This window comes from Pseudarthrobacter sp. CC4 (assembly GCF_048957775.1).
Classification (GTDB): domain Bacteria; phylum Actinomycetota; class Actinomycetes; order Actinomycetales; family Micrococcaceae; genus Arthrobacter.
This window is the reverse complement of record NZ_JARCCZ010000011.1, coordinates 112885-164774: the sequence shown is the minus strand read 5'-3', so window position 1 is coordinate 164774 and position 51890 is coordinate 112885. Positions and strand designations below refer to the sequence as shown.

Annotated in this window: 55 protein-coding genes and 1 tRNA gene (1 of these 56 running past the window's edge); 16 read left to right on the top strand and 40 right to left on the bottom strand. The window is 66.0% G+C overall.

All coding sequences use genetic code 11. From position 1 onward, the window contains the following. Nucleotides 1-111: 111 nt before the first annotated feature. The 6 genes from PV768_RS09775 to PV768_RS09750 form a co-directional block, all read right to left on the bottom strand. On the bottom strand, nt 112-1101 hold the full coding sequence (locus tag PV768_RS09775; protein WP_421092913.1) for a sugar kinase: 990 nt from the start codon (nt 1099-1101) through the stop codon (nt 112-114). After that, a complete protein-coding gene (locus PV768_RS09770) occupies nt 1098-1769 on the bottom strand; it encodes a bifunctional 4-hydroxy-2-oxoglutarate aldolase/2-dehydro-3-deoxy-phosphogluconate aldolase (RefSeq protein WP_421092912.1) in 672 nt (223 codons plus the stop codon). Before PV768_RS09770 ends, PV768_RS09775 begins: the two co-directional genes overlap by 4 nt. A 53-nt stretch (nt 1770-1822) precedes the next feature. Further along, nucleotides 1823-2971 carry a galactonate dehydratase gene (dgoD, locus tag PV768_RS09765; RefSeq protein ID WP_157239595.1) on the bottom strand — a complete coding sequence of 383 codons (1149 nt, stop codon included), beginning with the start codon at nt 2969-2971 and terminating at the stop codon, nt 1823-1825. A gap of 7 nt (nt 2972-2978) precedes the next feature. Continuing rightward, the gene (locus PV768_RS09760; RefSeq protein WP_321215135.1) at nt 2979-3857 is read right to left on the bottom strand and encodes a carbohydrate ABC transporter permease; all 879 of its coding nucleotides are present in this window, start codon (nt 3855-3857) and stop codon (nt 2979-2981) included. Continuing rightward, the gene (locus PV768_RS09755; RefSeq protein ID WP_228405109.1) at nt 3854-4807 is read right to left on the bottom strand and encodes a carbohydrate ABC transporter permease; all 954 of its coding nucleotides are present in this window, start codon (nt 4805-4807) and stop codon (nt 3854-3856) included. The genes PV768_RS09760 and PV768_RS09755 overlap by 4 nt, the downstream gene beginning before the upstream one ends. Nucleotides 4808-4920: 113 nt before the next feature. Then, a complete protein-coding gene (locus PV768_RS09750) occupies nt 4921-6216 on the bottom strand; it encodes an ABC transporter substrate-binding protein (protein WP_421092911.1) in 1296 nt (431 codons plus the stop codon). A 141-nt stretch (nt 6217-6357) separates the two neighbouring features. On the opposite strand from PV768_RS09750, the gene PV768_RS09745 reads away from it, so the two are divergent. Beyond that, nucleotides 6358-7131, top strand: coding sequence for a FadR/GntR family transcriptional regulator (locus PV768_RS09745; RefSeq protein ID WP_421092910.1), 774 nt, complete (start codon nt 6358-6360; stop codon nt 7129-7131). Nucleotides 7132-7588: 457 nt separating this feature from the next. Here the strand turns inward: PV768_RS09745 and PV768_RS09740 are convergent, their stop codons facing one another. Continuing rightward, nucleotides 7589-8053 carry a phage tail protein gene (locus PV768_RS09740; protein WP_421092909.1) on the bottom strand — a complete coding sequence of 155 codons (465 nt, stop codon included), beginning with the start codon at nt 8051-8053 and terminating at the stop codon, nt 7589-7591. A 100-nt stretch (nt 8054-8153) separates the two neighbouring features. On the opposite strand from PV768_RS09740, the gene PV768_RS09735 reads away from it, so the two are divergent. Beyond that, the gene (locus tag PV768_RS09735; protein ID WP_421092908.1) at nt 8154-8558 is read left to right on the top strand and encodes a hypothetical protein; all 405 of its coding nucleotides are present in this window, start codon (nt 8154-8156) and stop codon (nt 8556-8558) included. 25 nt (nt 8559-8583) lie between these two features. Here PV768_RS09735 and ilvD read toward each other — a convergent pair whose 3' ends face one another. Further along, nucleotides 8584-10449: a dihydroxy-acid dehydratase gene (gene ilvD, locus PV768_RS09730; protein WP_321215126.1), complete on the bottom strand. Its 1866-nt coding sequence runs from the start codon at nt 10447-10449 to the stop codon at nt 8584-8586. 75 nt (nt 10450-10524) lie between these two features. Between ilvD and PV768_RS09725 the strand changes: the two genes are divergently transcribed. Next, the gene (locus PV768_RS09725; protein ID WP_421092907.1) at nt 10525-11376 is read left to right on the top strand and encodes a helix-turn-helix transcriptional regulator; all 852 of its coding nucleotides are present in this window, start codon (nt 10525-10527) and stop codon (nt 11374-11376) included. A gap of 202 nt (nt 11377-11578) precedes the next feature. After that, nucleotides 11579-11869, top strand: a complete 291-nt coding sequence (locus PV768_RS09720) for a hypothetical protein (RefSeq protein WP_321215125.1) — start codon at nt 11579-11581, stop codon at nt 11867-11869. On the opposite strand, the gene PV768_RS09715 is transcribed toward PV768_RS09720, so the two are convergent. The 9 genes from PV768_RS09715 to PV768_RS09675 all read right to left on the bottom strand — a co-directional run bounded on the left by PV768_RS09715 (nt 11854) and on the right by PV768_RS09675 (nt 20543). Next, nucleotides 11854-12606 (bottom strand): GAF and ANTAR domain-containing protein, encoded by a 753-nt coding sequence (locus tag PV768_RS09715; RefSeq protein WP_323057879.1) that lies wholly within the window; start codon nt 12604-12606, stop codon nt 11854-11856. The genes PV768_RS09720 and PV768_RS09715 overlap by 16 nt on opposite strands. 178 nt (nt 12607-12784) lie before the next feature. Further along, nucleotides 12785-13225, bottom strand: a complete 441-nt coding sequence (locus PV768_RS09710) for an SRPBCC family protein (protein ID WP_321215123.1) — start codon at nt 13223-13225, stop codon at nt 12785-12787. Between the two features lie 166 nt (nt 13226-13391). Beyond that, nucleotides 13392-14165, bottom strand: coding sequence for an SDR family NAD(P)-dependent oxidoreductase (locus PV768_RS09705; RefSeq protein ID WP_421092906.1), 774 nt, complete (start codon nt 14163-14165; stop codon nt 13392-13394). A 27-nt stretch (nt 14166-14192) separates the two neighbouring features. Next, nucleotides 14193-15563 carry an MFS transporter gene (locus PV768_RS09700; RefSeq protein ID WP_321215121.1) on the bottom strand — a complete coding sequence of 457 codons (1371 nt, stop codon included), beginning with the start codon at nt 15561-15563 and terminating at the stop codon, nt 14193-14195. Between the two features lie 217 nt (nt 15564-15780). Then, nucleotides 15781-16494: a FadR/GntR family transcriptional regulator gene (locus tag PV768_RS09695; RefSeq protein ID WP_321215120.1), complete on the bottom strand. Its 714-nt coding sequence runs from the start codon at nt 16492-16494 to the stop codon at nt 15781-15783. Nucleotides 16495-16601: 107 nt separating this feature from the next. Beyond that, nucleotides 16602-17093, bottom strand: a complete 492-nt coding sequence (locus tag PV768_RS09690; protein WP_323057878.1) for an RpiB/LacA/LacB family sugar-phosphate isomerase — start codon at nt 17091-17093, stop codon at nt 16602-16604. Then, nucleotides 17090-18838 carry a dihydroxyacetone kinase family protein gene (locus PV768_RS09685; RefSeq protein ID WP_421092905.1) on the bottom strand — a complete coding sequence of 583 codons (1749 nt, stop codon included), beginning with the start codon at nt 18836-18838 and terminating at the stop codon, nt 17090-17092. The genes PV768_RS09690 and PV768_RS09685 overlap by 4 nt, the downstream gene beginning before the upstream one ends. Before the next feature lie 61 nt (nt 18839-18899). Then, on the bottom strand, nt 18900-19673 hold the full coding sequence (locus tag PV768_RS09680; RefSeq protein ID WP_157239627.1) for an SDR family NAD(P)-dependent oxidoreductase: 774 nt from the start codon (nt 19671-19673) through the stop codon (nt 18900-18902). A gap of 45 nt (nt 19674-19718) precedes the next feature. Further along, nucleotides 19719-20543, bottom strand: coding sequence for a sugar phosphate isomerase/epimerase family protein (locus PV768_RS09675; RefSeq protein ID WP_421092904.1), 825 nt, complete (start codon nt 20541-20543; stop codon nt 19719-19721). Between the two features lie 184 nt (nt 20544-20727). On the opposite strand from PV768_RS09675, the gene PV768_RS09670 reads away from it, so the two are divergent. The 6 genes from PV768_RS09670 to PV768_RS09645 all read left to right on the top strand — a co-directional run bounded on the left by PV768_RS09670 (nt 20728) and on the right by PV768_RS09645 (nt 27753). Next, the gene (locus PV768_RS09670; RefSeq protein ID WP_421092903.1) at nt 20728-22065 is read left to right on the top strand and encodes an MFS transporter; all 1338 of its coding nucleotides are present in this window, start codon (nt 20728-20730) and stop codon (nt 22063-22065) included. A gap of 35 nt (nt 22066-22100) precedes the next feature. Then, nucleotides 22101-22967, top strand: coding sequence for a transketolase (locus tag PV768_RS09665; RefSeq protein ID WP_421092918.1), 867 nt, complete (start codon nt 22101-22103; stop codon nt 22965-22967). Continuing rightward, the gene (locus PV768_RS09660; protein WP_421092902.1) at nt 22964-23989 is read left to right on the top strand and encodes a transketolase family protein; all 1026 of its coding nucleotides are present in this window, start codon (nt 22964-22966) and stop codon (nt 23987-23989) included. The genes PV768_RS09665 and PV768_RS09660 overlap by 4 nt, the downstream gene beginning before the upstream one ends. Nucleotides 23990-24109: 120 nt before the next feature. Then, complete coding sequence (locus tag PV768_RS09655) at nt 24110-24769, top strand: GntR family transcriptional regulator (RefSeq protein WP_157239636.1); 660 nt, start codon at nt 24110-24112, stop codon at nt 24767-24769. Nucleotides 24770-24893: 124 nt separating this feature from the next. Next, nucleotides 24894-27203 carry a maltose alpha-D-glucosyltransferase gene (treS, locus tag PV768_RS09650; protein WP_157239638.1) on the top strand — a complete coding sequence of 770 codons (2310 nt, stop codon included), beginning with the start codon at nt 24894-24896 and terminating at the stop codon, nt 27201-27203. Nucleotides 27204-27294: 91 nt separating this feature from the next. Next, a complete protein-coding gene (locus PV768_RS09645; protein ID WP_321215112.1) occupies nt 27295-27753 on the top strand; it encodes a DapH/DapD/GlmU-related protein in 459 nt (152 codons plus the stop codon). A gap of 37 nt (nt 27754-27790) precedes the next feature. Here PV768_RS09645 and PV768_RS09640 read toward each other — a convergent pair whose 3' ends face one another. The 12 genes from PV768_RS09640 to PV768_RS09585 all read right to left on the bottom strand — a co-directional run bounded on the left by PV768_RS09640 (nt 27791) and on the right by PV768_RS09585 (nt 38186). Continuing rightward, complete coding sequence (locus tag PV768_RS09640; RefSeq protein WP_421092901.1) at nt 27791-28876, bottom strand: HoxN/HupN/NixA family nickel/cobalt transporter; 1086 nt, start codon at nt 28874-28876, stop codon at nt 27791-27793. Further along, complete coding sequence (locus PV768_RS09635) at nt 28876-29733, bottom strand: urease accessory protein UreD (RefSeq protein WP_421092900.1); 858 nt, start codon at nt 29731-29733, stop codon at nt 28876-28878. Before PV768_RS09635 ends, PV768_RS09640 begins: the two co-directional genes overlap by 1 nt. Beyond that, nucleotides 29730-30347, bottom strand: coding sequence for an urease accessory protein UreG (gene ureG, locus PV768_RS09630; protein WP_157239646.1), 618 nt, complete (start codon nt 30345-30347; stop codon nt 29730-29732). The genes PV768_RS09635 and ureG overlap by 4 nt, the downstream gene beginning before the upstream one ends. A gap of 41 nt (nt 30348-30388) precedes the next feature. Continuing rightward, a complete protein-coding gene (locus tag PV768_RS09625; protein ID WP_421092899.1) occupies nt 30389-31054 on the bottom strand; it encodes an urease accessory protein UreF in 666 nt (221 codons plus the stop codon). A gap of 186 nt (nt 31055-31240) precedes the next feature. After that, complete coding sequence (gene ureE, locus PV768_RS09620) at nt 31241-31720, bottom strand: urease accessory protein UreE (protein ID WP_421092898.1); 480 nt, start codon at nt 31718-31720, stop codon at nt 31241-31243. Nucleotides 31721-31745: 25 nt separating this feature from the next. Next, nucleotides 31746-33488: an urease subunit alpha gene (gene ureC / locus PV768_RS09615; protein ID WP_421092897.1), complete on the bottom strand. Its 1743-nt coding sequence runs from the start codon at nt 33486-33488 to the stop codon at nt 31746-31748. Continuing rightward, complete coding sequence (locus PV768_RS09610; RefSeq protein ID WP_421092896.1) at nt 33485-33823, bottom strand: urease subunit beta; 339 nt, start codon at nt 33821-33823, stop codon at nt 33485-33487. The genes ureC and PV768_RS09610 overlap by 4 nt, the downstream gene beginning before the upstream one ends. An 11-nt stretch (nt 33824-33834) precedes the next feature. Beyond that, complete coding sequence (locus PV768_RS09605) at nt 33835-34137, bottom strand: urease subunit gamma (protein WP_421092895.1); 303 nt, start codon at nt 34135-34137, stop codon at nt 33835-33837. 123 nt (nt 34138-34260) lie between these two features. After that, complete coding sequence (locus PV768_RS09600; protein WP_421092894.1) at nt 34261-34812, bottom strand: cysteine hydrolase family protein; 552 nt, start codon at nt 34810-34812, stop codon at nt 34261-34263. Nucleotides 34813-34865: 53 nt separating this feature from the next. Further along, complete coding sequence (locus tag PV768_RS09595; RefSeq protein ID WP_421092893.1) at nt 34866-35870, bottom strand: LacI family DNA-binding transcriptional regulator; 1005 nt, start codon at nt 35868-35870, stop codon at nt 34866-34868. Nucleotides 35871-35993: 123 nt separating this feature from the next. Then, complete coding sequence (locus tag PV768_RS09590; RefSeq protein ID WP_421092892.1) at nt 35994-36578, bottom strand: HhH-GPD-type base excision DNA repair protein; 585 nt, start codon at nt 36576-36578, stop codon at nt 35994-35996. Nucleotides 36579-36659: 81 nt separating this feature from the next. After that, entirely contained in the window at nt 36660-38186 is a 1527-nt protein-coding gene (locus PV768_RS09585; RefSeq protein ID WP_421092891.1) for an alpha-N-arabinofuranosidase, read from the bottom strand. A 233-nt stretch (nt 38187-38419) separates the two neighbouring features. Here PV768_RS09585 and PV768_RS09580 point away from each other — a divergent pair, with 233 nt between their 5' ends. After that, a complete protein-coding gene (locus tag PV768_RS09580; RefSeq protein WP_421092890.1) occupies nt 38420-39343 on the top strand; it encodes an ANTAR domain-containing protein in 924 nt (307 codons plus the stop codon). 19 nt (nt 39344-39362) lie between these two features. On the opposite strand, the gene PV768_RS09575 is transcribed toward PV768_RS09580, so the two are convergent. The 5 genes from PV768_RS09575 to PV768_RS09555 form a co-directional block, all read right to left on the bottom strand. After that, on the bottom strand, nt 39363-40106 hold the full coding sequence (locus tag PV768_RS09575) for an anti-sigma factor (protein ID WP_157239660.1): 744 nt from the start codon (nt 40104-40106) through the stop codon (nt 39363-39365). Next, nucleotides 40093-40671, bottom strand: a complete 579-nt coding sequence (locus tag PV768_RS09570) for an RNA polymerase sigma factor (protein ID WP_157239661.1) — start codon at nt 40669-40671, stop codon at nt 40093-40095. The genes PV768_RS09575 and PV768_RS09570 overlap by 14 nt, the downstream gene beginning before the upstream one ends. 50 nt (nt 40672-40721) lie before the next feature. Then, nucleotides 40722-41477 carry a class F sortase gene (locus PV768_RS09565; protein ID WP_421092889.1) on the bottom strand — a complete coding sequence of 252 codons (756 nt, stop codon included), beginning with the start codon at nt 41475-41477 and terminating at the stop codon, nt 40722-40724. Between the two features lie 99 nt (nt 41478-41576). Next, entirely contained in the window at nt 41577-42410 is an 834-nt protein-coding gene (locus PV768_RS09560) for a DUF4397 domain-containing protein (RefSeq protein ID WP_421092888.1), read from the bottom strand. Nucleotides 42411-42507: 97 nt separating this feature from the next. Continuing rightward, nucleotides 42508-43536, bottom strand: coding sequence for a LacI family DNA-binding transcriptional regulator (locus PV768_RS09555; RefSeq protein ID WP_421092887.1), 1029 nt, complete (start codon nt 43534-43536; stop codon nt 42508-42510). Nucleotides 43537-43689: 153 nt separating this feature from the next. Between PV768_RS09555 and PV768_RS09550 the strand changes: the two genes are divergently transcribed. Continuing rightward, complete coding sequence (locus PV768_RS09550) at nt 43690-44097, top strand: DUF302 domain-containing protein (protein ID WP_421092886.1); 408 nt, start codon at nt 43690-43692, stop codon at nt 44095-44097. Between the two features lie 108 nt (nt 44098-44205). Here the strand turns inward: PV768_RS09550 and PV768_RS09545 are convergent. Then, a tRNA-Lys gene (locus PV768_RS09545) sits at nt 44206-44278 on the bottom strand. 188 nt (nt 44279-44466) lie between these two features. Here PV768_RS09545 and PV768_RS09540 point away from each other — a divergent pair. The 4 genes from PV768_RS09540 to PV768_RS09525 all read left to right on the top strand — a co-directional run bounded on the left by PV768_RS09540 (nt 44467) and on the right by PV768_RS09525 (nt 47687). Beyond that, nucleotides 44467-45126, top strand: a complete 660-nt coding sequence (locus PV768_RS09540; protein ID WP_157239667.1) for a hypothetical protein — start codon at nt 44467-44469, stop codon at nt 45124-45126. 318 nt (nt 45127-45444) lie between these two features. Beyond that, on the top strand, nt 45445-46062 hold the full coding sequence (locus PV768_RS09535; protein ID WP_421092885.1) for a DUF47 domain-containing protein: 618 nt from the start codon (nt 45445-45447) through the stop codon (nt 46060-46062). Nucleotide 46063: 1 nt separating this feature from the next. Further along, on the top strand, nt 46064-47077 hold the full coding sequence (locus tag PV768_RS09530) for an inorganic phosphate transporter (protein WP_321215096.1): 1014 nt from the start codon (nt 46064-46066) through the stop codon (nt 47075-47077). Nucleotides 47078-47279: 202 nt separating this feature from the next. Then, a complete protein-coding gene (locus PV768_RS09525; protein ID WP_157239668.1) occupies nt 47280-47687 on the top strand; it encodes a hypothetical protein in 408 nt (135 codons plus the stop codon). Nucleotide 47688: 1 nt separating this feature from the next. Here the strand turns inward: PV768_RS09525 and PV768_RS09520 are convergent, their stop codons facing one another. From PV768_RS09520 to pstS, 5 genes are all read right to left on the bottom strand, one after another. Further along, nucleotides 47689-47967, bottom strand: coding sequence for a hypothetical protein (locus tag PV768_RS09520; RefSeq protein ID WP_421092884.1), 279 nt, complete (start codon nt 47965-47967; stop codon nt 47689-47691). A 168-nt stretch (nt 47968-48135) separates the two neighbouring features. Further along, nucleotides 48136-48915, bottom strand: a complete 780-nt coding sequence (pstB, locus tag PV768_RS09515; protein WP_009357830.1) for a phosphate ABC transporter ATP-binding protein PstB — start codon at nt 48913-48915, stop codon at nt 48136-48138. A 79-nt stretch (nt 48916-48994) separates the two neighbouring features. After that, entirely contained in the window at nt 48995-50107 is a 1113-nt protein-coding gene (gene pstA, locus PV768_RS09510; protein WP_157239672.1) for a phosphate ABC transporter permease PstA, read from the bottom strand. Continuing rightward, nucleotides 50108-51040, bottom strand: coding sequence for a phosphate ABC transporter permease subunit PstC (gene pstC / locus PV768_RS09505; protein ID WP_157239674.1), 933 nt, complete (start codon nt 51038-51040; stop codon nt 50108-50110). It lies immediately after the preceding gene. Between the two features lie 106 nt (nt 51041-51146). After that, a protein-coding gene (pstS, locus tag PV768_RS09500) for a phosphate ABC transporter substrate-binding protein PstS (RefSeq protein WP_321215094.1) crosses the window boundary here: on the bottom strand, nt 51147-51890 show its 3' portion. 378 nt of this gene lie beyond the right edge of the window; only the last 744 of its 1122 coding nucleotides appear in the window; its start codon lies off the right edge, out of view; its stop codon occupies nt 51147-51149.

Sequence of the window (51890 nt, the reverse complement as noted above, 5' to 3'; positions counted from 1 at the left end):
CGGGAGGGACTGGTCACAAACACATCGGCAGCAATGATTTTCACAACAGATCCAGGCTTTCTTAATCGATGGAGCGGCGGGTTGTGCGGGCAGGGGTGGACCGCGAACGGGTCAGCGCTGCGTGGTTCCACTGGGAGTGGTGCCCAGCAGGGCAAGTTCCGCACGGTTGGGAAGGCCTTCCCAGTCCCCCGCGGTGCTGACGGCGAAGGCTCCGGTGAGCACGCCGCGCTGCAGGCGGCCGGCCACGTCGGCGCCGTCGAGCAGGGCGGACAGGTAGCCGGCGGTGAAGGCGTCGCCGGCTCCCACCGTGTCGATGCTGGTGACCGGGACGGCCGGGGCGTCCCACCGGCCCTCCGAGGTGTGGACGGTGGCGCCGGCCGCGCCGCGCTTGACCACAACTTCGCGCACTCCGAGCCCAAGGATTTCGGCAACCATCGCCGATTCATTGGTGTCCGCCCCCGGTGCGCCGTCCGGCGCGGCGGCAACCAGGCCAAGTTCGTCGTCGGAAGCGATCAGAATGCCGGCATGCCGCACCAGCGGTGCCAGCACTTTCCGTGCCTCGTCCCGGGACCAGAGCTTGCTGCGGTAGTTGACGTCGATCGACACCATGATGCCGTCAGCGGCAGCGCGTTCGGCAGCGTACTCCACGGCCTTCCGGGACTCGGGGCTGAGGGCGGCCGTGATGCCGGTCAGGTGGAGGATGCGGGCGCCCGCCCGGAGGGCGTGTTCCACGTCCTCCGGGCACAGCGTTGACCCTGCCGAGCCGGAACGGTAGTAGAAGGCGCGGGTCACGTCGGCCGTGCGTTGTTCGAGGAACATCACCCCGGTCCGTCGGGCAGCGTCCTGGCGGTGCTCCAGCCGCACTCCCTCGGCACGGAGCTGGCGGAGGATGAACTCGCCGTGCGGATCGGCACCCACAACGCCGGCCCAGCTGACGCTGTGCCCGAGCCGTGCGACGCCAACGGCCACGTTCGACTCGGCGCCGGCAACGTGCATGGTGAGGGCGCCGCCGGCGGAAAGCGGCCCGGCGGAGCGCAGCGACACCATGGACTCGCCGAAGGTCAGGAGGTCCGGAGAAGGGCGTCCGACGGCGGCAGTCACCGCAGGTCCTCCGCGGCCCTGCCGTTGTACTCTGCGGCAAGGGCAACAAAGCGGCGCGCGCGTCCGCGCATCGGAGCAAGGTCGCCCCCGGATCCGGCATCTCCAAACAGCGGGCCTCCCAGCCCAACCGCGATGGCCCCGGCTCCCCAGTATCCGGCGGCTTCATCGAGCCCGACGCCGCCCACCGCGATGAACGGGATGTCCGGGAACGGGTCGCGCAGCGCCTTGAGGTAACCGGGCCCGCCGATGGAGGCGGGAAAAAGCTTGACTGCCGTGGCGCCGCGGTTCATCGCCTCGAATGCTTCGCTCGGGGTGAGGGCCCCGGCCAGGACGGCGATCCCCCGCCCGGCCGCTGCCTCAATGGAGGGGGCGAGTGACGGGGTGACCACGAACTGGCCGCCGGCCGCCTCGACGTTTTCCGCGTCCTGCTTTGTCAGCACAGTCCCGGCGCCCACGAAGCACCCGGCAGGTGCAGCGGCGCGAACCTGGCTGATCGCGGTGAGCGCTCCCGGCGTCGTCAGGGCGATTTCAACGTACTTGAAGCCCTCCTCCATCGCGGCGAGGGCCGCCCTCCCCGCGGCCTGGCCGTCTGTGCCGCGAACGATCGCCACCAGCCTGGCCCGGCGCACCCCGGCCAGCAGAGCCTCGGGGGTCAGGGTGTTTTCCATTCTGGGCTTCTCCTTTTGAGGGGTGTCTGTGTCCGTGCCCGCAGCCCGGGCGGTCACCATTCTGCGAACGCGCCGTCCGGCTGCCGCCAGACCGGGCCCCGCCAGGCGTGTCCGCGCTTGTCCGCGGCCCGGACCACGGCTTCGTCGATCTCGATGCCCAGGCCGGGTCCGGTGAGCCGCTCGATGTGGCCGTCCACGAACTTCAGCGGCGTTTTGTCCACCACGTAGTCCAGGACCTCGGCGCCTTTGTTGTAGTGGATGCCGATGCTCTGTTCCTGGATCAGGAAGTTAGGTGTCGCGAAGCCCACCTGGAGGCATGCGGCGAGTGCCAGCGGACCCAACGGGCAGTGCGGTGCCAGCTGGACTTCATAGACCTCGGCCAGCGAGGCGATCTTGCGGACCTCCGTGATGCCGCCCGCATGGGAGAGGTCCGGCTGGGCCACGGCGATGCCGGCCTGCAGCGCCGGCAGGAATTCCTGCCGGCTGTAGAGCCGCTCGCCGGTGGAGACCGGCGTGGTGGTGGACGACGTGAACTCGCGCAGCAGGTGCGTGTTCTCGGGGACCACGGGCTCTTCGAGGAAGAAAGGCCGGTAAGGTTCCAGCAGCGGCGCCACGCGGCGGGCGTTGGCGAGGCTGAAGCGGCCGTGGAAGTCCACTGCAACATCCCGGTGCTCACCCAGGACTTCGCGGGCGGCGGCCACCCGGCGGACAACGCCGTCGAGCTCGGCCACCGAGGCGATCGGACTCATCCGCCCGCTGGCATTCATCTTCACCGCGGTGAGGCCCACCTCCAGCTGGGCGCTGATCTGGTCGGCCACCTCGTTGGGTTCGTCGCCGCCCACCCAGCCGTACATCCGGATGCGGTCCCGGACGTGGCCGCCCAGCAGCTGGTGCACGGGGGTGTTGAAGTGCTTGCCGGCGATATCCCAGAGCGCCTGGTCCAGGCCCGAGACGGCGCTGGCCAGGATGGGGCCGCCGCGGTAGAAAGACCCTTTGGTCATCACCTGCCAGTGGTCCTCGATCCGCAGTGCGTCGTTGCCGATCAGGAGTTCGGCGAGCTGCTCGACGGCGGTGCGCACCGTCTCGCTGCGGCCTTCGCACGTAGCTTCTCCCCAGCCGACAATTCCGCTGTCCGTCTCGATCCGGACGAAGAGCCAGCGCGGCGCAACGAGGAAGGTTTCAATCCTGCTGATGAGCGTCATCTGTGGCCTAGCCCTTGGTCGCGCCGGCGGTGAGGCCGGAAACGATGTACTTCTGCGTGAAAAGCGCAATGATCATGATCGGGATGGTGACCACGGTGGCAGCGGCCATCAGCCCGCCCCAGTCGATGCTGGCGTAGGACACAAAGTCGAAGATGGCCACGGGCAGCGTCTTGGTGCTGGAGCCGGAGAGCACCAGGGCAAACATGAAGTTGTTCCAGGAAAAGATGAACGAGAGGATCCCGGCCGTGGCGATCCCCGCGACGGAAAGGGGCAGCGTGATGAGGCGGAACGCGCCGATCGGGGTAAGCCCGTCCACCTGGGCGGACTCCTCCAGCTCGAGCGGCAGGGAATCGAAGTAGCTCATCATGATGTAGACGATCAGCGGCAGGGCAACGAACATGTGGCTGAGGATCAGCACCTCGAACCGGCCCACCATCCGCAGGTTGGAGAACACGTAGTACCACGGCACCAGCAGGGACACGCCGGGGATCACGCGGGCCATCAGGACCACGAGGGCGGAGCGGTGCATGGTGAACCGGCTCATCGCGTAGGCGGCGGGAACCCCAAGCACAATGGACAGTGCGGTGGAAACGAAGGCCACCCAGAAGCTGTTGAAGATGAAGACGAAGTAGTTGTTCCGCTGCAGGACGTTGGCGTAGTTCTCGCCGGTGGGCGTGAAGAACAGGGCCTTGCCTGTGTCATAGATGTCCACGTTGGTCTTGAGGGAGGCAAGGAACATCCAGAACAGCGGGGCGAGGAGGAACAGCACCACGGCAATGAGGGCTGAAACCCGGAAGACCTTGTAGAGCCTGACGGACAGGGGCTTCCGGCGGCGGTGAAGCACCTGGGGCTTCCCGGATGTTTGGGTTGGGGTCAGGACGGTCATTTGCTTACCGCTTTCTTGCGCATGGTCAGCAGCCACATCGACCCGATGATGATCATGAAGAACAGGATCAGGACGGCGGAGGACAGCCCGTACTGGTTGTAGTCGAAGCTCAGGCCGTAGGCGTAGACGTTCAGGGTTTCCACTTCGTTGAAGGAACCACCGCCTTTGCCCTTGGTGGCGTACAGGATGTCGAAGGTCTTCAGGGCGTCGATGCCGCGAAGCAGGATGGCAACGATCACGGTGGGCATCATGAGGGGCAGCGTGATGTAGAAGAAGCGCTGGAAGGCGTTGGCGCCGTCCACCCGGGCAGCCTCGTCAGGTTCATCGGAGAGGGACGTCAGCCCGGCAAGGAGGATCAGCACCACCATCGGGGTCCACTGCCAGACGTCCATGAAAATGGTGGTGCCAAGGGCCGTGTCCTGGCCGGAAAGCCAGGGCTGCGGCGGAATGCCGATCATTCCGAGCAGCTGGTTGGCGAAGCCGATGTTGGGATCGAAGATCAGGCGCCACATCATTCCGACGGCAACCGGGGTGGCCACCAGGGGAAGCAGGATGGCCACGCGGACCCACTTTTCACCGCGGAAGGGACGCCACAGGAGCAGTGCGATGCCCATGCCGAGCACAACCTCGCAGACCAGTGCGACACCCGTGAAGGTCAACGTGCGGCCCACCGCCGGCCAGAAGCGCTCGGTGTCTGTGAGGACTGTCAGGTAGTTCTGCAGACCGATGAACTCCGTGGCGGCGCGTACGGAGCCCTGCGAATCGGTGAGGCTCAGGTACAGGGTCCACACCAGAGGGAAGACAATCAGGACGCCGACGAAGATCATCGCTGGGGCCGCAAAAAGCCATTTGCGGTGCCGGTTGGACCAGGCGGAGATGTTCCCCCCAACGCTGGGAGGGCGGCCGGCGCTGCGGGCGGGAGCGCTGCGGGGAGCGTTCGTAACGGACATGGTTCACCTAAGGAGTTGGGGGGAGCGGTCCGCGGCGGGACGGCGACCAGGGTCTGCCGTCCCGCCGGGCTGTGGTGCTGGCTGCGCTGGACGCAGCGCGGGCGCCTGGGGCGTTACTTCTTTTCGCCGTCCAGGAACTTCTGGAAGGCTTCGTTGGCCGAGTCGGCCGCAGCGGAAGGGTCGGCGCCGGTGATGCTGGCTACGATGGGCTCGCCCACGATTTCCCTGGCCTTGCCCACGGTCACAACCTGCGGACGGTCATGGCCCACACCGTTCTTCGCACTGACGGCGATGGCTTCGGCGAGGTCCTTGGGGTAGGTGGAGGTACCCTCGGGGTTCGACCACACGGAAGTCCGGGGTCCGGGGACACCGGCCTTCTGCGCGGCCAGGGTGCGTTCCTTGCCCGTGGCCCACTGGATGAACTTCCACGCGTTGTCCTGGTTGCTGGACGCCTCGTTGACCGCCAGGCCCCATGAGGGGATGTTGTACGGCTTGGAACCTGCGGGACCTGCCGGCAGGGGTGCGAAACCTACAGAGTCCGCCACCTTGGACTTGGCCGGATCAGTGGCGTTCTTGTAGAGCGAGTCCGCCTCGGTGTAGAAGGCGGCCTTGCCCTGGGTGAAGATTGCCATGGCCTCGGGCCAGCTCATGTCGGTGCTGACGTTGGCGGGGCCGTAGTTCCTGAGGAGGCCGCCGTAGTATCCGTAGGCCTTCTTTGCCGCGTCCGAGTTGACGGCAGACTTTCCGCTGGAGTCGGTGAAGTCGCCACCGAAGCTGTACAGGAAACTGGAGAACTGGGTGACGGCCGCGGACTTGCCGGTGCGGGCCACGAAGCCGGCGATGTCGGGGTTGGACGCCTTGATGGCCTTGGCCGCCGCTTCAAGCTCCTCCATGGTCTTGGGAACCTGGAGGCCGGCGGCCTGCAGCAGGTCCTTGCGGTAGTAGAGGACCTCGCGCTCGGTGATGATAGGGACGCCTACGACCTTGCCGTCGGCGGTGGTGGCCTTGACCGGGCCTTCCTGGTAGTCCTTCCAGTCCCAGCCGGAATCGGAGGACACCTTTTCGGTCAGGTCAGCAAGGTAGCCGTTCTTGGCGAATGCCTTGCCTTCCTGGAGCGGGCGGTACATCATCACGTCGATCTCATCGCTGCCCGCGTTGAGCTTGACGTTGTACTGGTCCGAGAGCTGGTCCTCGCCGAGCTGGGTCAGTTCCACCTTGAGCCCGCTGGACTTCTCGAAGTCGGGAATGGCGGCCTTGATGCCTTCAGTCCAGACATGGTTGGCCAGCGTCACCCGCACCGTGCCTGATTCCTTGGCGTCCGTGCTGCCGCCGCCACCGCTGCAGGCAGTCAGCCCCAGCGAAAGTGCTGCGGCGACTGCCGCGTACTGCACGATTGAACGTCGCTTCATTACGACTCCCTTTGCTTTCTGAGGGCTGACGTCACTGTCCAGCCGCCCTACAAATGCATCTTTACATCTGTCTTGGAAGCGATCATATGGAAATAAGGCAGACTTAGACAACCCCTTGCCAGTGAGCCGTATGATTTATTTATGAAAATCCCAAAGGCGGAGTCCCCTACCGACCTGCATGCGGCGCTGGTCGAAAGCCTGGGGCTCGGCATCGCCGATGGGCGCTGGGCCCCGCATTCCGTACTGCGGCTGGATGAGCTGGAGGGGCAGCACAATGTATCCCGGTCCGTGGTCCGTGAGGCCGCCCGGGTGCTGTCATCAAAAGGCATGCTGGAATCCCGGCGGCGGTTTGGGACAGTTGTGCAGCCTGAAGAGTGCTGGAATCTCTACGATCCCCAAGTGATCCGCTGGCGGCTGGCTTCCGCCCGCCGGCTGGAGCAGCTGCAGTCCCTCAATGAACTTCGCGGAGCCATCGAGCCGCAGGCCGCGCGCCTCGCCGCCGAACGGGCCTCCTGGGACGCCGGCAGCGAGCTCGTTTCCCTTGCGGCCAAGCTGTGGGCCGCCGGCCAACGCGGAGACCAGGAGGAATTCCTCCGGCTGGACGTGGAGTTCCATGCCGCAATACTCAAAGCTTCCGGTAATGCAATGTTCTCCCAGCTGCAGAACCTTGTGGCGGAGGTCCTCACCGGCCGGACGGAACATGGCCTGATGCCCCATCTGCCGCACCACGAAGCCCTGCAGCTGCATGTGGATGTTGCCAGCGCCATCCAGCGCGGCGAGGCGGGCGCAGCGCACGCAGCGATGAGCAGGATTGTGGAGCAGTCCACCGAAGAAATGGGCCAGATCTGGTCAAGCAGCCAGGGCGGGGCGGGCAACGCTACGCCGGGCCCTCCGGCGGACATCGCCCACACCTAGGATCCACTTAGGCCACCGTGCTTCAGGCGCCTTTCGCCGAGGCCAGCTCCTTCGCGAGGAATTCCAGGGCGGGCAATGCTTCGGGCGTGCCGGCGGCGAGGTTCAGGTGCCCGTGGATCAGCCGATGTAACCTCCGGACCCGGCGGCGGCGAGATGTTGGTGATGACACCGTTCTCCCACTGGTCGGCGCGGACATCCAGCAGCCGCTTGCGGGAGGATCCGACGACGTCGACTAGGTACGCGGCGGTGGGGACAAACAGCTGACAGTCCAGCCGGCCTTTCCCGCTGCGGGCAACCGGTGGGGCCTCGCAGGCGTTGTCCCGGAAGCTCCACTGCGCGACCTCGTGGAGCTTGTCCAGCCGCTCATCCGGAGGAACTGCAGCAAGAGACGGCGCGACCTACTTGCATGCTGGCGTGTTGGCGGGCGGTTGGCCTCCGTGGCCAAGCCGTCCCCGCTTCAGTACTGGCCCTTGACCACGAAGTAGGAGCCTCTGATGGTGCCGGCAAGCTTCGACTTCTGGCGCGCGAACTTGAAGGTGGACGCCAGTTCCTCGGGAACCTCCATGCCGTCGGAGAGCTTGAAACCAACCGCCCGCTTCCCGCCCTCCTCGATGCTGTACATAACGTTGATGGACAGGCCGGATTCGTAGAACACGTACGCCATCCGCAGCCCGTCCACCTCGAAGGAAGAAACCTCAAGCGGGCGCGATGAGATGACGAGGTTGCGCTCGGCGGCGAGGATGTTGTTCACGTATTCCAGCGTCTCCGGCGCCTCCTCCGCGGGCGTGACCGTGAAGTCGTGGCCGTACTTGTTCTTGTAGTAGCGGGCCTCGTTGGCACGCAGCCCGGCCAGCGCCTCCGCGACGGGTGAGGACTCCAGCCCCACGGTGGACACGTTCTTGAAATCAACGGTGTACGGCAATGATCCTCCTGGGAATTCTCCTTCGCACATCCTCGCAGACAGGGAGGACAATTGTTGGTGCAGCGCCAACAATCAGCCTTGCCTGCACCGGGAGGACGGGATGGGCAATTTCATCGCATACCTGGACACCTCGGAGGTCCGCCCGGGCAAACTTGGGGAGCTCAAGGAAGCCATGGCGGAACTGGCGGCCTTCGTTGAGCAGAACGAGCCCCGGATCCTCTCCTACAGCGTCTACTTCTCCGACGACGGATCCACCATGAAGGTCCTCCATCTGCACTCGGATTTAGCCTCGCTGGAGTTGCACCTGAAGGTGGCCGGCGCCAGGTTCCCGCCGGTTGCGCCGCTGATCACCATGAAATCCATCGAGATATTCGGCCGCCCCACCGAGGAGCTGCTGGCTCGGCTTCGGGCGAAAGCACAGCTCCTCGGCACCGGTTCCGTCACGGTCCACGACCTCCACGCCGGCTTCGCGCGCTTCCACACCAGCCAACCTTTCCAGCCGTAAAGACGCGCCCCGGACCCGGGAAGAACTAGACGAGGTTCTCCACCAGCGAGACATCCCGCACCGCACCCTTGTCCGCGGACAGAGCCATGGCGGCGTAGGCGCGCAGGGCCGGGGAGACCAGGCGGTCCCGGTTCTTGGCCTTGTAACCGCCGTTGGCTTCCAGTTTCTCGCGACGCTCGGCAAGGACCTCGTCGGAGACCTCCAGCTGCATTGAGCGCTGAGAGATGTTGATGCTGATGATGTCGCCGTTCTCCACCAGGGCGATAGTGCCGCCGGAGGCGGCCTCCGGCGAGATGTGTCCGATCGACAGGCCGGAGGTGCCGCCGGAGAAGCGGCCGTCCGTAATCAGGGCGCACTTCTTGCCCAGGCCGCGGCCCTTGAGGAACGACGTCGGATAGAGCATTTCCTGCATGCCCGGACCGCCGCGGGGGCCTTCGTAGCGGATGACCACCACGTCGCCTTCCTTGACGGTCTTGTTCAGGATCTTTTCCACGGCCTCGTCCTGGGACTCACACACCACGGCCGGGCCGGAGAAGGTCCAGATGGACTCGTCCACGCCGGCGGTCTTCACCACGGCGCCGTCGACGGCCACGTTGCCGCGGAGCACGGCCAGTCCGCCGTCCTTGGAGTAGGCGTGTTCCACGGAGCGGATGCAGCCTTCCGCGGCGTCGGTGTCCAGGGAGGTCCACTGGTTCGACTGGGAGAACGCGGTGGAGGAGCGGACGCCGCCGGGGGCCGCGTGCCAGAGGGCCTCCGCTTCTTCGGTGGCTTTGCCGCCGCGGATATCCCAGTCGTCCAGCCAGCCGTCCAGGTCGGCGGAGTGCACGGAGTGGACGTCCTTGTGCAGCAGGCCGCCGCGGTTCAGCTCGCCCAGCAGCGCGGGGATGCCGCCGGCGCGGTGCACGTCCTCCATGTAGTAGGTCTTGTCCTTGGCCACGTTCGGGGCCACCTTCGCGAGGCAGGGCACCTGGCGGGACTTGGCATCCATCTCGGCCAGGCCGTAGTCCACGCCCGCCTCCTGGGCCGCGGCGAGCAGGTGCAGGATGGTGTTGGTGGAGCCGCCCATGGAAATATCCAGCGCCATGGCGTTGTCGAATGCCTTGGCGGTGGCGATGGAGCGCGGCAGCACGGAGTCGTCGTCGCCGTCGTAATAGCGCTTCACCAGCTCGACGACGGTGCTTCCGGCCTTCTCATACAGCGCCTTGCGCGCGGTGTGGGTGGCCAGCACGGAGCCGTTGCCCGGCAGGGACAGGCCGATGGCCTCGGTAAGGCAGTTCATGGAGTTGGCGGTGAACATGCCGGAGCAGGAACCGCAGGTGGGGCAGGCGTTCTCTTCGATGAGGTTGATGTCTTCATCGGAGATGGACTCGTCCACGGCGTCGGCGATCGCGTTCACCAGGTCCAGGGAGCGCACGGAGCCGTCGGTCAGGGTCACGCGGCCGGCCTCCATGGGTCCGCCGGAAACGAAGACCACGGGGATGTTCAGGCGCAGCGCCGCCATGAGCATGCCCGGGGTGATCTTGTCGCAGTTGGAGATGCAGACCAGGGCGTCCGCGCAGTGGGCGTTGACCATGTACTCCACGGAGTCGGCGATCAGGTCGCGGGACGGCAGCGAATAGAGCATCCCTGAGTGGCCCATGGCGATGCCGTCGTCCACGGCAATGGTGTTGAACTCGCGCGGCACGGCGCCGGCGGCGAGGATCGCGTCGGAGACGATCCGGCCCACGGGGGCGAGGTGGGTGTGGCCGGGGACGAACTCGGTGAAGGAGTTGGCGACGGCGATGATCGGCTTGCCGATGTCCGTGTTGGCGACGCCGGAGGCGCGCAGCAGTGCGCGGGCTCCGGCCATGTTGCGGCCGTGGGTGACAGTACGTGAACGAAGAGGAGGCATACTACCGATCCTGCCGTCCCGGGCGCGCGGGCGGAAGACAGTGCTGATACTAGTAGCAGGAGTACCAGAGTACTAGTGTTGGATGTCGTGAAAGAGGCAGGCGAAAAGCGCAAGGAACTCGGTCTTTTCCTGCGGGCACGCCGCGACCAGGCGCTGCGGTCGGAGTACGGCCTGCCGCCCGTGGCCCGCCGGCGGGAACGCGGACTGCGGCGAGAGGAGGTGGCCTTCCTTTCCGGCGTGAGCGTCACCTGGTATACGTGGCTCGAGCAGGGCCGGGAGATCAGGCCCTCGCGGGAAGTCCTGGAAGCCGTGGCCCGGACCCTGCACCTCTCGGAGACCGGCCGCTCCTACGTCCTGTCCCTCGCAGGCTATTCCGCGCCGGTGTCCGCAGGCCCGGCAGCTGCAGACGCTCCAGCCCACATCCAGCGGCTCCTCGATGCCTTGGGCCCCAACCCGGCCTTCGCGCTTGCCCCGGACTGGAGCGTCACGGGCTGGAACCGGGCCTATGCCGCGCTCTACCCCAACATCGCCAACGTGGCCGCCCCGGAACGGAACCTGCTGTGGCTGGTTTTCACCGACCCGTATGTCCGTGAACTGCTCCCCGACTGGGACGTCACCAGCAGGCGGTTCCTGGCAGAGTTCCGGGCGGAAGCCGGGCAGCGGCTGGGCGATCCGGACGTGGCCTACCAGGTGGAGCGGCTCAAGGAGACGAGTCCGGAATTCAAGGAAAGCTGGGACCGGTACGACATCCTGGGCTTCGAATCCCGCGAACGGCTGTTCCACCACCCGTCGGTGGGCGTCCTCCGGCTGGAGCACCACCAGGTCTCGCCGTCGGACCGGCCGGACCTCCATCTTGTGGTCTACACGCCGGCACCGGACAGCGATGCTGCAGAGCAGATCCAGCGGCTCCTGGCCGTGGGCGGCTAGTACGACGTCGGACTCCACTCCCCCAGGTCCGTCGCCTCAAGGTGGAACGCGCCGTCGTCGTGCTTCCATTCCACACGGATGGTTCCGGGACTCCCACCGCATTGCCGGGCTTGGAAAAAAGAGTCACCATCGGCCCATTCTGCAGCGCCGCGGCTCCGAACCTTCACCGGGGAAAGATGTACTTCCAGGAAAGGACGGAGCGGTGGACGCAGCGGACCAGCAGGCCTTGACCGGCGCAGTGATACGGGAGCACGGCCTGGACATGGGTCAGTTGTGGCTGGAACACCTGGCCCTCGGCGGCGACGCCTCCGAGGAGGAAATCCGGGACTACAGCGCGGGGCTGGCAATCCTTCCTCCAAAGGACCGGGACGCTTTGGCCCAGGCCGTCAACGAACATTGTGCTGCAGCAGGGCTGCTGTCCCGCGCGCCGTTCAGTGGCTCCTTGCTGGCCCGGGCACGCAGCGACTCACAGGAACCCTACTCGTCGAAGTAGGTGGAGATGCCGGAACTGCCGGGGATTGATGCAACCACGGTTGCGGCAACGTCCTTGAGCTTCATGTTCCGTGTGTTGGATGCCTGCAGCAGCACGCTGAACGCCTGGTGCTGGCTGCAATGGCTTTGGGCCATGATGGCACCTGTGGCCAGGTCGATCACAGTCCGTGATTTCATGGCCGCGCTCATGCTGTCCCTGGTGTCCTGCAACCTGCCGATCCGCAGGGCCAGCCGCAGGCTTTTTGAAACCTGTCCGGAGAAGGCCCGGGCCGTGGCAATATCTTCGCTGCTGAACGCCTGAAGCCGCCGGCAGTACAGGCTGAGCGCGCCACGGATGTCTTCGCCGAGCACGAGCGGCACACTCACAGCGGAGAACAATCCCTGCCGGGAGAGGGCACTCGCATACGCGGGCCACCGCTTTTCCTGGCTCACATCGGGGACCAGAACGGTGTCCGTGGTGCGCATGGCGGTGATGCCCGGGCCATAGCCGTACTTGTCCTGGAGCTGGTCGAGGGTGCGGATGCAGGGATCGCTGCCGGCTATGGCGGTGGCCTTCTTGTGCCTTTCGACGGCAACGCCGCAGAAAACTTCCCGGTCCTGGCTGCTGAGCCGTGCCGCGGCATAGCCGGCCAGGTCCCGAAGGAACTCGTCAACATCGGCACTGTCCAGCACCAGGTCCTGAAGATGCAGCGCGACGTCTGCGAAAACCTCGTCATTCGCGGCTTCGGCGTGAGCCAATGCTTCCCCCTCCCGAACAGCACAAAGGCCATGTAGTCCATTAAAGAACGCCTTGGCCGCTCACTGCCGAACGGTACATGCCAGCCTACCTGCGGGAAAGTCATAATGTGTCCACCATGACGACCGCATGCCCGCGCACCCGGGAATGCCCGGGGCAGCACGGCGTAACGGCGTAAGCCTAGGCGGCGGCCAGGGCGTTGAGCGTGTCCCGGATCCCGTTCAGCGCCGGGTCCCGCAGGGACATAAAGGCAGGTTTCAGGAGCGGCTGGACGATTTTTGCCGGCCCCTTGATGCTGAACTCCGCGGTGTATTTCACTACCGACCCCTGGGCGGCGGGACTCACGTCGATGGAGTCGAAGGCCGTGACGGATTTGTTCTCGCCACGGAGCTTGATGTGGTTTTCAGTCAGCTCGATGACCTCGTACTCCAGTGACTGGCGCTTGCCACGGAACTCGGACTCGGCGTGGTACCGGTGCCCCACCGCGACCGGGCCGGGCGTCAGCTTTTCCATCACCGGAGTGTTGGGGTCCCACTCGCTGGTGTTCTCGAACGCGCTCAGGAAGGCAAAGGCCTTGTCTGCGGACAGTTTGGTTTCCACACTTCCGGTGACTGTGATCATCACCCCAGTGTAGGAACCGGCACCCGGGAAGCCCAGCCCCCGGACGTCCGGGACGGGGATGTCCGGATGCGGATGTGCAGGATGAAGAAGCCCGGGCACGGGAACAGCAGAAGCGCCCCGGACGGAACCCGCCGGGGCGCTTCTGCTGTGAATCACGGCTGTGAGGTCAGCTGACCTGCAGGCCGCCGTTGATGTCGTAGGTCGCGGCGGTGATGTAGCCGGCGTCCTTCCCGAGCAGGAAGGAAATCAGGGCGGCCACTTCCTCGCGGGTACCCACCCTCCCCATCATGATGCCCTCCGACATCTGGGCCTTGCGTTCCTCGGTGAGGGTGCCGCCCATGATGTCGGTGTCGATGGGACCGGGTGCGATCGCGTTGACGGTAACGCCGAACTCACCCACTTCACGGGCAAGGGCCCTGGTGAAGCCGATGATTCCAGCCTTGGAGGCGCTGTAGGCCACCTTGGAGTAGGTGCCGCCGCCGCGCTGGGCGGAAATCGAGGAGATGCTCACGATGCGTCCGAGCTTGCGCTCAATCATTCCCTTGAGGACGCGCTGGGACACGATGAAGGTTCCGCGCATGTTGATGGCGAACACCCTGTCCCACTCCTCCACGGTGGTCTCCATGAAGGTTGTGGGCGAGCTGATGCCGGCAAGGTTGGCGAGGGCAACGATGGGCGGCAGCGAGTCTTCGATTTCGCTGATGGCCCGGTCCACGGAGGCGGCGTCGGAAACATCCGCGCCGACTCCGATTGCCTTCACTGCACGGTTGGAACCGATTTCCGCAGCCGCGGCTTTGGCGTCTTCGGCGTTGATGTCGAGGATCGCGATGGACCAGCCCTCGCTGGCCATCAGGTCCGCCGTGGCGCGGCCGATGCCGCGGGCAGAGGCAGCCCCGGTCAGTACGACGGTTCGGTCGGCGGGAAATGGTGTGGTTGTCACAGGTGCATCTTTCGTCAGGGTTCGGGGTCAGGAGACTTTGGCTGCGTTGACTTCTGCCGCAGCGGCAACTGCCGGGTCCAGGGCGGCGTCGCCCTCAGGCCGCTTCCGGGCGTAGAAGTACGTGGCCACTGCCGTGACGCACAGGCAGAAGGACAGGAAGAGCAGTCCGCTCTGGTTGTTGCCGGTGGCGTCCTTGAGCAGGCCCACGGCGTACGGGGCCACAAAGCCGCCGAGGTTGCCGAGGGAGTTCACCAGCGCCAGCCCGGATGCGGCAGCTGCTCCGGTGAGCGCGGCGGACGGCATGGACAGGAACGGTGCAATGGCGCCGTAGATGCCCATCGCCGCAGCGGTCAGGGCGATGAGGGCAAGGATGGGGTTGACCGGCAGCAGGTAGCCCGCGGCCAGCAGGCCCATGCCGGCCAGCACCATGCTGACGGAGGAGTGCCAGGCGCGCTTGCCCGTGCGGTCCGCCCGCCTGCTCCAGAAGTACACAAAGACTGCGGCAATGGAGTACGGAATGAGGACAATGAAGCCCACCTCGGCGGTGGAGAACTTGCCAAGGGCGGCCACAATGGTGGGCATCCAGAGGCCCAGGCCGTAGATGCCGCAGACCAGTCCGAAGTACAGGGCCGAGTAGGTCAGGGTGCGCTTGTCCTTGAGGCCGGCCAGGAAGTTGTGGCTGCCGCCCTTGGATTTGGCGGCAAGTTCGGCGTCCATGGTGGTGGCGAGCCATTCGCGTTCTTCAGTGCTGAGCCACTTGGCGTCACGGGGACGGTCGGTCATCAGCATCGGGGTCAGCAGGCCGAGCAGGATGGCGGGGATGCCCTCGATGATGTAGAGCCACTGCCAGCCGTGCAGTCCCATGATGCCGTCCATCTGCAGCAGCAGGCCGGAAACCGGGGCGCCGAGGGCGTTGGAAATGGGCTGGGCGAGGATGAAGATGCCCAGGACCGTGACGCGCTGGGCGGCGGGGAACCACAGGGTCAGGTAGAAGAGGATCGCGGGGAAGAAGCCGGCTTCGGCCGCACCCAGCAGGAACCGGATGATGTAATAGGTGCTTTCCCCGTTGACCAGCGCCATGGCGCTGGCAAAGATGCCCCACGTGATAAGGATTCTGGCCAGCCACTTGCGGGCGCCGAAGCGGTACATCCCGGCGTTGCTGGGAACTTCCAGCAGGGCGTAGCCCAGGAAGAAGATGCCGGCACCAAGGCCGTAGGCGGCGGCGGTGAGGCCGATGTCCTCGCTCATGGTGAGTTTGGCGAAGCCCACGTTATTGCGGTCAAGGTAGGCAATGAAGTAAAGCAGGACAATCAGCGGCATGACGCGGCGGCGAACCTTGCGGAGCGTGCGCTCGCCGAGTTCGCCCAGTCCTGCGGACGGCATGGAGAGTGAAGTCATCGTCGACCTTCTATCTGGCGGAAGCGGCGCATTGGGGGCGGCGCGTCCGAGGGAAATGGGGATATTCCGTCTGCTGCCTATTTGGGTCTGATGTCTGACATCTGACGAAGCAACATGAGAAAGATCATAGAAGGGTGATCCGGATTACGTCAAGCCGCCCGGAAATGGGCGCCGTCCACCGGCGATGGTGTGTCGCTGGAACCGGGGCGCCTGGAAACTAGCCGTGCGATTCAGGGTGCTGGACGTAGCGCTCGTAGTCGCGGTACGTCTGCTCCATATGGTCATCCATGACCCGGCGGGAAAGTTCGGCATCACCGCTGAGGATGCTGTCCATGACCTTCTGGTGGTATTCGATCGCATGGAGCTGGATCTCGGGCACGGCCGAGGTCTCGCGCCGGGTCATGTAGAGCAACTGTCCCAACTGCGCGAAGAGGGCCCGCACGAAGGGGTTCCCCGAGGCCCTGAGCACAGCATCGTGGAACGCGATATCAGCGTCGACGAAGCGGTCCAGGTCCCCGGCCTCGTGGAAGCGCTTCATATCCGCGATGCACTGCTCCATTTGCCGGGCATGCTCGGGAGTATGGCGCTTGGCGGCCAGGGACGCCGCGCCCGTTTCCACCATGCGCCGCATTTCGATCAGTCCCACGGACACCTGGTCCGCGCCGTTTCCATGCGAGGCGGCCTTGAAGATCGCGTCCAGGCCGGTCCAGTTGTCCGACGGGTTCACGAAGGTTCCGCGCCCCGCCTTGACGTAGAGGATGTTCTGCGCCCTCAGCGCCTTGAGCGCCTCGCGGACCGTGAGCCGGCTGACGTCGTACGCCTTTGCTATGTCCGCTTCGGGCGGGATGGCATCGTGTGGTTTTAGCTTGCCTGCCAGTATGTCGTCAAGCAGGCCGTCGACAAGATCGTCGACGAGTGTCCTGCGGCCCATCCTGGCTCCTGCCCTTGGCGTTGCCCGCTGGTGCGGGCCCTCTAAACTTTACTGTCGAATGCCGCCCTGATCAGCATCGTGGCCTGCTTCCTGCAGCGGGACAGCGCTCAGCAAGCCTCGAAGTCCGTGAGGACCTTGACCTTTCCCGCGGACGCGGAGGCCGGATCGAAGGTGTAACCGATCCACTCTTTGGCCAGCCGGCGGGCGAGTTCGATGCCCACCACGCGCTGGCCCATGGTGAGGACCTGGCAGTCGTTGGACAGGATGGAGCGTTCCACGGAAAAGGAATCGTGGGCGGCGGTGGCCCTGATTCCTTCCACCTTGTTCGCCGCGATGGCCACGCCGATTCCGGTGCCGCAGAAGAGGATGGCCCGGTCCGCGGCTCCGTCCCTGATCATTTCGCCAGCCGTGATACCCACATACGGGTACGGCCTGGTGAAGTCATCCGGAGCATCGGACCGGTTGACGCCAATGTCGATCACTTCCCTGACCCTGGGATCCTGCCGGAGGTCCTCAAGGACCTTGTCCTTGTAATCGACTCCCGCCTCGTCCGCGCCTACAACAAGTCTCAGTCCCATGGTTCGTCCTTCAGTGTTCATTGCCGTGCTCCCACGGATTCGCTGGATACGGCGGCGGTGAGGTGCGGGCCCATGACGGTGAAGATCATGGCCAGCGAGGTCGCCCCGGGATCCGGTGTGCCCAGGCTCTTTTCCGCCAAAGGGCGGGCGCGGCCCTTGAGCGGCAGCAGGCCGGCTGTCGCCTCGGCGGCTGCCGTCGCGTCGCGGGCCGCGTCCTCCCACGCCCGGCCCGGCTCCACGCCTTCTGCCACCAGCCCGGCAAAGGAAGAGGCGAACGGCAGCAACGCGTCCACCATGGTCTTGTCGCCTGTCTCCGCCTTCCCCAGCTGCACGATCCGGTCCGCGAATGCCCTGACCGCCGCTGCCAGCTGCGCGGGTTCCGGCGCCGAACTGTTTCCAAGGGATTCACCAAGAGCCCGCAATCCCGCTCCCCACAGGACGCCGGACGTTCCGCCCGCCTTGTCGGCCCAGGCATCACCGGCGGCTGCCAGCACATCGCCCGCTCCGGCGCCCTGGGCGAGGGCAGCGGATGCAGCCGCGGCAGCGGCGTCGATCCCGCGCACCATGCCGCGCCCGTGGTCACCGTCTCCGGCGATGGCGTCCATCCTGCCGAGCCGCTCCTCGGCGTCGTGCAGGAGGGACTGCGTGGCTTCCAGCGCGGCAAAGCCCGCGGCGGCGTACTGCCGGGAGGCGTCGGTGGCAACGAACGGGGCAGAGGCCGCGTCGTCGTCGGACGCTCCTCCGGCCGCCACGGTGCCGGCCTCCCGGACCGCGTTGCCGCGGCGGTAGGCGGGTGTTTCCGCCGGGGCAAGCCACAGCGGTTCCAGTTCCTCGTCCAGCCAGGTGACGGTGAGCGACACCCCGGCCATGTCGAGGCTGGTGACGAGTTCCCCGACCTCGGGCATCACCAGGCTGTACCCGGCGGCGCGGAGCAGCGGCGCCACGGTGCCCCAGAGAACGAAGAGCTCCTCGTGCTTGGTGGAGCCGAGCCCGTTGAGGATGACCGCTATCCGTTCGCCGGCGTCGGGCGGAGTTTCAGCGAGCAGGCGTGCCACCAGTTCCCGGCCCAGCTCCTTTGCGGGCGGCAGCGCGGTGTCGAACAGTCCGGGCTCCCCGTGAATGCCCAGGCCCAGTCCCATCTGTCCGTCGGGCAGGGAGAACAGCGGCGATTCCGCGCCGGGGAAGGTGCAGCCGGAGAACGCGCTGCCGATGGTGCGGGTCCGGTCATTGGCCTTCCGGCCCAGGCGGACCACTTCGGCGAGGTCCGCGCCGGCCTCGGCTGCGGCCCCCATCACCTTGAAGACGGTGAAGTCACCGGCGATGCCGCGGCGCTTGGCGGATTCCGACGGCGGTGCGCTGGCGATGTCGTCAGTCACCAGGACGTTCTCCACGGCAATGCCCTCTGCAGCCAGGCGCTCGCTGGCCATGCCGAAGTTCATGACGTCGCCGGCGTAGTTCCCGTAGGTAAAAACGACGCCGGCGCCGGACTCTGCGGCCTTGGCCACCATGTAGGCCTGCTGCGCGGAGGGCGAGGTGAAGATGTTTCCCACCACCGCGCCGTCGGCGAAGCCGGCGCCGATCAGCCCGGCAAAGGCCGGGTAGTGCCCGGAGCCGCCGCCCGCCAGGACGGCAACCTTGGGCCGCGGGGGCCGGAGGCGCCGCACGGCGCCGCCTGGAACCTGGCGAACCAGGTCCGCGTGGACGTCGCAGAACCCCGCCAGGGCCTCCTCGGCAAATTCCGAGGGATCGTTGAAGATTTTTGTCATGATGTGCTCTCTGCCGTGGGTTCCGGGGCGGGCTTAGGGACTGTTGAGGGGAGGCGGCTGCCTAGTGGATGTGGCTGCCGCCGTTGATGTCGATGGTGGTTCCGGTGAGGTAGGCCGAGTCCTCGGAGGAAAGGAACGTGATCACCGCGGCTACTTCCTCGGTGGTGGCGTTCCGGCCCAGCGGGATGCCGGCGTTGATGGCGGCCTCCTGCTCCTCGGTGCTGCCCACGCGGATGTTGGTGTCCACGGCGCCGGGGGTGATGGCGTTGACGGTCACGCCGGTGGCGCCCAGTTCGCGGGCCAGGGCCTTGGTGAAGCCCAGGATGGCGGCCTTGGCGGCGGAGTAGGGAACCTTGCCGAACACGCCGCCGCCGCGCTGGGCGGAGACCGAGGACATGTTCACGATGCGTCCCCAGCCGTTGTCGATCATGTCCGGCAGGAATGCCTTGGTGACCAGGTACGTGCCGGTGGCGTTGACATCCATGACCTTGTGCCAGAGCTCAAGGGTGGTTTCCAGGAACGGGACCGGCGAGGTGATGCCGGCGATGTTGGCCAGTGCGCCTACCGGCGGCAGGTTGCCGGAGGCGACCTCGGCGGCGACGGCGGCCTGGGCTGCGGTGACGGACGCTTCGTTGGCGACGTCGATCTCGTGGCCGAAGGCGGGGACGTTGAATTCATTGCCGATTTCGGCGGCGACCTTGGCGGACTTCTCGCCGTCGAGGTCCAGGATCACCACCGCCCAGCCCTGGCGTGCGTAGCGGCGGGCGGTGGTGATGCCGATGCCCCGGTCCGAGGTTGCCCCGGTGAGGACGGCGGTGCGCTGGATGGTGGTCATGATGCTCCCTTGAATCGTTTGGATTGTTGAAGTGGGTGTCGATGGTCAGATGAGGTCGGTGATGAAGCTCGCGGCTTTGGCTGCCGCTGCGGGGCGTTCGTCGTTGGTGACGTCCCTGGTTTCGAGCTCCAGCGAGAAGTGCCCCTGGTAGCCGTCCGCCGCAAGCCGGCGCAGCCCTGCGGCAAAGTCGGCGTTGCCGTTGCCGATGCTGAGGTTGATGTTTCCCGGCACGGCATCCCGGAGATGGACGTGGGAAATACTGCCCTTCCGGGATTCGAGGTACTCCAGCGGGTCTTCGCCGGCGGCGACGATATGGCTGAAGTCCATGACAATCCCGACGCCGGTGCCCGCCAGCCGCTGGGCCAGCAGTTCCGCGCGTTCGAGGTTCCAGCAGAACCGCAGGAAGTGCAGGGATTCTGTCCAGAGTTCGACGCCGGACTCCGCCGCGCGCTGCCCCGCGTGGGTGAGCTGGGCGGCAATAAGGTCCAGGTCCTCGCCAAGGCTCCGAACAGGTTCGTGGCTGAGGGCACCGCACGGGAGGACCAGCGCTTTCGCGCCGGTATTCCGCGTGAGGGTCAGCAGCGCCTCCAGGTGCCGTTCGCAGGCTGCCTGCTGTCCGGCGTCGAGTACGGCATTGAGGTCGCCGATATCGCCGTTGACGGAACGGACGCGCAGCCCGGACGCAGCAACCTCGGCCGTTACCGCGTCAACGGCCGCCGCATCCAGGTTGTACGGAACGTGATCGCACACGCCGGGGAGGGCGCCGAGATCGATCTCTTCGAAGCCCAGGCCGCTGATGGTCCGCAGGGCGGCCGGCAGGTCCTGGTGCCTGAAGCTGATGGACGAGCAGCCGAGTCGGGAGTTGAACATCGTCGTTGATCCTCTGGATGAGCGGGTGGTGATGTGAATCACTGTAGGCCCATTCATTGTCAACAGTCAACTTCCAACATTGACTGTTGACAGTCAGCATGAGGCAGGTCACACTGGGGATATCATTTGTTAACAGTCGACAGCGGCCGAATCCCCTCGGACCGCTTTTCGAAAGGGAAACACCATGAGCAACGAAGCTCTAAAAATGCGTGGACACGTTCACGGCACCAAGGATGCAAAGCGCGTCGCTATCGGCTCCGGAGTGGGCGCCGTCATTGAGACCTACGACTTCATCGGCTTCGGCACCGCTGCGGCCCTCTACTTCGGAACAGCCTTCTTCCCCACGGGCGATCCCGTAACAGGAACGCTCGCAGCATTCGCCACCCTCGGCGTCGGCTTCGCCGCCCGTCCCATCGGCGGCATCATCGGCGGCCACCTCGGTGACAAGGTGGGCCGCAAGCCCGTCCTGGTTGCCTCCCTGATCCTGATGGGTGTGGCCACGTTCCTGATCGGCCTGCTGCCCACCTACGGACAGGTTGGCCTGCTGGCTCCCGCGCTGCTGGTGTTTGTCCGCATCGTGCAGGGCCTCGCCTTCGGCGCGGAATGGGGCGGCGCCATCCTCATGAGCTACGAGCATGCGCCCTGGAAGTCCAAGGGCAAGTACACGGGCATTGTGCAGGCCGGCTTCCCCGTGGGCCTCCTCCTGGCCAACCTCGTCTTCCTGGTCAGTGTGAACCTTGGCGGTGAACTGGCCTGGCGTGTTCCGTTCCTCGCAAGCATCGTGCTGGTCGCCGTCGGCCTGATCATCCGCTCCAAGGTGCCGGAGTCCCCCGTCTTCGACGAGGTCAAGGAAAGCGGCTCCATTGTTAAGTCGCCCATCACCGAGGTTATCCGGACCGACTGGCGGAGCATTGTCCGCGGCATCGGCCTGCGCATCGCCGAGACTGCAGGCTACGCGGTGTCCGTCACGTACATGATCTCCTACCTGCACACCCAGCAGCTCGCCAACAAGACCGAAACCCTCGTGGCCCTCTGCATCGCCTCGTTCATCGGCATTTTCGCCACCATGGCCTGGGCCCGCCTCACGGACCGCGTCGGCCGCCGGCCCCTGTACATCTGGTCCACAGCGTTCGCTGCCCTGTTCGGCATCCCCATGTTCCTGATGGTGAACACCGGGCTGTTCATCTTCGTCATTGCCACGATCGTCATCTCCTACGCCGTCTGCCAGAACTCGCTTGCCGGCGCCCAGGGCCCGTGGTTCCCGGAACTGTTCCAGGCCAAGACCCGCTCCTCCGGAGCGTCCCTGGCGTACCAGATCTCAGCCATGGTCTCCGGCTTCACGCCCTTCGTCACCACCCTGCTGTTCGTAGCCCTCGGCTGGATGGGCCCGGCGCTCCTCTTCAGCTTCTACGCAGCGATCGGCCTCTGGGCCGCCCTCGTCACCCGGGAGACCTGGGGCAAGCGCGAACGCCAGCTGGCTGATGAGGCCACCAAAAGCACCCCGCATTCGGTAACTGTCTGATGACCATCACCCACGAATCGAACACGGAGACAGCAATGTCCACAGGAATCGTCCAGGACCGGTTGGCGCAGGTCAGCGCCGCGGCCTACCGCATCCGGCACCACGCCCTGAACATGGGCGAGGTCCAGGGCCAGGGCTATGTCGGCCAGGCCCTGGGGGCCGCGGACATGCTGGCCGCGGTCTATGGAGACCAGCTCCGCTTCCGGGCGGAGGATCCGCACTGGGAGGCCAGGGACAGGTTCCTGCTTTCCACCGGGCACTACGCAATTGGCCACTACGCCGCCCTCGCCGAGGCCGGCATCGTCCCGGTCGAAGAGCTGGAAACCTACGGTTCGGACGATTCCCGGCTGCCGATGTCCGGGATGTCCACCTACACGCCCGGCATGGAAATCTCGGGCGGCTCCCTGGGCCACGGCCTCACCATTGCCGTGGGCATGGCCCTGGGCCTGCGCTACCAGGGCTCCAGCGCCCGCGTCTTCAACTTCCTCTCCGACGGCGAACTGGACGAAGGCTCCACCTGGGAGGCTGCCATGGGTGCGCACCACCACCAGCTGGGCAACCTCACCGCGATGGTGGACATTAACGCCCTGCAGGCGGACGGCAAGACGGACACAGTGCTCCGCACCGAGCCGGTGACCGAGAAATGGGAGTCCTTCGGCTGGTACACGCAGCGGGTGGACGGGAACGACGTCGGCGCGCTGCTGGCAGCGTTCGACAATGCAGCCGCCCAGGCCGCCGCCGTCGGACGCCCCTCGGCGATCCTGTGCGACACGAAGGTGGGCCGCGGAGTGCCGCTGCTGGAGGAGCGCGAGAAGGCACACTTCATGCGCATCGACGAACACGAATGGCAGATCTGCCGCGAGCAGCTCACCGCCGGCTACGAAGGAAAGGCTTCAGCATGAGCACCACCACCGAGGCCCCCGACACCGCGACAGCGGCGAAGCCGAAGCCGAAACTGAAGACCTCGGCGATGATCGCCTCCTTCGCCGACCCCGGCCAGAAGACCGCGTCCGCACCGTTCGGGCACGCCCTGGTCAAGGCCGCGCAGGAGAACGACAAGATCGTCGGCCTCACCGCGGACCTGGGCAAGTACACGGACATGCACATCTTCGCCAAGGCCTTCCCCGAACGGTTCTTCCAGATGGGCATGGCCGAGCAGCTGCTCTTCGGCGCCGCCGCCGGCCTGGCCGAAACCGGGCTCGTCCCGTTCGCGTCCACGTACTCGGTGTTCGCCGCCCGCCGCGCCTACGACTTCCTCTGCTTGGACGCGGCCGAGCCGAACCTGAACGTCAACATCGTGGGCGGCCTGCCCGGCCTGACCACCGGGTACGGCCCCAGCCACCAGGCCACCGAGGACATGGCGATCTTCCGCGGCATGCCCAACCTAACCATTGTGGACCCGTGCGACTCGATCGACATCGAACAGGCAGTCCCGCAGCTCGCCGCTTCCGACGGCCCCACGTACCTGCGCCTGCTGCGCGGCAACGTCCCCACCGTGCTGGATGAATACGGCTACACGTTCGAACTCGGCAAGGCCAAGGTGCTGCGCGGCGGCAACGACGTCGTCTTCATCTCCTCCGGCCTGATGACCATGCGTGCGCTGCAGGCAGCTAAGGCGCTGGCGGCACACAACGTGGACGTCGCCGTCGTGCACACCCCCACCATCAAGCCGTTCGACGCCGAAACCGTCCTCAAGGAGATCAACACCGACCGGCTCGCCGTCACCCTGGAGAACCACTCGGTGGTGGGCGGACTGTTCGAAACCGTCGCCTCCGCCGTCGTCACCGCGGGCCTGGGCAAGCGGGTGGTGCCCGTGGCGCTCCCCGACCAGTTCCTGGACGCCGGCGCCCTGCCCACCCTGCACGAGCGCTACGGGCTGGCCACAGACCGCATCGTGGCAAAGGTCCTCGCCGAACTCGGCTAGCATCCGTGCCGCAACGCAGAAAGCACGGCACCGGTCCCGGCCGGTGCCGTGCTTTCTGCCGTACTATCGAAACTACTACCGACTGTAAACAGTCGACTTACAACATTGAGGACAGAGGCCATGGCCGGACTGACCGCCCCGCTGCTGGGACTGCAAAAGAAAAGCCTGCGCGAACAGGCGCTCTCGGCTCTGCGCACCGCGATCACCAGCGGTGAACTTGAACCGGGCCGCCACCTGGTGGAAACCGAACTCTCCGAGATGCTGCAGATCAGCCGGGGAACCCTGCGCGAAGCCCTGCGCCAGCTTGAACAGGAAGGCCTGGTCTCCGCCGGGCCGCGCGGCAGGCTCTCCGTCCGGCACCTGGACGAAAAAGAGATCCGCGACATCTACACCGTTCGGGCCGCCCTCGAGTCACTGGCCGCCCGAGAGCTCTGTGAACTGCCGGACCGCCAAAACGTCATCTCATCCCTCCGCTCAGCCATCGATGCGATGAAGGCAGCCGAGAAGGAAGGCCTGCAGCAGCGCGTCGAATCCGACCTGGAATTCCACCGCACGCTGTGCCGGCTCACGGGCAATGAGACACTCCTGCACACCTGGGAAGCGCTGGAAGGGTCCATCAGGATGTCCATCATGTTCGCCGGGCTCGAAAAGGGCGTCAAGAACATGAGCGTGGACCGGCACCACGATATTGTGGCGGCCATCGAAACCGGCGACGCCTCGCTGGCCCGGAAAACCATCCGGGAACATATGGACACTGCCGCGGCCAACCTTGTGGCCTAGCCATTTCTTGGTAGTTTCGTAGTTCGCCCCGAATAGTCTCGGCACCCCCGGGTACTGGGACTATGGGAAGGGTGTCAGGCAGCGCGCCTTGGGACCGCGGAATCAACGTTAGAAAGAGGACTGTATGCGGGAACCGATGGCCAGCGACGGTGTTTATGAAGCGGAGACCGTTGCGGGTGATGACCAGGAAGCTACCCCGGTAACTGTTGAACCCTCGGTGGAACCGGACGTCAATTTCGACGAGCAGTTCTATCCTGCCCGGCCCAAGGCGCTGCGCCCCACTGCCCGCCGCCGCCAGTACTTCGCCACCAGGCCGTCCTTCGAATTCGATGGACGCAATGCGGCCTACGTCGAATGGCTGCGGAACCAGGCAATGCTGGGCGACGCCAATACGCTGGCCCGGCAACTCTCGGGACAGGCCAGCATGTGGCAGAACTCCTACGCCCATCCGAATCCCCGGGCCGCCGTTGAACGTGCGCCGGTATGGTTCACCGCATATCCACTGTCCTTCATCACCAGGTCCAGCCAGTCCTTCCTCTCGGCCCTCGGTGATCCGGCCATGTGGGAAGCCTTCAGCCAGATAGGCATCCGCGCCATCCACACGGGCCCGGTCAAACTGGCGGGCGGCATCAGCGGCTGGTCCCAGACACCCAGCGTGGACGGCCACTTCGACAGGATCAGCATGGCGATCGACCCTGTGTTCGGCACGGAGGATGAATTCCGCCGGATGTGCGAGGTCGCTGCCGACCACGGCGGCACCATCATTGACGACATCGTCCCGGGGCACACGGGCAAGGGAGCGGACTTCCGCCTCGCCGAAATGAATTTCCGGGACTACCCGGGGATCTACCACATGGTGGACATCCCGGAGGAGGACTGGCACCTGCTGCCGGAGGTCCCCGAAGGGCAGGACTCGGTAAACCTGAGCCCGGACGCCGAACAGGCCTTGCAGAAGGCCGGGTACATCATTGGCCGGCTGCAGCGGGTCATCTTCTATGAGCCCGGCGTCAAGGAAACGAACTGGAGCGCAACCCGGCCGATCGTTGACACCACCGGTAAAACGCGCCGCTGGGTCTACCTGCACTACTTCAAGGCAGGACAGCCGTCCATCAACTGGCTGGACCCCACGTTCGCGGGGATGCGCCTGGTGGTGGGCGATGCGCTGCATTCCCTGGTCGACCTGGGCACCGGTGCCCTCAGGCTGGACGCCAACGGATTCCTCGGCGTGGAAAAGAGTGCCGAGGAGCAGCCGGGCTGGTCCGAGGGGCATCCGCTGTCCGAGGCGGCCAACCAGCTCATTGGCTCCATGATCCGGAAGGTGGGCGGGTTCTCCTTCCAGGAGCTTAACCTGACCATCGACGACATCAAGGCGACCTCCGAAGCAGGCCCTGATCTTTCCTACGACTTCATCACCAGGCCGGCCTACCACTACGCGCTTGTCACTGCGGACACCGAACTCCTGCGGCTGACCCTGCGCCTCTCAATGGAGATCGGCGTGGACCAGGCTTCACTCGTGCATGCGCTGCAAAACCATGATGAGCTGACCTACGAGCTGATGCACTTCGCTGCCGGGCACCGGGACGAGATGTTCGAGCTCAACGGCCAGGAGCTCACCGGGGCGCAGCTCGCGGAGCAGGTGCAGCAGACCATGCGCGAGCGGCTGACCGGCGAGAACGCCCCCTACAACGCGGTGTTCACCACCAACGGCATCGCCTGCACAACAGTTAGCTTCATCATGGCCGCGCTGGGAATCCGGGACCCTGATGCCATCACTTCCGAAGAGGAAGCGCGGGTCCTGGATGTGCACATCCTCCTCTCGATGTTCAACGCCCTCCAGCCGGGCGTCTTCGCCCTTTCCGGCTGGGACCTGGCCGGCATCACCGCGCTGGACCGGAAGAGCGTCGAGGAACTCACCGCCCAGGGCGACACCCGCTGGATCAACCGCGGGGCCCACGACATCATGGGCACCAGCCCGGACGCGGAAGTGTCCTCCTCGGGCATGCCCCGGGCGCGCAGCCTTTACGGCCCCCTTCCCGAGCAGCTGAAGAACCCGGACTCCTACGCCAGCAGGCTCCAGCGGATCCTCGCTGTGCGCGAAGAAAACGGCATAGCCACAGGGGCCCTGCTCGATGTTCCGGACGTTTCCAACCGCGGCCTGCTGGTGATGGTCATCCGGCTGGAAAGCGGCGCCCTGGGGGTCACCGTGCTGAACTTCTCGGACCAGGATATTGCCGGCAGCATCCAGTCCAGCCACCTGGTGCCGGGGGCCGCTGTCCACGACCTCTTCAGCGGCGACGCTGTTGGCCAGGTGGATGACCTGTGCAGCTTCTTCCTCGAACTGCCCGCCTTCCAAGGAACCGTCCTGCAGCTGACAGAGCAGGAGGCAGCCCCTGAGCAGGCTGAAGGTGCTCAGCCCGGAAAGGACCTGCCGTAGCAGACTGATCGTCGCCGTTCGGGAATCGTCTTGAGTTCCGCGCCGTTAACTGAATGTGCGGAAAGTTCCGCTCATTCGAACGAGGGATTGAATGACCGCGAAGTTTGTATCAGTGGAAGACGACGCCGGGAAGGTCACCCGGTACGTCCGGCATGCCAACGGCGGCGGGCTTGTTGGGCCCGGCGCCGTTGTGGCCGAGAGCGCCCGGATTGGCGCCATGACGTACGTGGAGGGCGGCGCCCGGATCGGGCCGGGGTGCCGAATCGGACACGGCAGCTGGATTGACCGCGACGCGACAGTGGGCGAGCGGACGGTGATCGGCGACGGTGTGCGCATTGGCCGCGGCGCCGTCGTGGGTAACCGGGTGCACATCGGGAGCCATTCCCGGATCGGCTCCGGCGTGACGATTGAGCACGGCGCCCGTCTGGAAGCGGACGCAACGGTGCCCGACGGCGGACAGGTCCTGTCCGGGCCCCATGGAAAACGACACCGCCCAGTTCCCGGGAAGAGCCGGACGCACGCCAAGGGCAGGGGCCGGGTGGCCGCCTGAGCCGCCCTGCCGCACGGGCCGTCGCGCCGGCACCCGCCTAGGGTCCGGGGGCGGGCCGGCCCTGCGTCCGCTTTGCCTGCGTCGGTGCTTTCAGGGCCGCTGCTGCCCAGACGGCCAGCAGCAGGGCCACCAGCAGCAGGCCGGCGTCGCCCAGGTCAACGGATCCCAGCCACACAGTCAAGGGGTCCTCCAGCGCGAAGGCTGTGTTGGCGAAGCCGCCCAGGGTGATGACCGCGACAAACAGGGCGGAGACCGCCGAGATTCCGGTGACGAGGGCGTTGAAGCCGAGTTTCCGCTGCGGATCGTCGAGGGCCGAACAGTACATCCGCATCATGGCCATGCCGTTCAGCGAGTCGCACAGGGTCATGGCGGCAGCGAAGGCGAGGGGCAGCGCCAGCAGGGCGAACGCGGGCACCCCGGCCAGCGACGCCGCCGTCGTGATCATCAGCAGTCCGACGGTGGTGGCGGTGTCAAAGCCCAACCCGAACAGGAAGCCGATGACATAGATGTTCCGCGGCCGCCGTACCCTGGCCAGCGGCCGCGCCAGGAGGCGGGCAACCAGTCCCTGCGGCGCGAGGTCCTGCGGATTGATCGCGGCCCCGGTCCGTGCCCGGCGGTAGGCGCGGGCCGAGCGGGCAAACGCTGAACCGTTGAACAGGCCCATGGCCAGCAGGAACAGTCCGGACACGCCGCTGCCCACCAGCCCGAGCACCAGGTTCCCGGCGGACCCTTCCTGCATGAACTCCCCCACCACCGCGGCGCCCGCGATCACCAGCACGCCGGCCAGCGTCACCACGGAGCTGTGGCCGAGGCTGAACGCGAACCCGACACTCACCGGGTCCTGCCGCTGCGCCACGAATTTGCGGGTGGAGTTGTCGATGGCCGCGAGGTGGTCCCAGTCGTAGCTGTGCTTCACGCCGGAGAGGTAGGCGGTCAGGACCAGCCCCCACGTGAGTGCCTGCGCCCCGGTTCCGCCTGCCTTGCCTGCGTTCCCGGCGAGCAGGAGCACGACGGCGGCTGCATGCAGCGCGGCCACGGCACCGAACATCCACAGCAGGCGGGTCCGCAGCGGCAGCGCTTCCCGCTCCCGGTACAGCGTGGTGATGTTGCCGAGGGCTGTCATCAGTGTTTCCTCAGGTCCAGTGGTCCCTGCCCGTGCCACCGCTCCCGGAGGAGCGCGATGCAGGCCCCGAGGTGGCGGTTCAGTTCCCCGGTACTGTTCGACAACGAGCGCAGGACCAGGCCCGTGGTTCCGGCGATTGTGCGGGTGAGGGAGATGCCGGTCAGGGCATCAGTGTTGGATGTGGTGCCGTGCAGCTCATCCGCGAGCGCCTGGTCCACGCGGGGGTCCACCACGATGAGCGACCCGAGGTGGCTGAAGCCTTCCATGAAGCCAAGCCCTGTGACATCCCCCGACGGTGGCCGGATGAGCAGGTTGTCCAGCGCCAGCAGCTGGGTGGCGCCTTCAGTTTCAACGTGGATTTCGTTCCGCAGCCGCACTTCCTCGTACCGGAAGGCTGCACCGTCCGGAGACCAGCCCGGCGTCACCACCTCGGCCATGACAAGGCACGACGACGGCCGAACAGTAATGTGCGTCCGTTGCCGGTAGCTGGCCTCCCGGTAGGCAATGAGCTGGTCCGGGACCAGTTCCAGCCGGGTCCCATCCCCCAGCCGGACAGCCATCCGCTGCTCGGCAAAGGACCCTGGAGTCCGGTAGACCTTGGTGGCGGACTGGGTGGTCAGCAACAGGTCAGCGCCGTCCCCGACCTCAACATTCAGAAGAAACAGATCCGCCCCGAGATAAGCCCCACCCGGGTTGACGACGACATAGCAAACCTGCCCGGAGTCATCGAGGTAGTGCGGCCGGAGTACCCTCAGGGCCCCCTCGTGGAACTGGCGGGAAGCAATGGACCTTCCGCCCCGGAAACTCACGCCAAGCTCAAGCCGGCCCATCGGTGACCCGACCGCCGTCGTGCTCATTGCGCCAGGTCAAGCATCAGGACGTCGTGGCGGATCCAATCGATGACCTTGTCGAGCCCTTCGTCGGTCTTGAGGTTGGTGAAGCAGAACGGCTTGGCCCCGCGGAACTCTTTGGAATCCCGTTCCATGACGGCGAGGTCCGCCCCAACGTGGGGCGCGAGGTCGGTTTTGTTGATGATGAAGAGATCCGATTTGATCATCCCCTGGCCTGCCTTGCGGGGGATCTTTTCGCCCTGGGCCACGTCGATGATGTAAATGGAGAAGTCGACGAGTTCCGGGCTGAAGGTGGCCGAGAGGTTGTCGCCGCCGGATTCGACGAAGATGACCTGCAGGTCGGGGTGCCGGGCTTTGAGTTCCTCGATGGCGGCGGTGTTCATGGAGGTGTCTTCGCGGATGGCGGTGTGCGGGCAGCCGCCGGTTTCGACGCCGATGATGCGGTCCACGGGGAGGATGCCGTTGGCGGCGAGGATCTTGGCGTCCTCGATGGTGTAGATGTCGTTGGTGATGGCGGCCATGGAGACTTCCCCGCTCATATGCCGGGTGAGGCGCTCCACGAGCTGCGTCTTGCCCGCCCCGACGGGTCCGCCGATGCCGATCTTGATGGGTTCAGCCATGGTTCCTCCTGAATTTGAAAGCGCAGTACCTAAATGCACGGTTAGCTCATGAACATCCGGGCACGTTGGCGTTCGTGCCGCATTTGCGAAATTTCCAGTCCGGGACTCAAGGCCCCGAAGTCGTCGGGCGTGAGGTGCGGGATGCGTTCGACGGCGGCAGCAACGTCGTCGGCCGCCTTCCGAAGCAGCCGCTGGCCTGCGTTCTGGCCCAGCGGGATGGCGCGGACGGCGTTTTGCGTCAGGGACGTGACCGTGGCGAAAAGGTAGGCGGCGAGCGCCTCCTGCAGCGGCACGCCGAGTGATCGGGCCACGACGGCGAACGCCAGCGGCTGGTGCCCGGCGGCCCGGCCGGTGGTCACCAGGTCCCGGTACAGTTCCAGCTCCGCCGAGGGGAAGACCTCCGCCCCGATCTCCAGCAACCGGGTCCCCATCTTGACGGAAGCCTCCCGAACCTGCCGCGGCAAAAGACAGGCGGAAAGCAGGGCATCAAGCTCAAGAACATCAACCCCCTCATAGAGGAACCGGACAGCCAACCCATCCGAGTACGTCAACTGCTGCCCGATAAAGGCACCGAGCCACACCGCAAAAGACCCCTCATCAAGCACGAGCTCCCGCTCGATGTACCCCTCGAAACCAAGAGAGTGAGCAAACGCCCCGGTAGGAAGCGCCGAGTCAGTAAGCTGCGCGAGCGCCAGCTGGTAGCTCATGACAGTCCCCCGCCGGAAAGGTGACGTTTCGGGTCGGCGGAGGCGGGAGATAAGGGCTGCGGCGTGGTGGGCCGCGCGGGGGGCCCACTGGCGCGCGGGACCCGGCCCGAGCTTGCGAGGGTTGGGAGCGCCAGGGGACGGGCACAGCCCCCTTCACCCGCCGCCGTACCCAACGTGACGCTGGAACTAGTGCGAGTGTTCAGCATGGCGGAAAGGTACAGGCATGACGCGTTCCTGGCGGGTGTAGGGCACCGAGTTGTGGCGGAGGTAGTCCTCGACGGTGTGGTCGTAGGCGCACACCATGACGTCGGCTTCATATTCGGACGATGAGTCAAAGAACTGTGCCTGCAGGTGCCGGTTGCCCAGGGAGTGGGCCACGACGCCCATTTCGGAGATGGTCCGCGGGGCGATCACCAGGACGTCGGTGGGCAGGACGGACACCACGATCATGTTGGACCCTTCGATGTGCAGGATGTCGCCGTCGCGCAGGTCCCCGGAGCCGGACGGCAGCCGGATGCCGATCTCCTTGCCGTGGTCCGTCGTCGCGCGCTGGATGCGCTTGACCAGCTGGGCGCTGGGGAGGACCACTTTCTCCTGGTGCACGCCCGCGTAGATGTGCGGGTCCGGCAGTTCGTGCAGGTTGCCGAGGACTTTGTCGATGATCACTGGGTCTCCGTGGGCTTGGAAGAAATCAGAAGAGGAAGTAGCGCTGGGCCATGGGCAGCACGTCGGACGGCTCGCAGGTGACGTCTTCGCCGTCGACGGTTACCTGATAGGTTTCCGGGTCCACCTGGATGTCCGGGGTGGCGTCGTTGTATTTCAGGTCGGCTTTGGTGAGCGACCGGATGCCGGAGACAGGCCGGATGACCTTCTCCAGCCCGAGTTCCCCGGGGACACCGGCGTCGATGGCTGCCTTGGACAGGAAGGTGATGGAGCACTGCTGCACCGCCTTTCCGAACGCCCCGAACATGGGCCGCATGGTGCGCGGCTGCGGCGTGGGAATGGAGGCGTTGGCGTCCCCCATCAGCGCGTAGGCGATCTGGCCGCCCTTGAGGACAAGCTCGGGCTTGACGCCGAAGAAGGCCGGGTCCCACAGCACCAGGTCGGCGAACTTGCCCACCTCCACCGAGCCCACGGAGTCAGCGATCCCCTGGGCGATGGCGGGATTGATCGTGTACTTGGCAACGTAGCGCTTGAGCCGGAAGTTGTCGCTGCCCGCGCTGCCGTGGGTGCCGGCGGCGCCATCCCCGCGTGGGTCTTCCAGGACACCGCGCTGTTTCTTCATCTTGTCCGCCACCTGCCACGTGCGGGTGATCACCTCGCCAACGCGCCCCATCGCCTGGGAGTCCGACGACGTGATGGAGAAGATGCCGAGGTCCTGCAGGACGTCCTCGGCCGCGATGGTCTCGGCACGGATCCTGGAATCGGCGAAGGCCACGTCCTCGGGGATGTCCGGGTTGAGGTGGTGGCAGACCATCAGCATGTCCAGGTGCTCTTCAATGGTGTTGCGCGTGTAGGGAAGCGTGGGGTTCGTGGAGGCCGGCAGGACGTTGGGCATCCCGGCGATCTTGATGATGTCCGGCGCGTGCCCGCCGCCGGCTCCCTCGGTATGGAAGGTATGGATCACGCGGCCGTCGATGGCGCGGATGGTGTCCTCCACGAAGCCGCACTCGTTGAGGGTGTCCGTGTGGATAGCCACCTGGACGTCGTACTCGTCGGCCACTGTCAGGGACATGTCGATCGAGGAGGTGGTGGACCCCCAGTCCTCGTGGACCTTGAGTCCGATGGCACCGGCGCGGATCTGCTCGGCCAGGGGTTCGACGGCGGACGCGTGGCCCTTGCCGAACAGGCCGATGTTCATGGGGAACCCCTCGGCCGCCTGCAGCATCCGCTGGATGTGCCACTTCCCGGGCGTCACGGTGGTGGCCTTGGTGCCTTCGGCCGGACCGGTGCCGCCGCCGATCATGGTGGTCACGCCGCTGGCCAGCGCCGTCGGGACCTGGTCCGGGGAGATGAAGTGGATGTGGGTGTCGACGCCGCCGGCAGTGAGGATCTTGCGTTCGCCGGCGATGATTTCGGTGCTGGCGCCGATGGTAATGGTGACGCCGTCGGTAATCTGCGGGTTGCCGGCCTTGCCGATCTTGAAGATGTGGCCGTCCTTGAGGGCGACATCAGCCTTGTAGATGCCGGTGTAGTCCAGGATCACGGCGTTGGTGATCACGGTGTCCGGGATGTCCTCATCGCGGACCGCCTGGCCGTTCTGGCCCATGCCGTCGCGGATCACCTTGCCGCCGCCGAACACCACCTCTTCGCCGTAGACGGTGAGGTCTTGTTCGATCTCGAGGAACAGCTCGGTGTCCGCCAGGCGGATCTTGTCCCCGGCGGTGGGCCCGTACAGGTCTGCGTACTGCCGGCGTGGGATCTCGAAGCTCACTGGACGTCCCCTTCCGGGCGGGTGCCGCCGTCGAGCTTTCCGTTGACAGCATTGCTGAGCCCGAACACCTCACGGCGCCCGGCCAGTTCGATCAGCCGCACGCTCCGGGAGTCCCCCGGCTCAAACCGTCCAGCCGTTCCCGCAGGAATGTCCAGGCGCCGGCCGTAGGCGGCCTCCCGGTCGAAGGACAAGGCAGCATTGGCTTCGGCGAAGTGGAAGTGGGAACCCACCTGGACGGGCCGGTCGCCGGTGTTGGTCACGGCGACCTCGATCGCCGTCCGCCCGGCGTTTGCCGTCACGGGCTCCGGGCGGAGGACGTACTCTCCTGGGATCATGGCCTGCCCCTTCAGCGGATGGGATCGTGGACGGTGACGAGCTTGGTGCCGTCGGGGAAGGTGGCCTCGATCTGCACGTCGTGGATCATTTCGGGCACGCCCTCCATGACGTCCTCGCGGCGGAGGAGGGTGGTCCCGTAGCTCATGAGGTCCGCGACGGTACGGCCGTCCCGGGCGCCCTCGATCAGTTCGTAGCTGATGATGGCCACGGCTTCCGGGTAGTTGAGCTTGAGTCCGCGGGCCTGGCGGCGGCGCGCAAGGTCGGCGGCCACCACGATCAGAAGCTTTTCCTGCTCACGTGGCATCAAATGCATGAGGGTCCCTTCGGCAGCCAGCGGACGGCGTGGGACCTACAGTAGGTGGCGGACGTTTCGGCTACGTTTCGGCTTTGTTATGGGCGGCTCTCCAGTCCAGGCAAGACTCCGGCGGCGGGAGGCTCATGTGGTGAGCCGGGCCAGGATCTCCTCGGTGGACTGGACGGGCTGGCGGTAGCTGGCGGAGAGGATGCGCAGCATGTCCGCGGCGTCCCGGCTGTCCTCGGAGGCCATCGCGTCCTTGGCATAGGTGACCCGGATGTTGTGGGCGAAGGCGTCGGCGCCGGTCTGGGCTATGCAGTTGTGGGTGGAGACTCCGGCGAGGACCACCTCGTCCGCGCCCCAGTTGCGCAGCCGGGACAGGAGGTTGGTGCCCACGAAGGCGCTGTCCCGGGTTTTGTTCAGCTGGGGCAGGCCGTCGAGGGCGAGCCCGGGCACTGCCTGGGCCTGCTCGGTGCCGCGGAAAACGAAGCCCTGGTCGTCGTCGAGCATGTTCAGCGTCCAGGTTGACTTGTCCCGCTCGTGCTCCGTCCCCACCATCAGGGCCTTGTGGCCGCTCGCCTTGAAGGCCTCGAGCAGCCTGTTGCAGGAGGCCACCAGCTGTTCCTGCTGCGCGGCAAGTTCGGGGGCCTCGAAGTAGGCGTTCTGCATGTCGATGACAAGAAGTGCAATCATGTCCGGAAACGTACCCCGTGGCTTGCCGGCGAAACCTCGGCAAGGTACAACCCCTACGGTGCCGACTCGCGGACTTTCAACTGGAAGCCGGCCTCGATGTGCACACCCTGCTCCTCCGTGGCCTGCCCCTCGATCCTGTCGATGAGCAGGCCGGTGGAGCGTTCCGCAATTTCCTCCATGCCGGGGGAGACGGTGGTCAGCGAGGGTGCGGCGAACCGGGCCTCGTCGATGTCGTCGAAGCCCGCCACGGCCACCTCCTGCGGAACCCGCACGCCTCGGATCAGCAGCTCGTGCATGGCTCCCAAGGCGAGGACATCGTTCAGGCCGAAGACGGCGTCGAACTTCACGCCGCTGTCCAGGAGCCCGGCCACGGCCGCCGCTCCGCCGTCACGCCGCCACTCGCAGGGCGCGATCAGTGCCGGATCAAACGGGATCCCTGCATGGTCCAGCGCCTTGCGGTAGCCGTTGAGCCGCAGCCCGGCGCTGCCCGCGGACTCCCCGGGGCGGGCACCAACCACGGCAATCCGACGGCGGCCACCGGCCAGCAGGTGGGTGGTCAGGGCTGCAGCCGCTTCCCCGTTCTTCATGGTGACCAGGTCGAACCGGGGATCCAGGATGTGTTCGCCCAGCAGGACCAGGGGCTTCTTGCCGAGGCGGGCGGCGATGCTGTCCGCGTCAACAACCAAGGGAGTGAACAGCAGCCCGTCGGTGAGCTGGCGGAACGGGCCCTGCAGGGCGTTAAGTTCCACCTCGCCCGCGGCGTCGGATTGTTCCACCAGGACCCGGTACCCGCGCCGGGACGCCGCCTTCATCAACCTTGACGCCAGTTCGGCATAGTAGGGAGCGGAAAGGTCGGAGAGGACCAGCCCCAGCATCCTGGTCTTCCCGGACCGGAGGCTGCGCGCTGTCAGGTTGGCCTCATAGCCCAGCTCCCCGATGGCGTCCAGGACCCGCTGCCTGGTGGCAGGCCGGATGAACTCGTAGTCATTGAGCACGTTGGAAACGGTCTTGAGCGACACTCCGGCCGCCCTCGCAACGTCGTTCATGGTGACCGCCATCATGGCTCCTTTGTGTGGTTCCGCCAGTTCCTGCCATACATCGTTGCAGAAGATGGCGTGGGTGCCGCAACCAGCGCAGTAGCGGGCCAACGCTGCGGCCGAAAGCCGCGAGGGAGCGGCCGGTCAGCCCTTTGCTGCCTTGGCAGCGGCCTTCGCGGCCTGCTTGCTGGCCCGCACCTTGGTGAGGGACTCCGGATCCACGATGTCGGCCACGGAGAGGTACGAGCCCTCCTCGCCGTAGTGCCCGGCAGCTTCCCGCCAGCCCTGCGCCTGCAGCCCGCACTGCTTGCCGAGCAGTGCCAGGAAGATTTTGGCTTTCTGCTCCCCGAAGCCGGGCAGCGCCTTCAGCCGGCGAAGCACCTCTGCGCCGTCCGGGTTGCCCCTGGTCCAAATGGCGGTGGCGTCCCCGTCCCACTCGTCCTGCACCGTTTCGGCGAGCGCCTGCACGCGTGCGGCCATTGAGCCGGGGAAGCGGTGCACGGCGGGCCGTTCCTTGAACATCTCCACGAAGGCCTGCGGCTCCTGCGCGGCGATGGTTTCGGGTTTCATTGACCCGATCCTGGTCCTGATCTTCTCCGGCCCCGCGAACGCGGACTCCATGGTCACCTGCTGGTCCAGCAGCATGCCGGTCAGCAGGGCGAAGGCGTCCTCGCTCAGCAACTTGTCCGCGGCGGGATCCCCTGTGATGTGCAATTCCATGCGGTCCATCCTCCCACCCGCGGGCCACGGCCGTCATGCCGCCCCGCCCCGACCCGGCCCGGCCCGGCCCGGCAGGAGTCTGGCGGGAGGCTAGTGCTCCACCGCCAGCCGGATCATGGACCAGGACACGGCCGGGAGCTCGGCGGTGAGGCGGCCGCCGTCGGCCTTCACCGTGACGTTTTCGGCCGGCAGGACCGACGTCGAGTCGTCGGCGGTTGCCTGCCAGTACGGATCCTTGTTCGCGTAGGTTAGCGCCTCCACCACCCGCACGCTGCCCAGGCCGGAGACCGCGGCATCCAAAGCGATCACGTCAGTGGCCGAGCGGTTGACGGCAAAGACAACCGCTTCGCCTTTTTCGGCGTCATAGGTTGCGACGGCGGACACTGCGGCAAAGTCGGCCGTCTTTCCCCCGCTGATCCGCGGGGATTCGACGGCGAGCTGCAGCACGGTTCCGGAAGCGTGGCGGGACGTGAGTGCGAACGGGTGGAAGGTGGTCTGCTTCCAGGCGCGGCCGCCCGGTTCGGTCATGATCGGGGCGATCACGTTGACCAGCTGGGCCAGGCTGGCCGAGTGGACGCGGTCCGTGTTCCTGAGCAGGGTGACCAGGAGATCGCCAACGACGACGGCGTCCGCCACCGTGTAGGTGTCCTCGAGCAGGACGGGGGCAACAGGCCAGTCCTTGCCGGTGGGGACGCGGGACTCGTCGCGGCTCATGTGCCAGACGTTCCACTCATCGAAGGAGATGTTGACCTGCCTGGCGGACTTCTTCACGGACTTCACGTGGTCGATGTGGCTGACGATGTCCTGGATAAACGCCTCCATCCGGTGCCCGGCGGAGAGGTGTTCCTGAAGGTCGCCGAAGTCTTCAAAGTATTGGTGGGCCGAGATGAGGTCCACCAGCTCGTAGGTTTCGGATAGGACCACGCGTTCCCACTCCCCGAAGGTGGGCATGGTGGGTCCGGAGCTGCCGCATGCCACAAGTTCCAGGTCCGGTTCGATCATGCGCATGCCGCGGGCGGTGTCCGCTGCCAGCCGCCCGTACTCCAGCGCGTTCTTGTGCCCGATCTGCCAGGGGCCGTCCATTTCATTGCCGAGGCACCACATCCTGATGCCGTAGCCGTCCTCCGCACCGTTGGCCCTTCGCTGGTCCGAGAAGGTGGTGCCGCCGTCGATGTTGCAGTACTCCAGCAGGTCAAGCGCCTCCTGCGTGCCGCGGGTGCCCAGGTTCACGGCCATCATGGGCTCGACGCCGGCCTTGGCGGACCACTTGGCGAACTCGTCCACCCCCACGAGGTTGGGGTCGGTGGAGTGCCAGGCCAGGTCCAGCCGGACAGGCCGCTGGTCCGCCGGACCCACGCCGTCCTCCCAGCGGTACCCGGAGACGAAGTTGCCGCCGGGATAGCGGACCGTGGACACCCCCAGTTCCCGGGTCAGCTCCAGCACGTCCCGGCGGAACCCGTCCCCGTCGGCGTTGGGGTGGTCCGGCTCGAAAATGCCGGTATACACACAACGGCCAAGGTGCTCAACAAAGGCACCGAAAGTACGCCGGCGGACTGGACCCACCACGAAGGAGGGATCCATGGTGATTTTGGCTGCGGCTGATTCTGTGGCGGTCACTAAAAGGTCCTCGTCTTCATCTATTTACAACGTTATAGAAAGCATTCTTCGTGCTGCGGCGGCAGGAGTCAAGCACCGGCTGGCGGTGGAGGCGAAAATCCAAGTAGTACCTAATCTCAAAGTCGGGTACCTCTTACGCGTTCGCCGGGACCTGCGGCGGAACTACTTTCTTCTCAGAGACAAGACGTGTTCCGGCCTGTAGTACTTGGCTCACTAGGGGGTGTGAGACGGCAATGCACGCACAGCAGGCAAGCGCAGGCTTCCCGGTCCATCGGACGCGGGTATTAAGCGGGGCCGGCGACGAGGAGGCCTTTGAGACCAAGGCCTCTCCCCCAGCCGTCGCCGGCCCTCTTCGTTCCCGGCAGGGCCTGGACCGGCGGCAGGCGCCAGCGGAGTCCGGCACCCCGGATGGGCTGGTGCTTGACCTGGTGACCGGCACCCACAGCCTGCTTGAGTCCCTCGAGCTGCTGGCGGCCGCGGCCGTCCGGTCAGTGGTTCGGGCCACGGGGATCCGGATCGAGTGCGGGGTGGTGGTGCGCCAGCCCAAGAGGAATCCAGCCGCCACCGGCACGTCGGACGACGTGGTCCATGTTCTGGAGTGGGAGCAGGAAGCCAAGGAGGGCCCGGTCAACGACATCCTGTCAGGCGGCCATCCCGTGGCGGTGCTCCAGCGGAACGGGGACTTCCGGTGGCCGCGGTATTCCACCCAGCTGCAGCTGGCAGGGTTCGGCAGCGCGATGGGGGTACGGCTCCGGATGGCACCCGGCTATGCGGACAGTGGGGCTGCGGACGGAACCGCCTATGGGGACATAGGTGCGGCCCTGGCATTCTTCACCCAGGACGCCAAGGCTTTCCCGCTGCAGGTCATCGCCGAAGCCCGCACCTTCGCCGGACTTGCCGCGCCCAGCCTGGGAGTGGCCATCAGCCTCCACTCCGCCAGGTCCATGGCCACCGACCTGCGCTCGGCGCTGGACAGCCGGACATCAATCAATGTCGCCTGTGGAGTGATCATGGCGCAGAACCGGTGCTCCTACCACGAGGCGTTTGCCATCCTCGCCAAGGCGTCCAGCCACCGGAACATCAAGCTGCGCCAGGTGGCGGAGGACATCCTCGAGCGGCTGCCCGAGGGTCCGCCCCGCGCCCACTTCGGCCACTAGCCGGAGCGGCAGGGGCGGCTCAGGTTTTGAGCGTGCCCCTGGCGATGCTGACGCTTGAATGGGCCGGATTGCCGTCCACGGGCTCGTCAGAGACGTCAACAATGGGGTACTCCGAGAGCTCCAGGCCGGCGGGCAGTTGGAAGGTCCCCGATTCGGAATTCATCACGCCCAGGCTCACCAGCCGTGAAAGGTCGGGGGCGATCAGCCAGACTTCCTGGTAGCCCTTCGCCTCGTCCTTGCTGAGCTGTATCTCCAAGGCACGGGAGCCGTCCGCCGCCTCCACCACCTTTGCCGAACCGGCGGCGGAGAACTGGGCAAGTGGTGCCAGGTCCGCCTCCGCAAGCGGCCGGGGCGCCTGGTTGAGCGACCACACAGCACCTGCGGTGACAAGCACGGCCGCCGCGGCAGCAGCCATCCAGGTTCCCGGGCGCTGCCACCAGGCTGCGCGCCGGGCCGGGCGGGTTCCGGCCCTGTCCTGCAGGGAAACAGGCTCCGCCGCGGCCTTGTGCCCGGCGCTGGCCAACGGATCTTCCTGCACAGACCCGGACAGGCCCAGTTCCCGATGGATCCCGGCCCACACGTGGGGGCCGGGGCGCTCGAGGCTGCCGGCATCCGGCGTGGTCTTTACCGCCTCCACCGCCCGGCGAAGCGCAGCAAAGTCTGCCGCGCACTCCGGGCAGACCCGCAGGTGCTCCCTGCCGCCGTCGTCCCAGTCGTCGTACAGGGCAAGGAGGCTCAACTCTTCCGGATCAAGATGCGGCATGGTTTACCTCCAATCTGTTTCTCAGGTGCGACAGGCTGCGGCGGATGTGGCTTTTGACGGTACCAAGGGGCAGGCCAAGTTTCCGCGAGATCTGCTCATGGGTCAGGTCATCGTAGAAGGCAAGCTTCATGATGGACCCCTGGGGTTCGCCAAGCCTGTCCAGTTCCCCGTCCAGGAGGATCCTGTCCGCCAGGATTTCCGCGTCTTCAAGGCCGTTCCCGGCTTCGTCGGCCAGGCCGGCTCCCGCCACCGCGAGGGCTTTCCGCGTTTCCCGGGCCGATGCGGACAGGGTGTCCGAGATAACATTCCGGGTGATGCCCACAATCCACGCCGGAAGCCTCGCAACCTGCGGATTGAAGGTGCTCCGGGAGCGCCACACGCGGATGAAGACCTCCTGGGTAACATCGTCCGCCGCCGAGCGGTCCGGCAGCGAACGCAATGCAAGGGTGTGCACCAGCGGCGCGAATTCACGGTAGGCGGCCGCCAGGGCGCGTTCGTCTCCGGCCAGGAAGGAGGGTGTGAGCTCATCTTCCCAACCCCGCGAAGCCTGGTCGGGAGGTACCAAACGTGGCTCCTTCGCGGCATCGGTGGCGAGGTTCAAGGCAGCATCACCGCTCACTCAAGGACCGCGGTGACAATCACATTGTCGCTGTAGTCCATTCGTTCGTCCAGCCATTCGCCGCCGCAGGTGACAACCTTGAGTTCATGCGGGCCCGAGCGCCGGAACACGGAGCTTCCGTCGAACCTGTCCTTGGCCATCAGTTCCACCCCGACCACCCGGTAGTTCAGGGCAGGGGCACCCTGCCGCCCTACCTGCACCAGGGTTCCTGCCGCCACCGTTTTCAGCTGCGAGAACGGTGCGGTGTCCGATTTCGTGTCGATGTGCCCGGCAATGACGGCAGTACCGGCCGCGGCTCCCGGGGCCGGGCCGAACCGGTACCAGCCCGCCCGGTCGAAGGCGTCCGGAATTTCCATGGCCCCGCCCTCCGCAACTCCCACCGGAACTACGGGCATGTCGATGGAAGTCCCGGCCACCGTGAGCGAAACCGGGGAAGGCTCCGCGGCCGTTGATTCCGGAGTGGCGGGCCGCACCGGAATCTCCGGAACCGGCGCAGTCCCGGCGGCGGAGCTTTCCCGCTGGGCTGGACTCGTCGCGCCAGCCTGGCTGGCTGCCGGCGGGGAGGCTGGAGCCTGCTGGGCCGGTTGCGCCGCGCAGCCGGGAAGCAGCAGTGCGGCCGCGAACAGGAGTCCGGCGACAGAAAAAGCGGAAGGACGACGGCGGCACTCCCCTGCCGTCGTCGTGATTGCCTTAACCTGTCCGGCATTGGCCGGGCCGGCGCATGCCTTGCCGGCTTGTTGTATCGGGTCCATCTGTCCGGCCTTTCTTTCGTCCGCGCCTGGGCGGGAACCTGCATCTGATGGGACAAGGGGACGGCCGCCCGGCTTTCACCGGGCGGCCGTCAGCGGGGTCTACTCCGCCCGGCGGGCGGCCACGGTGCGGGCTACGCCCAGGCCGCCGAGGAGCAGGGCCAGCGCTGCCGCTCCGAAACCGACCGCGAGTACTGCCGGGCCAGTCGAGGCAACATCGCCGGAGCCGTCACGGGCTCCAGGCACCGAGGCGGGAGCTGAGTGCAGGCCCTCGATGGTCTGGACGGCCAACTGGAGGTTCTTGTCCGCCAGGCTGCCCCAGGCGTACACGATGGTGTGCGTACCTTCAGCGATCGTGACGTCGGCCGGGCCGATCACCGGTGCCGTGGTTCCCGTGGCAGCGACTGCGGCCGAAACGGTGCCGGGGTCAAGCGTGAGGGTCTGTTCGTTCGGGTTGGCGAGGTTGGTAACAACGGCGGCACCGCCGGCGAGGACGTCCACGGCGGGAGCTGCCGCCGTGTGCCGGACGGTCAGTTTGCCTTTGCCGGCCTCGATCCGGGAAACGTTGTTGGTGAAGAGGTTGGCGGTGGGGTTGCCTGCTGCGTCAAGGTTGGCGACGGCGGTGTAGTTGCCGTTGGCGGCCAGCGTGACACTGACCGGGCCGATGACGGCCGCGGATGCGTCGGCGGCGTCCGAGGCGGTGATGGCGAGTTCGTAGGCCCCTGGCGGCAGGGCCAGCGGGCCGGCCAGGCTGCCGGGAGTGAAGTCGTCCAGGGTCCGGTCTCCGTTGACCCAGACGTCCACGGTCAAGCCCGGTACACCGTGGAGGACGGACAGCTGCGCGTCCCCCTCCGCAGCGTGGGCCGGGCCGGCGAGAGCGATTGCCGCCGCGATTGCCGCCGCACCGGCGCCTGCTGTAAAAATCCTGTTGCGCATGTCCTTCTCCTTGATCGGCCCGCTGCACGGGCGTTTTTGCTTACACCCCTACTACCGGCGCAGCATCAAGGTTGGATGCACTTGCATGGAAATTTGTTCAGGATTTTTCCGGCTGCGCGGGCGGGGCCGTACTCGCCCGGAGGACCAGTTCCGGCGTGACCACAGTGGAGCTGACGTCGGCGCCGGCTTCGATCTCCTTGAGCATGATGTCCATGCAGCGCCGGCCCAGCTCCTCGAAGTCCTGCCGCACCGTGGTGAGCGGCGGGGTGAAGTACCCCGATTCCGGCTGGTCGTCGAACCCCACCACGGAGACGTCGTCGGGCACGCGGACCCCCGCTTCCGCGAAGGCGCGCAGCACGCCCAGGGCCATCTGGTCGTTGCCCACGAAGAGAGCCGTCGCGGTCCGGTCGGCCGCGAGCTTCCGGCCTGCCTCATACCCGCTGCCGGCACTCCAATCGCCCTGCACCAGGAGGTCGTCGGCCAGATCGGCAGCCCTGAGTGCCTCGCGCCAGCCTTCGGCGCGTTCTGAACCGTCCGTCCAGTCCTGCGGTCCGGCGATATGGCCGATCCGGCGGTGGCCCTGGCTGATCAGGTGCTCTACGGCGAGCTCGGCGCCGCGGCGCTGGTCCACCATGGCCCCGCTGACACTGCTGCTGCCAAGGGACCCCACCGCCACCACAGGCACGGGCAGGCGCATTTCTTCCAGGGCCAGCAGGGTGTCGGCGTGCGGCACCAGCACCGCAATTCCGTCAACGGCCTGGTCCATGAAGTGGTTGACGGCGTCGGAAATGGCATCCCTGCCTACCTCGCGGAGGGCTGCGATGCTGACAAAATAGCCGGCGTTCCGGGCGGCCTGTTCAACCCCCAGGAGTGTGTTGGCCGGACCGTATTGGGACAGCTCGCTGGCCAGGACGCCGATGGTCTGCGAGCGCCGGGTGACCAGGCTGCGGGCGGCGGTATTCCGGCGGTACCCCAGCTCGGCGATGGCGGCCTCCACCTTCGCGCGCGTCGATTCGCTGACATTGGGGTGATTGTTGATCACCCGGGAGACTGTCTGGTGGGAAACCCCGGCCCTGTCCGCCACATCTTCAAGGCGCGGCATCCGCCCCTTGCTACTTTTTGCCATGTGCCTATTCTGCCTGCGTGCACAGGATTGCGGCTTCCGCTCGGAGAAAAACACCCCAGGGGGTATAAGCTGGACGGAGGACCCGATCTATGGAGAAGTCCTTCTTTTCCCTCGCCCGATCAATTTCACTGTCAAGCCCACCCAAGGAGAATCATGACGTACACGCTCAGCACCACCATCGCTCTTCCATGGGCCGAAGCCCTGGACCGCACCCGGGATGCCCTGTCAGCGCAGGGCTTCGGAGTACTCACGGAAATCGACGTCCGGTCCACCTTCGAAGCCAAGCTTGGCCCCGAAGCCGCTGAGGCCGTCGGCGACTACGTCATCCTCGGCGCCTGCAACCCTGCGCTGGCCAGCCGGGCGCTTGCTGCAGAGCCGGAAATGGGCGCGCTCCTGCCCTGTAATGTCGTCGTACGCCGCAGCAAAGACGCGGGAGCCACCACTGTCGAGGCCATCGACCCCCAGACCATGGCCCGGCTTAGCGCTGCGCCGGCCGTCAAAGAGGTTGCCGACGACGCCGGTGCCCGGCTGCGCAAAGTCCTTGACGCCTTGAGCGACTAATCCGCCAGTCCCGGGCGCTGATGCTCGGATCCGGCATGAACTCAAAGAAAAACCCCCGGTTCCCTGCAGGTGCAAGGAACCGGGGGTTTCCACTCTTCGCTAAAAGAGTGGGCCCTGTGGGGCTCGAACCCACGACCCACGGATTAAAAGTCCGATGCTCTACCAACTGAGCTAAAGGCCCCCGCCGAATGGTTCAGCGCCGCCGGCGCTGGCCAATACGGCCTAGTCCATTTCTGGACGTTAATACTCTAACCCATGGTTCCGGCGCGTTCGCACGACGCTGCCAAACCGCTGTCGGCCCGGAATCACGCGACGGCCGGGGAGCACGGATGCTCGATTTCCGCCTTGGCACAGGAGTAGCGTGGGGGCATGAGTGAGCAAGCAGGATCCAGTCCTTACGGCGGCGCGAACCGGCACCATAAGCCCAAGCCCTTCGCTCCCATCGACTTCGAGCCCTTTGCCGGGGGCGCGGATCCCGCGCGGGTCTCGGAGGCGGCCCACCTCGCGGCCCAGGCCTTGGTCCGCCACGGCCGCGACAGTGACGATCCCGTGGTCACTGAGCGCCTGGTGAAGCTCGCCGACGAGCAGGGGCTGGAAGCCATCGCGGAAATGTGGGCCGAAAGTCCCGCGCGTTCGCTTCCCGGCGCGTTGTGGCGCCTCTACGCCCTGCGTGCTGCGACGGTCCAGGACCCGGAGCGCATCTCGGTGTATTTCCGGGCCGGAAAGGACACTGCCCAGGTGTCCAACGTGGTGGCCGGAGCGGCCGAGCCACCGGGCGCCGATGAGATGCGGGCCATGGCGGATGCCATCCTCTCCGGCGCGTTCGACGGCGAGTTCGACGTCGCGCTGGAACGTTCCGCAGCCTTTTGCCGGGTTGTGGCACTCGGCCAGGCAACCATCGCCGACGGCGCCGAGCACGGCAACGAAGCGCACGCCAGCAAGCTCACCCGAAACTCGCACCAGCTGGTGAAGACCGCTGAGGACCTGGAACATGCCGCGAACGCGTGGCGGCTGGGCGAACTCGACTGAGACCGCCCTGCCTGCCCCGCCCTTGCCCAATCTGTCAAGATTGACTTGCGCCAGCCAAAGTAGAAAACTGAAATCGGTGCCGAGCCGCGAAACCCCCGGGCTTCAACAATTAGCCGCCTAGAGCGGCCTACCGCCGAGAGGCGTATCCGGTTCGGCACCATTTTTCTGCCACTTTTCCTGCCCGTCTTCCCAGACATTCCAGGCCTGTTTCCAAGCACCAAGTTACGGGCCGGTAGAGTTGGCTCAGTTGCGCGCCGGAGTCAAGTCACACGGCAGCAACACCCCGCCCCGTACTTTTCCCCGGAGACCGGTAAACACGTGAAGCTGCGCCTTTTCCCCCAGGAGCCCGCCGGGCTGGACCTCCTTTCGCAGTTGGCCCAGCAGATTGTGCTGGCTGCCGCCACCCTGGCCGAAATTCTTGGCGTCCCTGCTGATGAACACGGCAAGCTGGTGGAGGACATGCACAACCACGAGGCGAAGTCCGCGGAGCTGCACTTCGCCCTCCTGACGCATATGCGCTCCAGTTTCGTGAACCCGCTGCCCCGCGAGGACATGTACGCGCTCTCCCGCTACCTCAACGAGGCGATGGAGAAGATGGACGCGGCGGCAGAGCTGGTGGCCCTGTACAAGCTGGAGCGGCTGCCCAAGCGGGCCGCCGACCAACTGGAGATCATCAGCCGGCAGGCCGAACTGACCGTGGATGCAATGCGCCGGCTCAACAACCTCGATGACCTCGAGGACTACTGGATCGAAATCCTCCGCCTCACCAAGCGCGCCGAACGCACCCACCGCGTATGGGTGGCGGACATGATCGCGGACATGAAATGGGCGCAGTATTCCCGCAACCGGGACATCGCCAACCAGCTGGTGGAAGTCACCAAGGACATGCGGCGGATCGCCACCCAGGTGGGCAGCCTCATCGTCAAGGAATCCTGAGGTGACGCCGGTCATTTTCGGCTTGGTGGTCCTGCTGTCCGCGGCGTTCGCCTTCCTCAACGGCTTCCGCGATGCCTCCACCTCCGTGGCGCTTGCCGTCCGCACCAGGGCCCTCACCCCCAGCGTCGCGGTCCTGCTGGCGGCCTTCTTCAACTTCATTGGCGCCCTGCTGAGCGCCGGGCTGGCTGTGGCCATCAGCCGGGCCTGGATCAGCCTTCCTCCGGGGCCGCAGGGCCTCAGCATCCTGGTGGCCGGCCTGGCAAGCGCGTGCGCATGGGGGATTTTGCTGTGGTGGCGGGGCATTCCCGCCTCATCCACCCACGCCTTGGTGGGCGGGCTTGCCGGCGCCGGCCTGGCCAGCCTGGCGGTGGGCGGCACCGGCGTCGGAGGGGTGGACCAGTCCCTGCTCTTCCAGGTTGTGCTTCCACTGGTGCTGTCCCCGCTCGTCGCCTACAGCGGCGCCTTCATGCTGGTGTATCCGGCCACCTGGGCGGCCCGCTACACCCAGCCCAATGTGGTCAACCACCGCTTCCGCCGAAGCCAGGCAGTGGCGGCCGGGGCCGTGGCTTTTGGGCACGGCATACAGGACGGGCAGCGCGTCAGCGCCGTGCTGCTGCTGGCGCTGTTGGCCGCAGGGTATTCCGACGGCGGCTCGTTGCCCCTGTGGGTGATGTTGCTGACAGCGGTGATGATTGCCGCCGGGACCATGTTCGGCGGCTGGCGGATCTCGCACACGATCGGGTACAAGATCACCCGGGTGGATCCGCTGCGCGGGTCTGTTGCCCAGACTCTCAGCGCCGTGATGCTTTTTGTGGGTTCCATTGCGCTCCATTGGCCGTTGTCCACCACGCACACGGTGACTTCGGCAGTCCTCGGGGCGGGAGAGAACCAGCACTTTTCCGTGACTAACCGGAAGCTGGTGATCCGGATCGTGGGGCTCTGGGTCCTCACCCCCGCCGCCACGGCTGCACTGGCATTCGTGCTGGCTTTGGCGCTCACCCCGGTGGCCGGTTGAACCTGGTAGTGCCATGTCTTCATGCGGGGGCTTCATTGCCCTATACAGGCTGATCACGGTGACGTAGATTCGAAAGTAGGTTCTGGAATCCCGTACTTTCGCTTTCCCGGGCCGGACATCCGCCGCCGGGTGCAGGGCCGCGGACTGGGCTGCTGCAGCATATCGGCGGCATGGATGCACCTCGCGGAAAAGAGCAGGCATCATGTCTACTTCGAGGCCCCGGCATTCCCTGCCCCAGCCGCGGCAGCTTCGCTGCGAAACCTGCGGGACCGAACATCAATTGACCATCCACGCCATCAGTGCGATGGGGGCAGCCAACGGGGACCTGGTCACCGTTGGATACACCTGCAACGACTGCGGGCTGTTCCAGGAGCACCTCGCCTATGCACGGGATGTGGCGGCGGCGTTGCACCAGGTGCGCCGGATGGCCCAGGTCATCCTGTTCGGCGACGAGTACATCCACTGCGGGTTTCCCATGGAGGAAGCCGAGTTCGAGATCGAACGGCTTTGCTACCGCAGCAGCGACAGCGGAGGGGGACTCAACGCGGTTTCGCTGCCCACGAGGGTCCTGCGCTGCCGGTGCGGCTTCCAGCTTGAAGTGCCGGAGTAGGCTAAAACCCCGTGGGCCAGGCTGGCGGGGCGTCCAGCAGGGCCGCTTCCAGTTCCTGGGACGTCATGTTGGCCGCCTGGAGGAGCGCGCCGTGGTCCACCCCGGAACTGGCTGCCTGCTGGACGGCTTCCCTGAGGGACTCGTGGGCGGCGTCGAGTTCCCACTGGATGCTCTCCAGGTAGGAACTGGTGCGCCAGACCGCAGAGAGGTGCTCCCCATCGGCAAAGGTTCCAGGCCCGTTGGGATGATGGCCCCTGAGGCCGTTTGCCGTCTGCGTCAAGGAAAGCTCCTATTCTTCTAGTTACTAGCTCCCGAAGTATCTAGTTCAGCGTACTAAATTCCCCAAGTCCCCGCCAGCAGTTCCTTGGCGTCCTCCCGGGCAGCCGACAGCCCGAGCAGGAAGGGTTCCTCCTCGGGCTGTGGAGCGCCTGGACAAAAAGACGGCGGGTTATCCGAAGCGGCCGGAGACGTAGTCCTCGGTGGCCTTCTGGGTGGGGTTGCTGAAGATGGTGTGCGTGTCTCCCACCTCGATCAGCTTGCCTGGCTTGCCGGTGCCTGCGATGTTGAAGAAAGCGGTGCGGTCCGAGACGCGGGCTGCCTGCTGCATGTTGTGCGTCACGATCACCACCGTGTACTGGTCCTTGAGCTCATTGATGAGGTCCTCGATGGCCAGGGTGGAGATGGGGTCCAGCGCGGAACACGGCTCGTCCATGAGGATCACCTGCGGCTCCACGGCAATGGCACGGGCAATGCAGAGGCGCTGCTGCTGTCCGCCGGAAAGGCCTGAGCCTGGCTTCTCCAGGCGGTCCTTGACCTCGTTCCACAGGTTGGCGCCCTTCAGCGAGCGTTCCACCAGGACGTCGGCCTCACCCTTGGAGATCTTCTTGTTGTTAAGCTTCACCCCTGCCAGCACGTTGTCCCGGATGGACATGGTGGGGAACGGGTTGGGCCGCTGGAACACCATGCCGATCTGCGAGCGGACGGTCACGGGGTCCACGCCCGGGCCGTACAGGTTGTCGCCGTCGAGCAGGACCTCGCCCTCGACGCGCGCCCCCGGGAGGACCTCGTGCATGCGGTTCAGGGTGCGCAGGAAGGTGGACTTTCCGCAGCCCGAGGGTCCGATGAACGCGGTAACGGACTTGGCCTCGATGTTGATGGTGACGTCCTCTACGGCGAGGAAATCGCCGTAGTACACGTTCAGGTCCTTGACGTCGATGCGCTTAGACATGGTGTTCCTTCACTAACTGGTATGAATTGAAGTCTAGGTTCCGGCGGATAGGACCGGAAGGGACGCTGGCTGGAAACTGTCAGCGGCCCGTCTTGGGGGCGAAAACCCGGGCGATCAGGCGGGCGCCAAGGTTGAGGACCATGACCAGGATGATCAGCACGAGGGCCGCGCCCCAGGCACGCTGGGATGACGGGTCCGGGTTGGCCGGCGACGTGGGGTTCAGGATCTGGGTGTAGATGAACGTGGGCAGCGAAGCCATCCAGCCGCTGAACACGTTGGAGTTGATGCTGGTGGCGAAGCCCGCGGTGACCAGGATGGGCGCCGTCTCACCGATGACGCGGGCGATCGCCAGGGTGACGCCTGAGGCAATGCCGGAAATCGCCGTCGGGATGACAACCTTGACGATGGTCCGCCACTTGCGCACGCCCAGGGCGTACGCGGCTTCGCGCAGTTCGTTGGGAACGATCTTCAGCATTTCCTCGCTGGAACGCACCACCACGGGGATCATGAGCACGGAAAGCGCGACCGCGGCAACGGCGCCGGTTTTGGTGCCGGGGCCGACAATGGCGAAGAAGAAGGCCGCCGCAAAGAGGCCTGCCACGATGGAAGGAATGCCGGTCATGACGTCAACGAAGAACGTGATGGCGCGGGCCAGCCGGCCGTCGTTGCCGTACTCCACCAGGTAGATGGCCGTCAGCAGGCCCACCGGCACCGAGATGACCGTGGCCAGGAGGGTGATCTGGATGGTGCCGATAAGGGCGTGGTAAATACCGCCCAGGACCGGGGCGCCTTCCTCCGCGGCCCGGTTGTCGTAGACACCGGTGACCCCGTTCATGGACGTCGTGAGGAACCCCGGGTTGAGGAGTCCGGGAACGCCGTTGACCAGGACCGTCCAGATCACCGAAATGAGCGGCAGCAGGGCGATGAGGAAGGACCCCACCACCAGGCAGGTGGCCAGCTTGTCCTTTGCCTTGCGGGAGCCCTCCACGGCTGCGCTCCAGGACACCAGCCCGATGGCAAACAGCAACGCCGAGACGATGCCCCATCCGACGGGGTTGAAGCCCACCAGGGCCATGATGGCGGCACCCAGGATCAGGGCTGCGGCAAGGACGACGTACGGCGCATACTTGGGCAACTGGCCTTTGGTGAGTGCCGAGCGCTTGCTGCGCACAGGGGTAAGCGTGGAGGTCATTTAGTTGGCTCCCGAGAATTCTTTGTGCCGGGTGATGATCCAGCGCGCGATCATGTTCACGGCCAGGGTGATGACGAAGAGGACCAGGCCGGCAGCGATGAGGGTGCTGACCTTGAGCCCGCTGGCCTCCGGGAAGTTCAGGGCGATTTCGGCGGCGATGGTCTGGTTGCCGGACTGGATCAGGCTGGCGGTGAGGGCGCCGGAGGACAGCACCAAGGCGACTGCCATGGTCTCGCCGAGTGCACGGCCCAGGCCGAGCATGACGGCGCTGATGATGCCGGGCCGGGCGAACGGCAGGACGGACATCTTAATCATTTCCCAGCGCGTCGCGCCCAGGGCGAGCGCGGCTTCCTCGTGCAGCTTGGGGGTCTGCAGGAAGATTTCGCGGGACAGGGAGGTGATGATGGGCAGGACCATCACGGACAGGACGATGCCGGCGGTCAGGATGGTCTTGCCGGTTGCGGAAGCCGGACCCTGGAAGATCGGCAGCCAGCCCATGTTGGCGGCCAGCCAGTTGTAGGCGGGCGAGATTTCCCTCGCCAGGAAGGCCGCACCCCAGGCGCCGTAGATGACGGACGGGATGGCGGCCAGCAGGTCCACCACGTAGCCGAGGCCGGAAGCGAGTCCGCGGGGGGCGAAGTGCGAGATGAACAGGGCGACGCCGATGGCGATGGGCGTGGCAATGACCAGGGCGATGACCGCAGCGATGAGCGTGCCGATCACGATGGGCCAGATATAAGCGAAGAAGCCGGCGCCGCCCTGGATTTTGTCGGCCGGCGCGGTCAGCGCGGGGATTGCCTGCACTACCAGGAAGAGTGCGACGCCGAAGAGGACGGCAAGAATGAGGCAGCCGGCGGCCAGCGCGGCGCCCGAGAAGATTTTGTCCCCGGCGCGCCCGGCGCCTTGGGTACTTGTCAGGGGGGTGGCGGTCATTCGACGGCCCTTCGGTCGGTAGCTGATTCAGGAAAGATGTGTTGTCCAATGCCAAGTTCCCCGCACTGCCTTTCGGCAGGCGGGGAACCCGGTTTCAGAGCGGTTATTAGGACTTGACCTTGATGGAGTCGATAGCCGCAGTTGCCTTCTCTGCAAGGGTAGAGGAAAGCGGGGCCGACTTGGCGGAGTCCGCGGCGGCCTGCTGGCCTTCCTCGGAAACTACGTAGTTTTCGAAGGCCTTGACCAGGTCAACGGTTTCCTGCTTGTCGTAGGCGCTGCAGACCACGTGGTAGGAAACCAGCACCACCGGGTAGGCACCCGATGCGGTGGTCTTGCGGTCCAGCTTGATGGCGACGTCGTTGGCTGAACGGCCTTCAACGGCCTTGCCTGCCTCGACGGCCTTGGCTGCGGCGTCGGCGGAGATCTTGACGAACTCGCTGCCCACCTTGATGGAGGCGGTGCCGAGCTTGCCGCCCACAGCTGAGTCATCAGCGTAGGTCACGGCGCCGGGGGTGTCGGTGACGGTCTTGACCACACCGGAGGTGCCCTTGGCGTTTTCGCCCTGCAGGGTGGCAGGCCATACGCCGGAGGACTTGTCCGTCCAGACCTCGGGTGCTGCAGAGGCCAGGTAGTCGGTGAAGTTGGTGGTGGTACCGGAGTCATCCGAGCGGTTCACCGGGGTGACCTTGAGGTCCGGCAGGCTGACGCCCTCGTTCAGGGCGGCGATGGAGGGATCGTTCCACTTGGCGATTTCGCCGCGGAAGATCTTGGCAACCGTGGTTGCATCCAGCTTCAGGTCCGTGATGCCGGGCAGGTTGAAGGCCACGGCGATCGGGGAGATGTAGACCGG

Coding starts and splice junctions, on each gene's coding strand:
- PV768_RS09745 (WP_421092910.1), top strand. CDS start 6,358: ATGAAAATCCCAAAGGCGGAGTCCCCTACCGACCTGCATGCGGCGCTG.
- PV768_RS09680 (WP_157239627.1), bottom strand. CDS start 19,673: ATGACCACCATCCAGCGCACCGCCGTCCTCACCGGGGCAACCTCGGAC.
- PV768_RS09550 (WP_421092886.1), top strand. CDS start 43,690: ATGACGTACACGCTCAGCACCACCATCGCTCTTCCATGGGCCGAAGCC.
- PV768_RS09640 (WP_421092901.1), bottom strand. CDS start 28,876: ATGACAGCCCTCGGCAACATCACCACGCTGTACCGGGAGCGGGAAGCG.
- PV768_RS09575 (WP_157239660.1), bottom strand. CDS start 40,106: ATGCCGCATCTTGATCCGGAAGAGTTGAGCCTCCTTGCCCTGTACGAC.
- PV768_RS09595 (WP_421092893.1), bottom strand. CDS start 35,870: ATGGCGGTCACCATGAACGACGTTGCGAGGGCGGCCGGAGTGTCGCTC.
- ureG (WP_157239646.1), bottom strand. CDS start 30,347: ATGGCTGAACCCATCAAGATCGGCATCGGCGGACCCGTCGGGGCGGGC.
- PV768_RS09635 (WP_421092900.1), bottom strand. CDS start 29,733: ATGAGCACGACGGCGGTCGGGTCACCGATGGGCCGGCTTGAGCTTGGC.
- PV768_RS09760 (WP_321215135.1), bottom strand. CDS start 3,857: ATGACCGTCCTGACCCCAACCCAAACATCCGGGAAGCCCCAGGTGCTT.
- PV768_RS09625 (WP_421092899.1), bottom strand. CDS start 31,054: ATGAGCTACCAGCTGGCGCTCGCGCAGCTTACTGACTCGGCGCTTCCT.
- PV768_RS09590 (WP_421092892.1), bottom strand. CDS start 36,578: ATGGACCGCATGGAATTGCACATCACAGGGGATCCCGCCGCGGACAAG.
- PV768_RS09670 (WP_421092903.1), top strand. CDS start 20,728: ATGAGCAACGAAGCTCTAAAAATGCGTGGACACGTTCACGGCACCAAG.
- PV768_RS09690 (WP_323057878.1), bottom strand. CDS start 17,093: ATGAACACTGAAGGACGAACCATGGGACTGAGACTTGTTGTAGGCGCG.
- PV768_RS09695 (WP_321215120.1), bottom strand. CDS start 16,494: ATGGGCCGCAGGACACTCGTCGACGATCTTGTCGACGGCCTGCTTGAC.
- PV768_RS09685 (WP_421092905.1), bottom strand. CDS start 18,838: ATGACAAAAATCTTCAACGATCCCTCGGAATTTGCCGAGGAGGCCCTG.
- PV768_RS09665 (WP_421092918.1), top strand. CDS start 22,101: ATGTCCACAGGAATCGTCCAGGACCGGTTGGCGCAGGTCAGCGCCGCG.
- PV768_RS09755 (WP_228405109.1), bottom strand. CDS start 4,807: ATGTCCGTTACGAACGCTCCCCGCAGCGCTCCCGCCCGCAGCGCCGGC.
- dgoD (WP_157239595.1), bottom strand. CDS start 2,971: ATGACGCTCATCAGCAGGATTGAAACCTTCCTCGTTGCGCCGCGCTGG.
- PV768_RS09610 (WP_421092896.1), bottom strand. CDS start 33,823: ATGATCCCAGGAGAGTACGTCCTCCGCCCGGAGCCCGTGACGGCAAAC.
- PV768_RS09675 (WP_421092904.1), bottom strand. CDS start 20,543: ATGTTCAACTCCCGACTCGGCTGCTCGTCCATCAGCTTCAGGCACCAG.
- PV768_RS09540 (WP_157239667.1), top strand. CDS start 44,467: ATGAGTGAGCAAGCAGGATCCAGTCCTTACGGCGGCGCGAACCGGCAC.
- PV768_RS09735 (WP_421092908.1), top strand. CDS start 8,154: ATGGGCAATTTCATCGCATACCTGGACACCTCGGAGGTCCGCCCGGGC.
- PV768_RS09655 (WP_157239636.1), top strand. CDS start 24,110: ATGGCCGGACTGACCGCCCCGCTGCTGGGACTGCAAAAGAAAAGCCTG.
- PV768_RS09580 (WP_421092890.1), top strand. CDS start 38,420: ATGCACGCACAGCAGGCAAGCGCAGGCTTCCCGGTCCATCGGACGCGG.
- PV768_RS09700 (WP_321215121.1), bottom strand. CDS start 15,563: ATGACTTCACTCTCCATGCCGTCCGCAGGACTGGGCGAACTCGGCGAG.
- PV768_RS09525 (WP_157239668.1), top strand. CDS start 47,280: ATGTCTACTTCGAGGCCCCGGCATTCCCTGCCCCAGCCGCGGCAGCTT.
- PV768_RS09770 (WP_421092912.1), bottom strand. CDS start 1,769: ATGGAAAACACCCTGACCCCCGAGGCTCTGCTGGCCGGGGTGCGCCGG.
- PV768_RS09750 (WP_421092911.1), bottom strand. CDS start 6,216: ATGAAGCGACGTTCAATCGTGCAGTACGCGGCAGTCGCCGCAGCACTT.
- PV768_RS09710 (WP_321215123.1), bottom strand. CDS start 13,225: ATGATCACAGTCACCGGAAGTGTGGAAACCAAACTGTCCGCAGACAAG.
- PV768_RS09560 (WP_421092888.1), bottom strand. CDS start 42,410: ATGCGCAACAGGATTTTTACAGCAGGCGCCGGTGCGGCGGCAATCGCG.
- pstC (WP_157239674.1), bottom strand. CDS start 51,040: ATGACCGCCACCCCCCTGACAAGTACCCAAGGCGCCGGGCGCGCCGGG.
- PV768_RS09645 (WP_321215112.1), top strand. CDS start 27,295: ATGACCGCGAAGTTTGTATCAGTGGAAGACGACGCCGGGAAGGTCACC.
- PV768_RS09565 (WP_421092889.1), bottom strand. CDS start 41,477: ATGGACCCGATACAACAAGCCGGCAAGGCATGCGCCGGCCCGGCCAAT.
- PV768_RS09600 (WP_421092894.1), bottom strand. CDS start 34,812: ATGATTGCACTTCTTGTCATCGACATGCAGAACGCCTACTTCGAGGCC.
- PV768_RS09555 (WP_421092887.1), bottom strand. CDS start 43,536: ATGGCAAAAAGTAGCAAGGGGCGGATGCCGCGCCTTGAAGATGTGGCG.
- PV768_RS09660 (WP_421092902.1), top strand. CDS start 22,964: ATGAGCACCACCACCGAGGCCCCCGACACCGCGACAGCGGCGAAGCCG.
- pstB (WP_009357830.1), bottom strand. CDS start 48,915: ATGTCTAAGCGCATCGACGTCAAGGACCTGAACGTGTACTACGGCGAT.
- treS (WP_157239638.1), top strand. CDS start 24,894: ATGCGGGAACCGATGGCCAGCGACGGTGTTTATGAAGCGGAGACCGTT.
- pstA (WP_157239672.1), bottom strand. CDS start 50,107: ATGACCTCCACGCTTACCCCTGTGCGCAGCAAGCGCTCGGCACTCACC.
- ilvD (WP_321215126.1), bottom strand. CDS start 10,449: ATGCCTCCTCTTCGTTCACGTACTGTCACCCACGGCCGCAACATGGCC.
- PV768_RS09605 (WP_421092895.1), bottom strand. CDS start 34,137: ATGCATTTGATGCCACGTGAGCAGGAAAAGCTTCTGATCGTGGTGGCC.